The organism is Cupriavidus mimosae, assembly GCF_023952485.1.
GTDB classification, from domain to species: domain Bacteria; phylum Pseudomonadota; class Gammaproteobacteria; order Burkholderiales; family Burkholderiaceae; genus Cupriavidus; species Cupriavidus taiwanensis_C.
Genome location: NZ_JALHRY010000003.1, coordinates 114700 through 170907, shown reverse-complemented (window position 1 = coordinate 170907; position 56208 = coordinate 114700). Strand labels below are relative to the sequence as shown.

50 protein-coding genes and 1 tRNA gene (2 of these 51 cut by a window edge) are annotated in these 56208 nt (G+C 67.2%); 11 read left to right on the top strand and 40 right to left on the bottom strand.

Annotated elements, in window-relative coordinates; all coding sequences use genetic code 11:
* Positions 1 to 1115, bottom strand: the 5' portion of a protein-coding gene (gene ugpB / locus MKD50_RS07150) for a sn-glycerol-3-phosphate ABC transporter substrate-binding protein UgpB (protein WP_115703631.1). Its footprint begins 202 nt before the window's first position; 1115 of the gene's 1317 nt are visible here — the first part of the coding sequence; it begins with the start codon at positions 1113 to 1115; the stop codon falls past the left edge of the window.
* 194 nt (positions 1116 to 1309) lie between these two features.
* On the opposite strand from ugpB, the gene MKD50_RS07145 reads away from it, so the two are divergent.
* Complete coding sequence (locus MKD50_RS07145) at positions 1310 to 2101, top strand: HAD-IIB family hydrolase (RefSeq protein WP_252666729.1); 792 nt, start codon at positions 1310 to 1312, stop codon at positions 2099 to 2101.
* A gap of 100 nt (positions 2102 to 2201) precedes the next feature.
* Here MKD50_RS07145 and ntrC read toward each other — a convergent pair whose 3' ends face one another.
* From ntrC to MKD50_RS07125, 4 genes are all read right to left on the bottom strand, one after another.
* The gene (ntrC, locus tag MKD50_RS07140) at positions 2202 to 3761 is read right to left on the bottom strand and encodes a nitrogen regulation protein NR(I) (protein ID WP_252666728.1); all 1560 of its coding nucleotides are present in this window, start codon (positions 3759 to 3761) and stop codon (positions 2202 to 2204) included.
* A gap of 85 nt (positions 3762 to 3846) precedes the next feature.
* Positions 3847 to 5025 carry a nitrogen regulation protein NR(II) gene (glnL, locus tag MKD50_RS07135; RefSeq protein ID WP_252666727.1) on the bottom strand — a complete coding sequence of 393 codons (1179 nt, stop codon included), beginning with the start codon at positions 5023 to 5025 and terminating at the stop codon, positions 3847 to 3849.
* Between the two features lie 4 nt (positions 5026 to 5029).
* Entirely contained in the window at positions 5030 to 5602 is a 573-nt protein-coding gene (locus MKD50_RS07130; protein WP_252666726.1) for a DUF4124 domain-containing protein, read from the bottom strand.
* Between the two features lie 149 nt (positions 5603 to 5751).
* Positions 5752 to 7167, bottom strand: coding sequence for a 3-hydroxylaminophenol mutase (locus MKD50_RS07125; RefSeq protein WP_115703641.1), 1416 nt, complete (start codon positions 7165 to 7167; stop codon positions 5752 to 5754).
* 483 nt (positions 7168 to 7650) lie between these two features.
* Between MKD50_RS07125 and MKD50_RS07120 the strand changes: the two genes are divergently transcribed.
* Positions 7651 to 8115, top strand: coding sequence for a rhodanese-like domain-containing protein (locus MKD50_RS07120; RefSeq protein WP_115703643.1), 465 nt, complete (start codon positions 7651 to 7653; stop codon positions 8113 to 8115).
* 66 nt (positions 8116 to 8181) lie between these two features.
* Here MKD50_RS07120 and MKD50_RS07115 read toward each other — a convergent pair whose 3' ends face one another.
* The 6 genes from MKD50_RS07115 to hrpA form a co-directional block, all read right to left on the bottom strand.
* Entirely contained in the window at positions 8182 to 9006 is an 825-nt protein-coding gene (locus MKD50_RS07115) for a competence/damage-inducible protein A (protein ID WP_252666725.1), read from the bottom strand.
* Positions 9007 to 9018: 12 nt separating this feature from the next.
* Positions 9019 to 9906, bottom strand: a complete 888-nt coding sequence (locus tag MKD50_RS07110) for an EI24 domain-containing protein (RefSeq protein WP_252666724.1) — start codon at positions 9904 to 9906, stop codon at positions 9019 to 9021.
* Positions 9907 to 10099: 193 nt separating this feature from the next.
* Complete coding sequence (locus MKD50_RS07105; RefSeq protein WP_115703649.1) at positions 10100 to 11074, bottom strand: sterol desaturase family protein; 975 nt, start codon at positions 11072 to 11074, stop codon at positions 10100 to 10102.
* The gene (locus MKD50_RS07100; RefSeq protein WP_371925296.1) at positions 11074 to 11922 is read right to left on the bottom strand and encodes a polysaccharide deacetylase family protein; all 849 of its coding nucleotides are present in this window, start codon (positions 11920 to 11922) and stop codon (positions 11074 to 11076) included. Before MKD50_RS07100 ends, MKD50_RS07105 begins: the two co-directional genes overlap by 1 nt.
* Before the next feature lie 24 nt (positions 11923 to 11946).
* The gene (locus MKD50_RS07095; protein WP_115703653.1) at positions 11947 to 12933 is read right to left on the bottom strand and encodes a YVTN family beta-propeller repeat protein; all 987 of its coding nucleotides are present in this window, start codon (positions 12931 to 12933) and stop codon (positions 11947 to 11949) included.
* Positions 12934 to 13075: 142 nt separating this feature from the next.
* Positions 13076 to 17125 carry an ATP-dependent RNA helicase HrpA gene (hrpA, locus tag MKD50_RS07090; protein WP_252666723.1) on the bottom strand — a complete coding sequence of 1350 codons (4050 nt, stop codon included), beginning with the start codon at positions 17123 to 17125 and terminating at the stop codon, positions 13076 to 13078.
* A gap of 23 nt (positions 17126 to 17148) precedes the next feature.
* Here hrpA and argA point away from each other — a divergent pair, with 23 nt between their 5' ends.
* Both argA and MKD50_RS07080 read left to right on the top strand, forming a co-directional pair.
* Positions 17149 to 18612 carry an amino-acid N-acetyltransferase gene (gene argA / locus MKD50_RS07085; RefSeq protein ID WP_115703657.1) on the top strand — a complete coding sequence of 488 codons (1464 nt, stop codon included), beginning with the start codon at positions 17149 to 17151 and terminating at the stop codon, positions 18610 to 18612.
* 98 nt (positions 18613 to 18710) lie between these two features.
* Entirely contained in the window at positions 18711 to 18983 is a 273-nt protein-coding gene (locus MKD50_RS07080) for an oxidative damage protection protein (RefSeq protein WP_018007757.1), read from the top strand.
* Positions 18984 to 19065: 82 nt separating this feature from the next.
* Here the strand turns inward: MKD50_RS07080 and rpiA are convergent, their stop codons facing one another.
* Entirely contained in the window at positions 19066 to 19752 is a 687-nt protein-coding gene (gene rpiA / locus MKD50_RS07075) for a ribose-5-phosphate isomerase RpiA (protein WP_111517725.1), read from the bottom strand.
* Between the two features lie 171 nt (positions 19753 to 19923).
* Between rpiA and tal the strand changes: the two genes are divergently transcribed.
* On the top strand, positions 19924 to 20883 hold the full coding sequence (tal, locus tag MKD50_RS07070) for a transaldolase (protein ID WP_252666722.1): 960 nt from the start codon (positions 19924 to 19926) through the stop codon (positions 20881 to 20883).
* 43 nt (positions 20884 to 20926) lie between these two features.
* Here tal and MKD50_RS07065 read toward each other — a convergent pair whose 3' ends face one another.
* From MKD50_RS07065 to rnr, 3 genes are all read right to left on the bottom strand, one after another.
* Positions 20927 to 21694: an SIR2 family NAD-dependent protein deacylase gene (locus MKD50_RS07065; protein ID WP_252666721.1), complete on the bottom strand. Its 768-nt coding sequence runs from the start codon at positions 21692 to 21694 to the stop codon at positions 20927 to 20929.
* Positions 21695 to 21698: 4 nt separating this feature from the next.
* A complete protein-coding gene (rlmB, locus tag MKD50_RS07060) occupies positions 21699 to 22442 on the bottom strand; it encodes a 23S rRNA (guanosine(2251)-2'-O)-methyltransferase RlmB (protein WP_012353149.1) in 744 nt (247 codons plus the stop codon).
* 78 nt (positions 22443 to 22520) lie between these two features.
* A complete protein-coding gene (gene rnr, locus MKD50_RS07055) occupies positions 22521 to 25115 on the bottom strand; it encodes a ribonuclease R (protein ID WP_252666720.1) in 2595 nt (864 codons plus the stop codon).
* A 70-nt stretch (positions 25116 to 25185) separates the two neighbouring features.
* Between rnr and MKD50_RS07050 the strand changes: the two genes are divergently transcribed.
* The 3 genes from MKD50_RS07050 (at position 25186) to MKD50_RS07040 (ending at position 26724) form a co-directional block, all read left to right on the top strand.
* Positions 25186 to 25272: transfer RNA gene (locus MKD50_RS07050), tRNA-Leu, on the top strand.
* A 341-nt stretch (positions 25273 to 25613) separates the two neighbouring features.
* On the top strand, positions 25614 to 26048 hold the full coding sequence (locus MKD50_RS07045) for an Rrf2 family transcriptional regulator (protein WP_252666719.1): 435 nt from the start codon (positions 25614 to 25616) through the stop codon (positions 26046 to 26048).
* Between the two features lie 64 nt (positions 26049 to 26112).
* The gene (locus tag MKD50_RS07040) at positions 26113 to 26724 is read left to right on the top strand and encodes an NAD(P)-dependent oxidoreductase (protein WP_115703669.1); all 612 of its coding nucleotides are present in this window, start codon (positions 26113 to 26115) and stop codon (positions 26722 to 26724) included.
* A gap of 42 nt (positions 26725 to 26766) precedes the next feature.
* Here MKD50_RS07040 and MKD50_RS07035 read toward each other — a convergent pair whose 3' ends face one another.
* From MKD50_RS07035 to ndk, 16 genes are all read right to left on the bottom strand, one after another.
* Complete coding sequence (locus MKD50_RS07035) at positions 26767 to 27336, bottom strand: phosphoribosyltransferase (protein WP_115680522.1); 570 nt, start codon at positions 27334 to 27336, stop codon at positions 26767 to 26769.
* Positions 27337 to 27466: 130 nt separating this feature from the next.
* Positions 27467 to 28807, bottom strand: a complete 1341-nt coding sequence (locus MKD50_RS07030) for an adenylosuccinate synthase (RefSeq protein ID WP_115703671.1) — start codon at positions 28805 to 28807, stop codon at positions 27467 to 27469.
* 85 nt (positions 28808 to 28892) lie between these two features.
* A complete protein-coding gene (locus MKD50_RS07025) occupies positions 28893 to 30044 on the bottom strand; it encodes an ATP phosphoribosyltransferase regulatory subunit (RefSeq protein ID WP_115703673.1) in 1152 nt (383 codons plus the stop codon).
* A 170-nt stretch (positions 30045 to 30214) separates the two neighbouring features.
* Positions 30215 to 31123, bottom strand: a complete 909-nt coding sequence (hflC, locus tag MKD50_RS07020; RefSeq protein WP_115703675.1) for a protease modulator HflC — start codon at positions 31121 to 31123, stop codon at positions 30215 to 30217.
* Between the two features lie 10 nt (positions 31124 to 31133).
* Positions 31134 to 32492, bottom strand: coding sequence for an FtsH protease activity modulator HflK (hflK, locus tag MKD50_RS07015; RefSeq protein WP_115703677.1), 1359 nt, complete (start codon positions 32490 to 32492; stop codon positions 31134 to 31136).
* Positions 32493 to 32667: 175 nt separating this feature from the next.
* Complete coding sequence (gene hflX / locus MKD50_RS07010) at positions 32668 to 33927, bottom strand: GTPase HflX (RefSeq protein WP_240072285.1); 1260 nt, start codon at positions 33925 to 33927, stop codon at positions 32668 to 32670.
* 231 nt (positions 33928 to 34158) lie between these two features.
* On the bottom strand, positions 34159 to 34398 hold the full coding sequence (gene hfq, locus MKD50_RS07005; RefSeq protein ID WP_012353158.1) for an RNA chaperone Hfq: 240 nt from the start codon (positions 34396 to 34398) through the stop codon (positions 34159 to 34161).
* Positions 34399 to 34607: 209 nt separating this feature from the next.
* On the bottom strand, positions 34608 to 35951 hold the full coding sequence (der, locus tag MKD50_RS07000; protein ID WP_115703681.1) for a ribosome biogenesis GTPase Der: 1344 nt from the start codon (positions 35949 to 35951) through the stop codon (positions 34608 to 34610).
* A 218-nt stretch (positions 35952 to 36169) separates the two neighbouring features.
* Complete coding sequence (gene bamB / locus MKD50_RS06995; RefSeq protein ID WP_115703683.1) at positions 36170 to 37345, bottom strand: outer membrane protein assembly factor BamB; 1176 nt, start codon at positions 37343 to 37345, stop codon at positions 36170 to 36172.
* A 67-nt stretch (positions 37346 to 37412) separates the two neighbouring features.
* Positions 37413 to 38045 (bottom strand): YfgM family protein, encoded by a 633-nt coding sequence (locus MKD50_RS06990; protein WP_252666718.1) that lies wholly within the window; start codon positions 38043 to 38045, stop codon positions 37413 to 37415.
* A 57-nt stretch (positions 38046 to 38102) separates the two neighbouring features.
* Positions 38103 to 39473 (bottom strand): histidine--tRNA ligase, encoded by a 1371-nt coding sequence (gene hisS, locus MKD50_RS06985; protein ID WP_252666717.1) that lies wholly within the window; start codon positions 39471 to 39473, stop codon positions 38103 to 38105.
* Positions 39474 to 39511: 38 nt separating this feature from the next.
* Entirely contained in the window at positions 39512 to 40804 is a 1293-nt protein-coding gene (gene ispG / locus MKD50_RS06980) for a flavodoxin-dependent (E)-4-hydroxy-3-methylbut-2-enyl-diphosphate synthase (protein ID WP_115703689.1), read from the bottom strand.
* A 47-nt stretch (positions 40805 to 40851) separates the two neighbouring features.
* On the bottom strand, positions 40852 to 41853 hold the full coding sequence (locus MKD50_RS06975; protein WP_115703691.1) for a RodZ domain-containing protein: 1002 nt from the start codon (positions 41851 to 41853) through the stop codon (positions 40852 to 40854).
* Complete coding sequence (gene pilW, locus MKD50_RS06970) at positions 41846 to 42625, bottom strand: type IV pilus biogenesis/stability protein PilW (RefSeq protein WP_252666716.1); 780 nt, start codon at positions 42623 to 42625, stop codon at positions 41846 to 41848. The genes MKD50_RS06975 and pilW overlap by 8 nt, the downstream gene beginning before the upstream one ends.
* A complete protein-coding gene (gene rlmN / locus MKD50_RS06965; protein WP_240072291.1) occupies positions 42622 to 43776 on the bottom strand; it encodes a dual-specificity RNA methyltransferase RlmN in 1155 nt (384 codons plus the stop codon). The genes pilW and rlmN overlap by 4 nt, the downstream gene beginning before the upstream one ends.
* 36 nt (positions 43777 to 43812) lie before the next feature.
* Positions 43813 to 44238: a nucleoside-diphosphate kinase gene (gene ndk / locus MKD50_RS06960; protein WP_252666715.1), complete on the bottom strand. Its 426-nt coding sequence runs from the start codon at positions 44236 to 44238 to the stop codon at positions 43813 to 43815.
* A 373-nt stretch (positions 44239 to 44611) separates the two neighbouring features.
* Here ndk and MKD50_RS06955 point away from each other — a divergent pair, with 373 nt between their 5' ends.
* Positions 44612 to 45316 carry a Bax inhibitor-1/YccA family protein gene (locus tag MKD50_RS06955; RefSeq protein WP_012353168.1) on the top strand — a complete coding sequence of 235 codons (705 nt, stop codon included), beginning with the start codon at positions 44612 to 44614 and terminating at the stop codon, positions 45314 to 45316.
* 68 nt (positions 45317 to 45384) lie between these two features.
* On the opposite strand, the gene rlmD is transcribed toward MKD50_RS06955, so the two are convergent.
* Positions 45385 to 46689: a 23S rRNA (uracil(1939)-C(5))-methyltransferase RlmD gene (gene rlmD, locus MKD50_RS06950; protein WP_252666879.1), complete on the bottom strand. Its 1305-nt coding sequence runs from the start codon at positions 46687 to 46689 to the stop codon at positions 45385 to 45387.
* 257 nt (positions 46690 to 46946) lie between these two features.
* Between rlmD and MKD50_RS06945 the strand changes: the two genes are divergently transcribed.
* Positions 46947 to 47801, top strand: a complete 855-nt coding sequence (locus MKD50_RS06945; protein ID WP_252666714.1) for an endonuclease/exonuclease/phosphatase family protein — start codon at positions 46947 to 46949, stop codon at positions 47799 to 47801.
* A gap of 22 nt (positions 47802 to 47823) precedes the next feature.
* Here MKD50_RS06945 and MKD50_RS06940 read toward each other — a convergent pair whose 3' ends face one another.
* Genes MKD50_RS06940 through surE form a run of 5 tightly spaced genes read right to left on the bottom strand, consistent with a single transcriptional unit; the run spans position 47824 to position 52451 of the window.
* The gene (locus MKD50_RS06940; RefSeq protein WP_018007781.1) at positions 47824 to 48663 is read right to left on the bottom strand and encodes a 3'-5' exonuclease; all 840 of its coding nucleotides are present in this window, start codon (positions 48661 to 48663) and stop codon (positions 47824 to 47826) included.
* Positions 48660 to 49847, bottom strand: a complete 1188-nt coding sequence (rpoS, locus tag MKD50_RS06935; protein ID WP_115703701.1) for an RNA polymerase sigma factor RpoS — start codon at positions 49845 to 49847, stop codon at positions 48660 to 48662. The genes MKD50_RS06940 and rpoS overlap by 4 nt, the downstream gene beginning before the upstream one ends.
* 6 nt (positions 49848 to 49853) lie before the next feature.
* Positions 49854 to 50726, bottom strand: coding sequence for a peptidoglycan DD-metalloendopeptidase family protein (locus MKD50_RS06930; RefSeq protein ID WP_115703702.1), 873 nt, complete (start codon positions 50724 to 50726; stop codon positions 49854 to 49856).
* Positions 50727 to 50734: 8 nt separating this feature from the next.
* A complete protein-coding gene (locus MKD50_RS06925) occupies positions 50735 to 51646 on the bottom strand; it encodes a protein-L-isoaspartate(D-aspartate) O-methyltransferase (RefSeq protein ID WP_115703704.1) in 912 nt (303 codons plus the stop codon).
* A gap of 52 nt (positions 51647 to 51698) precedes the next feature.
* Positions 51699 to 52451, bottom strand: a complete 753-nt coding sequence (gene surE / locus MKD50_RS06920; protein WP_092309281.1) for a 5'/3'-nucleotidase SurE — start codon at positions 52449 to 52451, stop codon at positions 51699 to 51701.
* A 218-nt stretch (positions 52452 to 52669) separates the two neighbouring features.
* Here surE and MKD50_RS06915 point away from each other — a divergent pair, with 218 nt between their 5' ends.
* The gene (locus MKD50_RS06915; protein WP_252666713.1) at positions 52670 to 53644 is read left to right on the top strand and encodes an NADPH:quinone oxidoreductase family protein; all 975 of its coding nucleotides are present in this window, start codon (positions 52670 to 52672) and stop codon (positions 53642 to 53644) included.
* A gap of 112 nt (positions 53645 to 53756) precedes the next feature.
* On the opposite strand, the gene MKD50_RS06910 is transcribed toward MKD50_RS06915, so the two are convergent.
* The 3 genes from MKD50_RS06910 to MKD50_RS06900 all read right to left on the bottom strand — a co-directional run.
* Entirely contained in the window at positions 53757 to 54548 is a 792-nt protein-coding gene (locus tag MKD50_RS06910) for an ABC transporter permease (RefSeq protein WP_252666712.1), read from the bottom strand.
* A gap of 40 nt (positions 54549 to 54588) precedes the next feature.
* On the bottom strand, positions 54589 to 55401 hold the full coding sequence (locus MKD50_RS06905; RefSeq protein ID WP_115703710.1) for an ABC transporter ATP-binding protein: 813 nt from the start codon (positions 55399 to 55401) through the stop codon (positions 54589 to 54591).
* A gap of 129 nt (positions 55402 to 55530) precedes the next feature.
* Positions 55531 to 56208, bottom strand: the 3' portion of a protein-coding gene (locus tag MKD50_RS06900) for an ABC transporter substrate-binding protein (RefSeq protein ID WP_115703712.1). It continues 366 nt past the right edge of the window; only the last 678 of its 1044 coding nucleotides appear in the window; the start codon falls outside the window, past its right edge; the stop codon is at positions 55531 to 55533.

The following is a 56208-nucleotide window of genomic DNA, read 5'->3' as shown; positions in this document are numbered from 1 at the left end:
ACGTCGGCGCCGGGGTTCTTGTCGTAGTAGCCCGACTTCTTGGTGGCCTCGTAGGCGGCCATCGTCACCGGCAGGTAGCCCGTGGCCTGGTGCCAGTCAGACTGGATCTCGGGGCGCGACAGGTAATTGAAGAACTTGGCGACGCCCTTGTACTCTTCAGGCTTCTTTCCGCCCATCACCCACAGCGACGCGCCGCCGATGATGGTGTTCTGCGGCGCGCCCTGCACGTCCGGGTAGTACGGCAGCTGCGCCACCGCGAACGCGAACTTGGCGTTCTTGCGGATATTGGCCAGCGACGCCGACGAGCCAGTGAACATGGCGCATTCGCCGTTGTAGAACTTGGCCTGCGATTCGGCCTTGCGCCCGCCATAGCTGAAGTAGCCCTTCTTCACCATGTCCTGCAGGTTGGTGACGTGCTTGACATGCAGCGGGCTGTTGAAGACCAGGCGCGTATCGGTGCCGCCGAAGCCGTTGTTCTTGGTGGCGTACAGCGTGTTGTGCCAGGCCGAGAAGCTCTCCAGGTGGACCCAGCCCTGCCAGTCGGTGGTGTAGGCGCAGTTGGTGCCCGAGGCCTTGAGCTTGGCCGAGTACTGCATCACCTCGGGCCAGGTCTTGGGCGGTTTTTCCGGATCCAGGCCGGCCTTCTTGAAGGCGTCCTTGTTGTAGTAGAACACCGTGGTCGAGCTGTTGAACGGGAACGACAGCATCTCGCCCTTGGACGAGGTGTAGTAGCCCGCCACGGCGGGGATGTAGGCCTTCTGGTCGAACTTCTCGCCGGCGTCCTTCATCACCGTCGACACCGGCTTGATCGCGCCCTTGGCGCTCATCATGGTGGCGGTGCCGACCTCGAACACCTGCAGGATCGCCGGCGCGCCGCCGGCGCGGAAGGCGGCGATGCCCGCCGCCATGGTCTCGTCGTAATTGCCCTTGTTGACCGGCACCACCTTGTATTCGGACTGGCTGGCGTTGAACTTGTTGGCGATCTCGTTCACCTTGTCGTTCAGCGCGCCCTGCATGGCGTGCCACCACTGGATTTCAACGGCGGCGTGCGCGCTGCCGGCCCCGGTCAGGGCGGCCAGCGCGGCGAGTTGGAGCACGGTACGGGATACGGACATCGAGGCTCTCCTTGGGTCTGTCTGTTGCAGTCGGTTGAAAGTACGACAGCATGTGATTTTTTTGTGACAGCGGCATGTTACGCCCGTCGCACCTGCCCAAGCAAATCAGCAGATTCACCAGTATGGCCGGGTCGCGGCTTTTTGCAGTGCAATAAACGAACTTGGCCGCAGATCCACGGTTACAATGGCCCGCCATGCAATCCCTGAACAAGCTCTCTAATACGGCGCTGCGCAACGTGCGCGGCGTGCTGACGGACATCGACGGCACCCTGACCACTGAGGGCCGGCTGCCGGCCTCGACCTACCTGGCCCTCGACGGCCTGCGCCGGGCCGGCCTGCATGTGATCCCGGTGACCGGGCGCTGCATCGCGTGGGCCGAGATCCTGACGCGGCTGTGGCCAGTCGATGCCATCATCGGCGAGAACGGCGCGTTCTATTCGCACCTGCACAACGGCCGGCTGCAGACCCGCTTCCTCGACGACGCAGATACGCGCGCGCGCAACCTCGAGCGTATCCACGCATTGGGTCAGCGCATCGTGCGCCAGGTGCCCGGCTGCGCGCTGGCGTCCGACCAGGCCTGGCACGCCGCCGACCTGGCCATAGACCATGCCGAGGACGTGGTGCCCCTACCTGAGGACGCCGTCGGGCGCATCGCGGCGCTGATGCGCGAGGCCGGCATGACCGCCACCGTCAGCTCCATCCACGTCAACGGCTGGTTCGGCCAGCATGACAAGCTGTCGATGAGCAAGCTGTGCGTGGCCGAGCTGCTGGGCGAGGACGTGGATGCGCGGCGCGACCAGTGGCTGTTCATCGGGGACTCGGCCAACGATGCCAGCATGTTCGCGCATTTCCCGCTGTCGGTCGGCGTGGCCAATGTGCGCGATATCCTGCCGCAATTGCCGGTGCCGCCGGCATACATCACGGCGGCCGCGGGTGGCGAGGGTTTTGCGGAAATGGCGCAGCGGCTGATCGAAGCGCGCGGCTAGTACCGCGGCATTGCAAAGGGAAGGTTTGCTCCCGTCTCCCGCGCGCGGCAGAGGGAGCAAACAATGGGAATCGGCCAGGGCCGTAGTGCCCTGCCCTGCCTCAGTCGAAGCCCAGTTCCTGCAGCTTGCGCGTGATGGTATTGCGCCCGATCCCGAGCCGGGTCGCGGCTTCGACGCGGCGGCCGCGGGTAACGCCCAGCGCGGCTTCCAGCACCGCCTTTTCGAACCGGCGCGTGAGCAGGTCCATGACTTCGGGCTGGCCGGCTTCAAGCATGGCGCGCGCCTCGCCGGCGAGCAGGCTTTCCCATCCGGCGGCCGCCGGTGCCTGCACCGGAGCCTGGGCCACCGCTGCGGCCGGCGCGGCGCGGACCACCGTGGCCGTGTCGGACTCGGCCACCGGCACCGCAAACCCGCCATAGTCGGCCAGTTCCTGGGCGCCTTCATACTCAGCCACGCGCGGGTCGGGCGCGCGCTCCGGCCGCGGCGCATTGACCGGCTCGCTGGTGCCAGCTTCCAGCATCTCGCGCGGCAGGTCCTTGACCTCGATGGTCTGTGCCGGCGCCATCACGGTAAGCCAGTTGCAGAGGTTTTCCAGCTGGCGCACGTTGCCCGGGAACGGCAGCGTGCTGACATAGGCCAGCGCCTCGTCCGACATGCGCTTGGGCTCGACGCCGAGCTCCTTGGCGCTCTTCTGCAGGAAATGGCGCGCCAGCAGCGTGATGTCCTCCGGCCGCTCGCGCAGCGGCGGCAGGCGCAGCCGGATCACGTTCAGGCGGTGGAACAAGTCCTCGCGGAACAGCCCTTCCTTGACGCGCAGTTCCAGGTTCTGGTGCGTGGCGGCAATCACCCGCACATTGGCACGCAAGGGGTTGTGGCCGCCGACGCGATAGAAGTTGCCGTCGGACAGCACGCGCAGCAGGCGGGTCTGCAGGTCGAACGGCATGTCGCCGATTTCATCGAGGAACAGCGTACCGCCCTCGGCCTGCTCGAAGCGGCCGCGGCGCATGGTCTGCGCGCCGGTGAAGGCGCCGCGCTCGTGGCCGAACAGTTCGGACTCGAGCAGGTCCTTGGGTATCGCCGCGGTATTGAGCGCGATGAACGGGCCGTTGGCGCGCGGGCTGTGCTTGTGCAGCGCGCGCGCAACCAGTTCCTTGCCGGTACCGGACTCGCCGGTGATCATCACCGTGACGTTGGACTGCGACAGCCGGCCGATGGCGCGGAACACGTCCTGCATCGCCGGCGCCTGGCCGAGGATCTCGGGCGCGTCGACCAGGCGGTCATCCATCTCCTCTTCGCGCAGGCTTTCTTCCAGCGCGCGGCGGATCAGCTCGACCGCCTTGTCGACATCGAAGGGCTTGGCCAGGTATTCGAAGGCGCCGCCCTGGAACGCCGCCACCGCGCTGTCCAGGTCCGAATATGCCGTCATCACGATGACCGGCAGGCCCGGATGCCGCGCCTTGATCGCTTGCAGCAGGTCGAGGCCGGAACCGCCGGGCATGCGGATATCCGAGATCAGCACCTGCGGCTGGTCTTCCTCCAGCGCGGCCAGCGCGTCCCGCACATTGGTAAAGCTGCGCGAGAGCAGGCTTTCACGGGCGAGGGCCTTTTCCAGGACCCAGCGGATTGATTGATCGTCGTCGACTATCCAGATCGGCTTCATGTGCGTCGCTTGTCTGCTCGGTGTCAGTTGGTCTTCCGCATGCCCTGGCCACGTCGGTGCACGCGCTTGCGGACGCCGGCAAAGGCTAGTGCAGCGGCAGCAGGATACGGAAGTCGGTACAGCCCGGCCTGCTCTCGCATTCGATCAAGCCCTCGTGCTGCTGCACGAAGGTTTGAGCGAGTGTGAGACCCAGTCCGCTGCCGCCATCCCTGCCCGATACCAGCGGATAGAAGATGCGTTCGCGGATGTCTTCGGGGATCCCCGGGCCGTTGTCGATCACATGCAAGTCCAATGCCAGCTTGAACAGACGCTTGGCGATGGTGACCTGGCGCGCGATGCGCGTGCGCAGCACGATCTGCGCGTCGCCGCGCGCGATGCGTTCGGCCAGCGCCTGCGCGGCGTTGTGGACGATGTTGAGCACGGCCTGGATCAGTTGCTCCATGTCGCCCTGCAGCTCGGGCAGGCTGGCATCGTAGTCGCGCACGATCTCGAGCCCGTTGGGAAACTCTGCCAGCACCACCGAGCGCACGCGCTCGAGCACCTCGTGGATATTCAGGCTCGATACGATATGCGGATGCCGGTGCGGCTCCAGCAGCCGGTCCACCAGCGTCTGCAGCCGGTCCGACTCCTTGATGATGACCTGGGTGTATTCGCGCAGCGAGCGCTCGGGCAGCTCGAACTCCAGCAACTGCGCCGCGCCGCGGATGCCACCCAGCGGATTCTTGATCTCGTGGGCGAGGTTGCGGATCAGCTCCTTGTTGGCCGAGGTCAGGTCCAGGATGCGCTCTTCGCGGTCGCTGCGCACCTTCTGCTCGTTGGGCAGGATCTCGACCACCACGGTGTCGCCGACCGCCTCGAGCGCGGCGATCACCACGTGCACATGGAGCGGGTCCTGAAGCGGCGGATGCAGGATCAGGTCCTGCCGGCGCACGTCGAACTGCCGCGTGACCACGGTGTCGAGCATGTTGTGCAACTCGTCCGATTTGCCGAACAGGTCGGGCAGCGTCAGTTCGACCATGCCCTTGCGCGACACGCCGAAGGTGGCCTCGGCGGCCGGATTGGCGTAGACCACGCGCAGCCCCGGCTGGCGCACCAGCAGCACCGGGTTGGCGACCACGTCGAGGCCGGCATGGAACGCCGCCGCGCCGATGCTGAGCACGCGCGCGCCGGTTTCGGACGGTGCCGGGTCCGCCACGGGCGGCTCGGCCCGCGCGCCATCGGTACTGCCGGCCTTGCGTGACACTCCGCGAATCAGGCGACGCATAAGACTAGTCCTTCAGGTTGCCGAGCTCGCGCCGCAGCGACGCCGCGTTGGCCTCGCTGCGGGCAATGTCGTCGCGCAGCGCCGCGGAGCGGTCGAGGTATTTCTGGTAGTTGCGCTCATTGCCCTGGCGCTCCGGCTGGCCGTTGTTGTATTCGGCGCGCAGCCCCTGCAGCTTGGCCTCCTCGGCCTGCAGTTCCTGCGTCAGCACGGTGCGGCGCTCGCTGTCGCGGCTGCGCTGGGTGGCGCTGTCCACGCGCGGGAAACCGGTGCTGCCGGCAGTGGCGGCACTGCCGCCGGCACTCTTGGCCGGCGCGGCAATGCGTCCGCCCGGCACGGTCACGACCTCGGGCAGGTTCAGCTTCTTGCAACCCTTGCCGGCATTGCCGTTGCGGTACTCCGGCACGCCGTTGGGCCCGGTGCAGACATAGACATCGGAGGACTGCGCCAGCGACGGCCCGGCCCACGCGCCCAGCACCAGCGCCGCGGCGCTCACCAGAACGGGGAATCGGCGTCGGCTTTGGTGCACGGGACGGGGCATGGGATAAGTCAGGCGGGCCGTGCGGGAAAAGGCATCCATGGGCATGGCGTCAGTTAGAACGGGGGTGGATCGGGACAAAATCGGATTCCCCATTCTAGCGAGCAAAGCAAAAAGGGACAGCCGAAGCCGCCCCCTTGTGGTGCAACTGTTGCCCGGTCACAACCTGCGTCATGCCGGGCAAGGGCTGCTTACAGCGAGTAGTACATTTCGAACTCGACCGGGTGCGTGGTCATGCGGAAACGCGTGACTTCTTCCATCTTCAGCTCGATGTAGGCGTCGATCATCGAGTTCGAGAACACGCCGCCACGGGTCAGGAACTCGCGGTCGTTGTCCAGGTACTCGAGCGACTGGTCGAGGCTCGAGCAGACGGTCGGGATCTTTGCATCCTCTTCCGGCGGCAGGTCGTACAGGTTCTTGTCGGCGGCTTCGCCGGGGTGGATCTTGTTCATCACGCCGTCCAGGCCTGCCATCAGCAGCGCCGAGAAGCCCAGGTACGGGTTCATCAGCGGATCCGGGAAGCGGGTCTCGATGCGGCGGCCCTTCGGGTTGGCCACATACGGGATGCGGATCGAAGCCGAACGGTTGCGGGCCGAGTAGGCCAGCTTGACCGGAGCCTCGAAGCCCGGCACCAGGCGCTTGTACGAGTTCGTGCCCGGGTTGGTGATGGCGTTCAGGGCACGGGCGTGCTTGATGATGCCGCCGATGTAGTACAGCGCGAATTCCGACAGGCCGGCGTAGCCGTTGCCCGCGAACAGGTTCTGGCCGTCCTTCCACACCGACTGGTGCACGTGCATGCCCGAGCCGTTGTCGCCGACGATGGGCTTCGGCATGAAGGTGGCGGTCTTGCCGTAGGTGTGCGCCACGTTCTGGATCACGTACTTCTGCAGCTGGGTCCAGTCGGCGCGCTGCACCAGCGTGCTGAACTTGGTGCCGATCTCGTTCTGGCCCTGGCCTGCCACTTCGTGGTGGTGGACTTCAACCGGAATGCCCAGCGATTCGAGGATCAGGCACATTTCCGAACGCATGTCCTGGAACGTGTCGATCGGGGCAACCGGGAAATAGCCGCCCTTCTTGCCCGGACGGTGGCCGGCGTTGCCGTGCTCGAATTCCTTGGCCGACGACCACGGGGCTTCTTCGGAGTGGATCTTGACGAAGCAGCCTTGCATGTCGACGTTCCAGGTCACGCCGTCGAAGATGAAGAACTCGGGCTCCGGGCCGAAGAAGGCGGTGTCGCCCAGGCCGGTGCTCTTCAGGTAGGCTTCGGCGCGCTTGGCGATGGAACGCGGATCGCGGTCATAGCCCTTGCCGTCCGACGGCTCGATCACGTCGCACGACAGCACCAGCGTCGGCTCTTCGTAGAACGGGTCGATGTGCGCCGTGTTCGAATCCGGCATCAGCAGCATGTCCGAAGCTTCGATACCCTTCCAGCCGGCGATCGACGAGCCGTCGAAAGCGTGGCCGCTCTCGAACTTGTCTTCATCGAAGTGCGACACGGGCACGGACACGTGTTGCTCCTTGCCTTTGGTATCGGTGAAGCGGAAATCGACGAACTTGACGTCGTTTTCCTTCACCAGCTTCATCACGTCTGCAACGCTGTGGGCCATGCCAATCTCCTGGGTATTCGGCAAATGTCTGTGAAAGCCAATTCTTGGGACTGTCGCCAGCGGCGCCGCTGCATCGTTGCCGCGCCTGACTGGCCTCGCCGCGAAAGGACGACGGATGTTAGCAGAAAGCGTGCCAACCAAACGTCCCTCGCGGCGCCAGGCCCGAAAATTGTGCAACTCCGGCGAATCGCGCACCATGCTGGCCGGCGGCAAAAACGCCTTCCAGCCGGCGGGGGGCCGATGTGGCGCTCCCCCGACACGCGCAACCACGGTTGCCAGCGTCATAGAACACCATCATGGTGCAAACATCAAGCGACAGCACCGTAATAGTGCATACGCACCAAAATCGGTCGGCTCTCGCCCTCTGGCGGCGCCCTCCGGGCTTGCCCGGAAAGCACTGCCACCGCCCCGCCGCCGCGGCGCTATAGAATAACGGGTTGCGGCCCTCGCGCCACGATTCCACCCATTCAATTTGTCACGCCGATGACCACCCGAGACGATCTCCTCCAGGCCGCCCGCGAGCGCCAGGAACAAAACCAGTTGCCGTACTTCGGCGCGCTGTCGCCGCAGGAAGCCTATGCCCTGCTGCAGAACGACCCTGCCGCCGTGCTGGTGGACGTGCGCACGCAGGCCGAGCTGGACTGGGTCGGCGGCGTCGACGTGCCCGACGCGCAGTTCGCCCACGTCGAATGGATGTCCTACCCGGGCGGCGCGCAGAACGCGCGCTTTGTCGAAGAGCTGCGCGCGCGCGTGCCGTCCGACGTGCCGGTGCTGTTCCTGTGCCGCAGCGCGGCCCGCTCCAAGCACGCGGCGCGGGTGGCCACCGAAGCCGGCTACCACTTCGCCATGGACGTGCTGGAAGGTTTCGAAGGCAACCGCGACGACCACCACCACCGCAAGACCGTCGAGGGCTGGTGCGTGCGCGGCCTGCCGTGGCATGGCGCCTGATTCCGCCCGGACCTGAATGCAAAGGGGCAGCCAAGGCTGCCCCTTTTTCTTGTCCGGCCGGAACGTCTAGGCCTGCGCTGCCTGACGCGGCGGCTGCTCCACGGTCTCGTACCCCATCGCCTGCACGCCCTCTAGCAGCATTGCATAGGCCGGGGCCAGCAGTTCGGCCGGGCCCTTGACGCCCAGGTCGATATGGCGGCGCGCGAAGCGGTCGCCGCGCTGCACGTCGCCGACCGACGGCAGGCTGAACACGCGGATGCCAGGATGCGCCGACTCGACCTTCTCCATCAGCGGGGTCAGCGTCGACTCCGGCGCCTCGAACACGTAGAAGGCCCGCTCCTGCTGCGAGACCTGGTGGAACAGGTGCGCATAGTCGTGGTCCAGCACCCACTCCATCATCGGCCACGCCATCACCGGGAAGCCCGGCATGAAATGATGGTGGCCGACCGAGAAGCCGGGGATGCGGTTATAGCTGTTGGGAATGATGCGCGCGCCCTCGGGGAACTCGCCCATCTTGAAGCGGTGCTGGTTCTCCGGCAGCGTCAGGTCGCCCTTGACCGGGTCGCCCCCGGCGGTTTCGGCAATGCGCAGCGCGATCAGTTCGCGCGCCTCGGGATGCAGCACCAGCGACACGCCCAGCGCCGCCGCCGCGCACTGGCGCGTGTGGTCGTCGGGCGTGGCGCCGATGCCGCCGGTGCAGAACACCACGTCGGGGCCGGCCAGCGTGCGCCGCAGCGTGGCGGTGATGCGGGCGCGGTCGTCGCCGACATACTCGGCCCAGTCCAGCGCCAGGCCGCGTGCGCCCAGCAGTTCGATGGTGCGCCGCAGGTGCTTGTCTTCGCGCCGCCCGGACAGAATCTCGTCGCCAATGACGATCAGGCCGAAACCCATATTGCCCTCGCTTCAGGAATTTTCGATGCGGCGCACGTCGTGCGGCGCCAGGTCAATGACGTCCCCGCCCGACGGCGGGGCGGCAGGCGGCCGGGGCGGCACGGCCGCGCGCTCGGCCCGCAGCTGCGCCAGCGCGCGCAGGCAGAAATGGCCGAACCACAACGCCGAGAAAATAAAGATCAGCACATAGAGCCATAGCGTGCCGGCCAGCACGAACGGGAACAGGAAGATCACCGCCGCCGACGACACCCACAGTATCGTCGGCGCCGAGCCCAGCAGCCCCACGGCCACCCCGATCACCAGCAGCGGCGTGCGGTGGCGTCGCACCAGGGTCTTGCGCTCTTCGGCGCTGGCGTGGTCGGCGAGCGCGTCATACGTCATCACGCGGTAGGTCAGCCAGCCCCACAGCACTGGCGGAATCAGCGCAAAGAACGGCGGGATCAGCCACAACGGCAGCGTCACCAGCACCAGCGACAGGAACACCAGGGTACTGCCGAGCGAATGGAACACGCTGCCCAGCACGCTGCCGCCGTGGGCCTTGGCCAGCTCCGGGTAGCCCCGCTCCAGGTGGCGCACCACCGCCGGGACCGAGAACACGCCGATAAACATCAGCATCGACGCGATCACCAGCGGGATCGCCAGCGCCGCTACGAACAGCGGCGCCACCACCGAGCGCAACGATTGCAGCCCGAACCAGTCGAGCGCGCTGTAGATCCAGCTGGTCAGGACCGAGGTTTCCAGGAAGCTGCGCGTGGCTCCCATGATGGGGTCCCAGCCCCACCAGAGCAGCCCGCCCCACAGCAGCGTGGCGAGGACGAAAGGCAGCACGGTCAGCATCAGCATGCGGGGATGCAGCTGGCTGATCAGCGCGCGGCCAAACGAGCGGAAGATATCGTTCATGCAGTCGAAGGCAAGACAGGAGATCGCGGGGAGCCGGCCTGGTCGGAGGGGCGATGGGCCGGCGGCAACCCGGAACACTAGCATACGCCGCTTGCCGCCATGGCGCGCCGGCGTCGGCCGCGACTGGAGGATGGCCTCGAATGCGCCGTCAGCGCCGCTGTGCGCACCCGTCAGCGCACCCGCAGCGCACTGGTCAGCGCAGCCGCAGCAGCCGCTTGATGCCGTACCACTGGTGCGCCAGGAAGCCCGCGCCGTAGTCGTGGCTCTTGCCCACCGGCGGCGGCAGCTGGTCGCGGATGCCGGTGGGGTGGTAGGTCTCGGTAAAGACCGCGGTGCCGAACAGCATGTCCCACCAGGGGAAGATCACGCCGTAGTTGCAGCCGCCCAGCTTTGCCGGCGCGCCGTCGGCTTCGTGGCCGATGCCGACCGCGTGGTGGGTACGGTGAAAGCGCGGCGAAACCAGCAGCCGCTCGCCGATAGTGCCGAAATGCAACCGCAGGTTGGCATGCTGCAAGCTCTGCAGCAGCTGCGACAGCGCCACCAGCAGCACATACTGCGACGGCTCCACGCCGACGCCCAGCGCCACCAGCGCAAACACCAGGTCGCGCAGCATGTCGTCGAGCAGGTGGTTGCGGTTGTCGCTCCACAGCGTCATCTGGCGCTGGCTGTGGTGCACCGCATGCAGGTGCCACCACCAGCGGAACGAGTGCGACAGCCGGTGGTACCAGTAATCGAGCAGGTCGAACAGCAGCAGGTAGACAAAGAAGCTGACCAGCGGCACCGAGGTCACGCCCGGCCACCAGTCCTCCACATTGATGCGGTGCCAGCCCATCAGCCGCAGGTGGCCTTCGAGCGCGTCGGTCAGCGGCGCCAGCAGGAAGAACATCGCCAGCCGGAACAGCCCGAGGCGGTGGATCACGGTGTAGAAGATGTCGGTGCGGATCGCGGCCCGGTCGGCCACGGCCTCGACCGGGCGCCATTTCTCCAGCGGGCCGAGGATCAGTGCCATCACCGCGATCTGCACCAGCCCCACCAGCAGCCATTCGGTGCCGGTGAAGGCCTCCTCGGCATAGCGGCCGAAGCCCAGGTCATAGACCACGGGCAGCACCACATCCTGGAACAGCGTGCCTTCGATCTGGCCGATCCAGCCGTTCAGCGTCTCCCACATCAGCGTGCGCCCTCCCGGGTTCCAACGGGCCGCGCGATCCAGTTGCGATAGGCCGGGTGTTCGCGCAGCGTCGCGAAGCAGAAGCCCTTGCGCTCCAGGCCCGCAAGCAGCGGCTCGAGCACCGCCGGTGCCCACGGGTCCTGCCGCGACCAGATGCCGAGGTGCGCCATGGCGATATCGCCGTCGCGCAGGCTGGACAGCGCGCGCTGCAGCAGCACGGCGTTGGGATAGCGCTCCGAAGACAGCTCATCGCCCAGGAAGCCCGCCGGGGCCCAGCCGACATGCCGGTAGCCGCATTGCTCGGCCCATTGCAGCGTCTGCGGCGCGGTGCGGCCGCCCGGGGCGCGCCACAGCGGCACCATGTCGGCACCGGTCATGCCGCGCAGCGCCTCGGCGCTGCGCCGCAATTCCTTGCAGAAGCCGGCCTGATCCATGGCCACGTCCTGGCCCGCCTGGGCGCCGAACTGCGGCCGCATGGTCACCTGGCCGGCGCGCACGCTGCGCAGGTAGACATGGTCGAAGGTATGCGTGCCGAAGGCATGGCCGTCGGCCACCAGCGACTTCCAGTAAGGGGCCCACGACGGGTCGAGCGAACTGTCCTTGCGCACCGTCGGCTCGTTGGCCAGGAAGAAGGTGGCACGGATCTGATGGCGGCGCAGGGTGTCGGCGATCAGCTGCGCCTGGCTCATGCTGCCGGTGTCGAAGGTCAGGTAGAGCGTGCCGGCCGGGCAGGCGCTGGCGGCGGGCGCAGCGGCGGCCTGTTGCGCAAGCGGCATGCCGCACGCCAGCGCCACAGCGGCCATCCACTTGCTCATCGTTGCGAGGCGCAATGCCCTGATCCGTGCCATGGTCCCAGCCCTGCCCGCTTTGCGTCAGTACAGCGGCGCGCGCGTGCGGAAATAGATGCCGTGCGGCGAGCGCCCGACCCGTACGGTTTTGACCAGCTTGCGGCTGGCCACGTCGACCAGCCCGACCGCGCGCGCCCAGCGGAAGGTCACCCACAGGGTCTTGCCGTCGGCGGTGAGCTCCATGTCATCCGGCCCCGGCGGCAGCCCGGTGATGTCGCCGACCTTGCTCAGCGTCTGCTGGTCGATGATGCTGATGCTGCCGGTGACGCGGTTGCTGAGGAACAGATGGCGCCGGTCGCCTACGGCGCGGAAATTATGCGCCCCCTTGCCGGTCTGGATCTGCTTGACCACGGTGCGCGTGCGCCAGTCGATCACAGCCACGTAGTCGGCCCCGGTCATGCCGACCAGCAGGTATTTCTGGTCGGGCGTGACCCAGATCCCCGCCGGCGCCGACCCGGTTTCCATGCGCCACATCACGTTTTGGGTGACCAGGTCGATGGCGGCCACTTCGTTGGAGTCCTGCAGCGTGATGAAGGCGATGCGGCTGTCGGCGGTGAAAGCGATATGACTGGGGGTCTTGGCCAGCGGAAACTGCTTGGCCAGCTTCAGCGCCTTGCCGTCCCAGCGGTACACGTCGACCCGGTCGAGCCGGTTGCCGGTGGCGACAAACCACTTCTGGTCCGGCGAGAAGCCGATCTGGTACGGGTCGTCGACATTGGGCACGCGCTGCTGGACCTTGCCGCTGACCGGATCCAGGAAGACCAGGTCGTTGCCGACCGCATTGGCGACGATCAGCGATTTGTCGTCGGGCGTGGCGATCAGGTGGTGGGGCTCCTTGCCGATCGGGAAGGTCTCGAGCACCTTCTGCGTGTCCTTGTCGATCAGCGTGACGGTGGCATCACCCGAATTGAGGATCACCACCACCTCCGCCCGAGCCGGCACCGCCATCAGGCCCAGCGCAAACGCGCCCACCGTGATCCCACCAGCCACCCACCGCCGCAATGCGAACATAAGACCCGCTACCAGAAGAACTGAATCGGCGATTCTAACGTTTGACCGGCTAATTCCGCTGACGTCGCCGCTGGCGGCAAACAAGTATTTGGCAGATTGTTGCGCCGGCACGACCATTTACTGCCATGCCGACGCGCGACCCTCAGCGCTGCATCGATTCCCACACCTTCTGCAGCCGCTTGACCGACATCGGCACCGGCGTGCGCAGCTCCTGGGCGAACAGCGCGATGCGCAGCTCTTCCAGCATCCAGCGGAATTCCTCCAGCCGCGCATCCTCGCCGCCACGACCCTGGGTGCGCAGCTGCTTCTCGGCCCGCTGCCACTGCTGCACCAGCGGCGCCATCTCCTGCAGGCGCTGGCTGTCGCGGGCCGGATCGCCCTTGAGCTTGTCGACGCGCATGGCGATGCCTTTCAGGTAACGTGGGAAATGGACCAGCTGCGTGTACGGGGTTTCGTCGATAAAGCGCTTGCCCATCAGCCGGCCCAGCTGGGCTTCCATGTCCGCATGGGCGCCGGGGAACGGCTTGGCCTGCAGCAGCTTGCGCGGCAGCCCGGCGTATTCGGCAAGGATGGCGCCCGCCAGCCGCGCGATTTCCTGCGCCAGCAGCGACAGCCGGGTACGGCCTTCGTCCTTGCGGGCATTGAACTCGGCGTCGTTGCGCGGCAGCGGCGCCTGCATGCAGGCGCGTTCCAGCGCCAGCATCACGATCTGCTCGCGCAGCATCTCCTGCGTGCCCAGGGTCATGTACTGCATCGCCATCTGCTGCAGCCCCGGGATGTTCTTCTCGATGAACTTGACCTGCTCGCGCAGCTGCAGCGCGAACAGCCGGCGCAAACCCAGGTGGTGGATGCGGGCCGCTTCCTGCGGGTCGTCGAAGACTTCGACGTCGCAGTGCGTGCCGCGGTCGACCAGCGCCGGATAGCCGAACAGGGTCTGGCTGCCCTTGCGGATCTCGAGCAGCTCCGGCAGCTCGCCGAAGCTCCAGCCGGTCAGGCCCTCGTACTTGCCGGGTTCCGCCGCGGCCAGCACTGGCGCCTGCTCCGGTGCCTGCCCCGGGGGCCGGGTGGCGGCGGCCTGGGCCGCGGCCTGCGCGGCTACGCGCTGAAACGACTGCTGCGCCTGCCCGCCCAGTTCGGCGCGCAGCTGGGCCAGGTTGCGGCCCATGTCGAGCTGGCGCCCGTGCTCGTCGATCACCTTGAAGTTCATGGCGTGGTGCGCGGGCAGCGTTTCCAGCTTGAAGTCGGCACGCCGGACCATGGTGCCGGTCTGCTCGCGGATATCGGCAATCAACACGTCCAGCAGCTCGCCTTCGCCAAACGGCTGGCGCGCGACGAAGCCGGCGGCATAGTCCGGCAGCGGCACGCAGTGGCGGCGCAGCTTCTGCGGCAGCGACTTGAGCAGCAGGTGCACCTTCTCCTTGATCATGCCCGGCACCAGCCAGTCGGCGCGCTCAGGGCGCACCTGGTTGAGCGCGTACAGCGGCACGGTCAGGGTCACGCCGTCGCGGTGGCTGCCCGGCTCGAAATGGTAGGTCAGGGCCATGTCCACGCCGGCCACGGCCATGGTCTTGGGAAACAGGTCGGTGGTGATGCCGGCCGCCTCGTGCCGCATCAGCTCGTCGCGGTTCAGGTACAGCAGCTTGCGGTCTTGCGCGCTCTCAACCTGATACCACTGCTCGAACGCGGCCTGCTGGCAGATGTCGGCGGGGATCGCGCGGTCGTAGAAGGCGTAGATCAGCTCATCGTCGACCAGCACGTCCTGGCGCCGCGACTTGTGCTCCAGGTTCTCGATCTCGCGCACCAGGCGCTGGTTGTGCGCGTAGAACGGCAGGCGCGTGTCGAATTCGCCCTCGACCAGCGCGCGGCGGATAAACAGCTCGCGCGCCTCGCGCGGGTTCATCGGGCCGTAGTGCACGCGGCGGTGCTGGTACACCACCAGCCCGTACAGCGTGGCGCGCTCCAGCGCCAGCACCTGGCCGGCCTTCTTCTCCCAGTGCGGATCGCTCCAGCTGACCCTGAGCAGGTGGCGACCCACCTGCTCCAGCCATTCCGGCTCGATGCGCGCCAGCGTGCGTGCGAACAGCCGGCTGGTCTCGACCAGCTCGGCCGCGACCACCCAGCGCCCGACCTTGCGCGCGATCAGCGAGCCCGGCCACAGGTGGAACTTGATGCCGCGCGCGCCCAGGTATTCGCGGCCCTTGCCGTCACCATCCTCGATGCGGCAGCCGACGTTGCCCAGCAGGCCGGTCAGCAGGGCCTTGTGCACCTGCTCGTAGGTCGGCTCGCTGTCGTTCAGGCGCCAGCCCTGCTCGGTCACCGTGGTCAGCAGCTGGGAATGCACGTCGCGCCATTCGCGCAGACGCAGGTGCGACAGGAAGTGCGCGCGGCACTGGTCCTGCAGCTGGCGGTTGGACTTCTTGTGCGCGACCGCGTCCTCGAACCATTTCCACAGCCGGACCCAGCCGAGGAACTCGGACTTCTCGTCCATGAACTTGCGATGGGCCTGGTCGGCGGCTTCCTGCGCTTCCTGCGGGCGCTCGCGCGGGTCCTGCACCGACAGCGCGCTGGCGATGATCAGCACCTCGCGCAGGCACTGATGCTCGCGCGCGGCCAGGATCATGCGCGCCACGCGCGGGTCGAGCGGCAGCTTGGCCAGCTGGCGCCCGGTACCGGTCAGCTGGTTGGCCTCGTCGACCGCGCCCAGTTCCTGCAGCAACTGGTAGCCGTCGGCCACCGCGCGGCCCAGCGGGGGCTCGATGAACGGGAACGACTCGATATCGGTCAGCCGCAGCGCCTTCATGCGCAGGATCACCGCGGCCAGCGACGAGCGCAGGATTTCCGGGTCGGTAAAGCGCGGCCGGCCGGTGAAGTCGGATTCCTCGTACAGCCGGATGCAAACCCCATTGGCCACCCGGCCGCAGCGGCCGGCGCGCTGGTTGGCGGCGGCCTGCGAGATCGCCTCGACCTGCAGCTGCTCGACCTTGTTGCGGTACGAATAGCGCTTGACGCGCGCCAGCCCGGTGTCGACCACGTAGCGGATGCCCGGCACCGTCAGCGAGGTCTCGGCAACATTGGTCGCCAGCACGATGCGGCGCGCATTCGACGGCTTGAACACCCGTTCCTGCTCCTGCACCGACAGCCGCGCGAACAGCGGCAGGATCTCGGTATGCGGCGGGTGGTGCTTGCGCAGCGCCTCGGCGGCCTCGCGGATCTCGCGCTCGCCGGGCAGGAACACCAGCACGTCGCCGGGGCCGGCACGGCACAGCTCGTCGACGGCATCGACGATGCCGTCGTACAGGTCGCGCTCGCGCGCCTGCGGGCTGCGCGGCGCCCCGGCGGCGGGCGCGTCGTCGGCGATCGGGCGGTAGCGCACCTCCACCGGGTACAGCCGGCCGCTGACCTCGATCACCGGCGCCGGCTTGTCCCCGATGGCGAAATGCTTGGCAAAGCGCTGCGCATCGATGGTGGCCGAAGTGATGATCACCTTCAGGTCAGGCCGCTTCGGCAGGATCTGGCGCAGGTAGCCGATCAGGAAGTCGATGTTGAGGCTGCGCTCGTGCGCCTCGTCGATGATCAGCGTGTCGTAGGCGCGCAGCAGCGGGTCGTTCTGGGTTTCGGCGAGCAGGATGCCGTCGGTCATCAGCTTGACCGACGCGCCCGACGACATGGTGTCGTTGAAGCGCACCTGGTAGCCCACATGCTCGCCCAATGGCGTGCCCAGCTCCTGCGCGATGCGCTTGGCGGTCGAGGTGGCCGCGATGCGGCGCGGCTGGGTGTGGCCGATCAGCCCCCCGCCCTCGCGGCCGGGACCGCGCCCGATCGAAAGGCAGATCTTGGGCAGCTGCGTGGTCTTGCCCGAACCGGTCTCGCCGGAAACGATCACCACCTGGTTGGCCAGCAGCGCCGCGGCGATCTCGTCGCGGCGCGCCGATACCGGCAGGGCTTCGGGGAAGGTGATCGGCGGCAGCGGGTTGGCCTGGCGCGGGGGCCGCGGCGGCCGCGTGCCACGGGGCGGGCGCGGGCCGCCCTCAGTGGCGGGCCGCGCACCGGCCGGCCTGGCCGGGCCGGCCTGCTGCGGCCGGGCCGGGCCGGGCGCCGGGCGGGACGGGGCTGGGGAAACGGGCTGACCGGCACCGGCGCGCTGGCGCGGCGCCGCCGGTGGTTTGGGCTTGACGGGGCGTTGTTCTGACATTGGCCGGGATTATAATCCGCGGCATGAACGCCAGAACCGACGCGCCGCAGACGGCGCCTGCCTCCGCTCCCACCGCCCCGGCCGCGCCGGCGCAGGCGGAGCCGCCTGCCGCGGCCGAGCTCCCCGCCCCCGCCCCGACCTCCCCCGTGCCGACCACGGCCGATCCCGATCGAAGCGGCCCCGACCACCAGCAGTTCGTCGACTGGCTGCGCATGGTGGCGCCGTATATCCATGCCTTCCGCGGCAAGACCTTCGTGATCGCCTTCGCCGGCGAGCTGGTCAAGTCGGGCGTGCTCAACGCGCTGGTCAACGACGTCGCACTGCTGCACGCGATGGGCATGCAGATCGTGCTGGTGCACGGTTCGCGTCCGCAGGTGGAAGAACAACTGGCGCTGCGCCATGTCGAGTCGCAGTTCGTCGATGGCGTGCGCGTCACCGACAACGCCGCGCTCGAATGCGCCAAGGAAGCCGCCGGCGAACTGCGCCTGGATATCGAGGCCGCGTTCAGCCAGGGCCTGCCCAACACGCCGATGGCCGGCGCCCAGCTGTCGGTGATCTCCGGCAACTTCGTCACCGCGCGCCCGGTCGGCATCGTCAACGGCACCGACTACCAGCACACCGGGCTGGTGCGCAAGATCGACGCCGAGTCCGTACGCATGTCGCTGTCGCACGGCAAGGTGGTGCTGCTGTCGCCGCTGGGCTTCTCGCCCACCGGCCAGGCCTTCAACCTGTCGATGGAAGACGTCGCCAGCGCCACCGCGACCGCGCTCAAGGCCGACAAGCTGATCTTCATCACCGAGGTGCCGGGCGTGCCCGACCCGGTCGGCAAGATGATGCAGGAAATGTCGCTGCGCACCGCGGTGGAACGGCTGCAGAACAACCACCTGCCGCCCGACGTGGCCAACTACCTGCAGCACCTGGTCAAGGCGCTCAAGGGCGGCGTGCCGCGCGCCCACCTGATCCCCTACTCGCTCGACGGCGCGGTGCTGCTGGAGCTGTTCCTGCACGACGGCGTCGGCACCATGCTGTCCGACACCGACCTGGAAAGCCTGCGCGAGGCCACGCTTGACGACGTCGGCGGCATCGTGCAGCTGATCGCGCCGCTGGAGCAGGACGGCACGCTGGTGCCGCGCGGGCGCCACCTGATCGAGCGCGATATCGCCAACTTCTCGGTGATCGAGCACGACGGCGTGCTGTTCGGCTGTGCCGCGCTATACGACTATCCGCGCGAGAACATGGGCGAGATGGCGTGCCTGACGGTATCGCAGGAAGCCCAGGGCACCGGCGACGGCGAGCGCCTGCTCAAGCGCATCGAGCGCCGCGCCCGCGCACTGGGCCTGGAGCGGCTGTTCGTGCTCACTACCCGCACCGAGCACTGGTTCCTCAAGCGCGGCTTCGTCCACGCCACGGTCGACGACCTGCCCGAGGACAAGCGCAAGCTCTACAACTGGCAGCGCAAGTCGATGGTGCTGATGAAAAAGCTGTGACGGCGTAGGGACAATCGCAACCGCGCCGCGGCCTGCCGGCCCGCTTGGCTACAATAGCGCCAGCGCCGAAGCTCTCACGAACATACCAAGGAGTCCCCATGGCCCGCACGGTCCATTGCATCAAGCTGAACAAGGAAGCCGAAGGTCTCGACTTCCCGCCGCTGCCCGGCGAACTGGGCAAGAAGATCTGGCAGAACGTGTCCAAGGAAGCCTGGGCCGGCTGGCTCAAGCACCAGACCATGCTGATCAACGAAAACCGCCTGAACATGGCCGATGCGCGTGCGCGCCAGTACCTGCTCAAGCAGACCGAGAAGTACTTCTTTGGCGAAGGCGCGGACCAGGCCCAGGGCTATGTGCCGCCGCAGTCCTGATCCGGTCTTGCGATCATGAAAAATGGGGTGCCTCGGGCACCCCATTTTGCTTGGTGACTGACGCCGGCGCCGGGCCGCGCGTTCAGTAGTCCGTGCGCTGGACCCCGTCGCCGGTGCCGAGCAGCAGCACGTCGGCGCCGCGCAGCGCGAACAGGCCCACCGTGACCACGCCGGGCACCTGGTTGACGGTCTGCTCCAGGCCGCGCGGATCGTCGATCTTCAGGCCGGCCACGTCGAGGATCACATTGCCGTTGTCGGTCTTGTAGATGCCGCCTTCCTTGGTCATGCGCAGGCGCGGCTGGCCGCCCAGGGCCTGCAGCTTGCGCGCCACCGCGGCACGTGCCATCGGCACCACCTCGACCGGCAGCGGGAAGGCGCCCATGGTCTGCACCAGCTTGCTGCCGTCGGCGATACAGACAAAGCGTTTGGCCACCGAGGCGACGATCTTCTCGCGCGTCAGCGCCCCGCCGCCGCCCTTGACCATGGCACCGCTGGCATCGATCTCGTCGGCGCCGTCGACATACACCGGGATCTCGTCGACCTCATTCAGGTCCAGCACCTTGAAGCCGTGCTGCTGCAGGCGCCGCGTCGAAGCCTCGGAGCTGGACACCGCACCCGCGAAGCGCTCCTTGAACGCCGCCACGGCGTCGATGAAGAGGTTGGCGGTGGAGCCGGTGCCCACGCCGAGCACGGCCCCTTCGGGCACTTCCTGCTTCACGTAGTCGGCGGCGGCTTGCGCGACCAGCGCCTTGAGTTCATCCTGAGTCATGACAACAGCCAGATTGCGTTGGGGGAAAAGGCGTAGTGTAGCGGATTGCGGTGGCGCGACGCGCGGGTGACGGCAACCGCGCAGGTACAATGGACCGCCCCGGTGCCGCATGCGCCCCTCACAGCCCGCGAACGCTTTTTTGCAGACGCTCAAGCAGACGACCTAGCGACCATGAACCAGCTCGAACAACTCAGGCAGTTCACCACGGTGGTGGCCGATACCGGCGACTTCCAGCTGATGAAGCAGTACACGCCGCAGGACGCGACCACCAATCCGTCGCTGATCCTGAAGGCGGTGCAGAAACCCGAATACCGCCACCTGCTGGAGCGCGCGGTGCAGGACCACCACGGCAACGGCGGCGTCGACGCGGTGATGGACGAAGTGCTGATCGCATTCGGCTGCGAAATCCTGGCGATCGTGCCAGGCCGCGTCTCGACCGAGGTCGATGCGCGCCTGTCGTTCGACACCACCGCCACGGTCAACAAGGCGCGCCACCTGATCCAGCTGTACGAGCAGCGCGGCATCGCGCGCGAACGCGTGCTGATCAAGATCGCCTCGACCTGGGAGGGCATCCGCGCCGCCGAGATCCTGCAGCGCGACGGCATCCGCTGCAACATGACGCTGCTGTTCTCGCTGGTACAGGCGGTCGCCTGCGCCGAGGCCGGCGCCGAGCTGATCTCGCCGTTCGTCGGCCGCATCTTCGACTGGTACAAGAAGCAGGCGGGCGAGCAATGGGATGCGGCCGCCAACGGCGGCGACAACGATCCTGGCGTGCGCTCGGTGCGCCAGATCTACGACTATTACAAGAAGTTCGGCTATCCCACCGAGGTCATGGGCGCCAGCTTCCGCAGCACCGCGCAGATCCTGTCGCTGGCCGGATGCGACCTGCTGACCATCAGCCCCGAGCTGCTCGAGCAGCTGGCCGGCGGCGAAGGCCCGGTGGTCCACAAGCTGTCGGTGGACCAGGCCCAGGCGGCCAACATCGCCCGCATCACCGCGGACGAGCCGTCGTTCCGCTGGCAGCTGAACGAAGAAGCGATGGCGACGGAGAAGCTGGCCGAAGGCATCCGCCTGTTTGCCGCGGATGCGGTCAAGCTCGAGAAGCTGATCGCCGGCCTGGCGCAGCAATAAGCGCCGCCGCGCGCCGGCGCGTGGCCCGGCGCTGCCCTGCGCCTCAGCCGGCCGATGGCGCCGGCTGCGGCCACAGCTGCGGCAGGCAGGCGCCCGCCGCGGCCGACAACACGATGTCCGCGGTCTGGTCCAGCGCCGACGGCTGCGGATTGACCACGATCACCGGCGCGCCATGCTCGCGTGCCACGCCCGGCAGCCCCGCCGCCGGGTACACCAGCCCCGAGGTGCCGACCACCAGGCACAGGTCGCAGGTCTGCGCGGCATGCTCGGCGCGGTAGCGCGCCACGCGCGGCAGGTCTTCGCCGAACCACACCACGCCCGGCCGCATCAGCGCGCCGCACCGATCGCAGCGCGGCGGCGTGCCGGGCAGCGCGGTCGCCTCGCTGCAGCGGCCGCAGCCATCCAGCCACTTGTTGGCGAACAGGTTGCCATGCAGTTCGATCACGCCAGCGCTGCCCGCGCGCTGGTGCAGGCCGTCGACATTCTGCGTCACCAGCGTGACCGGCTTCTGCGCGGCCAGCGCCACCAGCGCATGGTGCGCCGGATTAGGATGTACCGCCGCCACCAGTTCGCGCCGGTGCTGGTACCACTGCCACACCAGCGCGGGCTGGCGGCGGTAGGCGGCCTCGCTGGCCAAATCTTCCGGATCGAACTGTTCCCACAGTCCGGTCATGGCGTCGCGGAAGGTCGGCACGCCGGATTCGGCGGAAATACCGGCGCCGGTCAGCACGAAGATATTGCTGGCGCGCTCGATCAGCCGGCGCGCTTCCTCGAGCCCCGGGAGTGCCGGCAGACTGGAATCGTCGGCCATGGTCTCAGCGCGGCAGGCGCCGCTGGCGCACGGCCTCGTACAGGCACACGCCGCTGGCCACCGACACGTTCAGGCTTTCCACGCCGCCCGCCATCGGGATGCCGACCAGCTCGTCGCAGGTCTCGCGCGTCAGGCGGCGCATGCCCTCGCCTTCGGCGCCCATCACGATCGCCGTGGGCCCCTTGAAATCGATGTCGTACAGCGACTTTTCGGTGCCGTCGGCGGTGCCGATCACCCAGATGCCGCGCTCCTGCAGTTCGCGCAGGGTGCGGGCCAGGTTGGTCACGGTGATATAGGGCACGGTCTCGGCCGCGCCGCTGGCGACCTTGGCCACGGTGGCGTTCAGCCCGACGCTGCGGTCCTTCGGCGCGATCACGGCGTGCGCGCCGGCACCGTCGGCCACGCGCAGGCAGGCGCCCAGGTTGTGCGGGTCGGTGACGCCGTCCAGCACCAGCAGCAGCGGCGTGCCTTCGATGCCGTCGAGCAGCTCGTCCAAGTTCAGCGCGAGGGCCACGTCTTCGGCACGCGCCACCACGCCCTGGTGACGATCGGTGCCGGCCATGCCGCGCAGGCGCTCGGCATCGACCGGGTGCAGGCGCACGCCCAGGCTTTCGGCAAGGCGCACGAAGTCCTGCATGCGCCGGTCGCGGCGGGCGGATTCGATATAGATGTCGGACACGCCCTTGGGATCTTGCCGCAGGCGCGCAGTCACGGCGTGAAAGCCGATCAGGAGTTTTTGTTTAGCCATGGGCGCGATTGTACCCGCCCGGCCGCCGTCCCCGCGTGAGCGGGATCGGCGACCTGACGGCAATCCGGCGCCGATCCGCTAGTGCTTGCGGGGCGTGCGCTTGGCGGCGCTCTTGCCCGCCGGCTTGGCCGCGCGCGCCTTGGAGGCCGGCTTGCGCGGCTTTTCCAGGTGCGCGGGCTTGGGCTTGGCGGCGCGCTTGCCCGGCTTGCCGGTCTTCAGATGCGGCTTGAGCGGCGTGATCACCGCCTCGAACACCGGTTGCTCTTCGATCACCCGGTCCAGGGTTTCGTCGAACGACTCTTCCGGCTTGGAAGAGCCACCCAGCAGCGCGGCCAGCTGGCGGCCCTTCTTGCGCGCCGGCACCGCGTGCGCGGCCGGCACGCGCGGCTGGGTCTCCGCGCCCGTAACACGCGCGCGCAGCGTTTTCGCCGACGGCTCCTGCACCAGGCGGAAATCGATCTTGCGCGCATCCAGGTCGACGCGCGACACCTGCACGCGCACGCGGTCGGTGAGCCGGTAGCGGATGCCGGTGCGCTCGCCGCGCAGCTCGTTGCGGGCCTCGTCGTACTGGAAGTAGTCGCTGCCCAGTTCGGTCACGTGGACCAGGCCCTCCACGTACAGCTCGTCGAGCTGCACGAAGATGCCGAACGAGGTCACGGCGCTGACGGTGCCGGCATAGTCGCTGCCGAGCTTGTCGCGCATGAAGTAGCACTTGAGCCAGGCCTCGACATCGCGCGAGGCCTCGTCGGCGCGGCGCTCGTTGGCCGAGCAGTGCAGGCCCAGTTCGTCCCAGATGGCTTCGTTGCGGCGCGCCCGCGCCGCGGTCAGTTCGGCCTTCTGTTCGGCGTCCTTGGCCTGCAGCCTGCGCGCCTTGGGCGAGATCGCCGTGTTCAGCTCGGTGCCGTGGGCAAAGGCCGGCTGGTACTTGGTGTGCGCCAGCACCGCCTTGATCGCGCGGTGCACCAGCAGGTCGGGATAGCGGCGGATCGGGCTGGTGAAGTGAGCGTAGGCCTCGTACGCCAGGCCGAAGTGGCCGATATTGTCGGGGCTGTACACCGCCTGCTGCATCGAGCGCAGCAGCATGGTCTGCAGCATCGGCGCGTCCGGGCGGGACTTGATCTTGTCCATCACCTCGGCGTAGTCCGACGCCTGCGGCTTGTCGCCGCCGCCCAGCGACAGGCCGGCGGTACGCAGGAAGTCGCGCAGGTTCTTCAGCTTCTCGTCGCTGGGGCCGGCATGGATGCGGTACAACGCGGGGTGCTTGAAGCGCTCGAGGAAATCGGCCGCGCACACATTGGCGGTCAGCATGCATTCCTCGATCAGGCGGTGCGCATCGTTGCGCGTGCGCGGCAGGATCTGCTCGATCTTGCCCTGCGCATTGCAGACGATATAGGTCTCGGTGGTGTCGAAGTCGATCGCGCCGCGCGCGCGCCGCGCCTTGAGCAGGACCTGGAACAGCTCGTACAGGTTCTGCAGGTGCGGCACCAGCTCGCTGCGCTTGTGCGCCTCGGGGCCCTTGGTGTTGGACAGCACCGCCCAGACCTCGTTGTAGGTCAGCCGCGCCGTCGAGTGCATCACCGCCGGATAGAACTGATAGCCCTTGAGCTCGCCCTTGGCGGTGATCACGGCATCGCACACCATGCACAGCCGGTCCACCTGCGGATTGAGCGAGCACAGTCCGTTGGACAGCTTCTCCGGCAGCATCGGGATCACGCGCCGCGGGAAATACACCGAGGTGGCGCGGTCGAGCGCATCGGCGTCGAGCGGCGTGCCGGGACGCACGTAGTGCGACACGTCGGCGATCGCCACGATCAGGCGCCAGCCCTTGGCGCGGCCGATCCTGACCGGCTCGCAATAGACCGCGTCGTCGAAGTCGCGCGCATCTTCGCCGTCGATGGTGACCAGCGGGATGTCGCGCAGGTCGATGCGGTGGTCCAGGTCGGCCTGGCGCACCTCGTCGGGCAGCCCGGCGGCTTCCTGGGCAGCGGCCGGAGAGAACTGGTGCGGCACGCCGTACTTGCGCACGGCGATCTCGATCTCCATGCCGGGATCGTCGATTTCACCGAGCACTTCCACCACGCGGCCCACCGGCTGCACGTAGCGGTCGGGGAATTCGGTCAGTTCGACGCTTACCACCTGCCCCACGCGCGCCTTGCCCTGCGCCTTGGGCGGGATCAGGATGTCCTGGCTGATGCGCTTGTCTTCGGGCGCGACCACCAGCACGCCGCCCTCGCTGAGCAGGCGGCCGATGACAAAGCGGTTGGCGCGCTCGATGATCTCGACGATCTGCCCTTCAGGGCGACCGCGCCGGTCGTAGCCCACCACGCGCACCTGGGCGCGGTCGTTGTGCATGGCCTTCTGCAGCTCGCGCTCGGGCAGGAAGATATCGTCCTCGCCGTCGTCGCGGATCAGGAAGCCGAAGCCGTCGCGGTGGCCCTGCACCCGGCCGGTGACGAAGTTGGGCTGGTGCGCCAGCTCATAGCGGCCCTTGCGGTTGAGCTCGATCTGGCCGTCGCGCTCCATCGCGGCCAGGCGCTTCTGGAAGCCGTCATGCTCCTTGCGCGTGACCGCCAGCGCCTTGGCGATATCGCCTGCCGACTGGGGGGATCCCGACGTTCTCAGCACGCCCAGGATTTCTTCCCGGCTGGGGATCGGATAGTTATTCTGATTCAATTTTTTCTGGAAACTATTTGACAAAATTCTCGCGCTCTCTATAATGAGCGCTTCGGTTGTTTCGACACCTGCCCAGGTGGCGGAATTGGTAGACGCACTAGGTTCAGGTCCTAGCGGTGGCAACACTGTGGAGGTTCGAGTCCTCTCCTGGGCACCAAATTACCGGAAAACCCGCAGCGCTTTCGAGCCCTGCGGGTTTTTTGTTTTTGACGCCTGTTTCGCGCATCAGATCCGGCAACTTGCACTCCTTGCGTGGCGGCACTGCCGCGATGTCATACCTGCGAGCGTACGGGTTTTTTCCCGTCCGTGAAACCGCGCACCGTACCCCGCGCGGCAGCCGCACCACAAGGTTACGGCAATGTCGGGGAGTGTAACAGCTTCAGTGGCGATTCCGGCATTCCGGCGGCCCGTGCAAACCATTTCGCCACCACCGCTCATCCCGGCGCTTGACGCTATCCCCATGTGTAACTATGATGGTTTCACATTGCACCCGACATCATGAGCACAAGCAGCCGGTTTGCCGTAGCCGTCCATATCCTCACCCTGCTGGCCAGTTCCGCCGAGCCACTGCCGTCGTCGCTGATTGCCGGCAGCGTTGGCACCAACCCGGCGCTGATCCGGCGCCTGGTCGGCCAGCTGGCGGAGGCGGGACTGGTGGCCACCACCATGGGCAGCACCGGCGGCGCCACGCTGGCGCGGCCGGCCGCGTCGATCACGCTGCTGGAGGTGTTCCGCGTGGTCGAAACCACCGCGCTGATCACGCTGCACCAGAGCGCGCCCAATCCGGCCTGCATGGTCGGGCGCGAGATCACCGGCGCGCTGCGCAAGGTTGCCGACCGCGCGCAGGCGGCCATGGACGAAACCCTGGCCGGCATCACCATCGCCAGCATGCTGGCCGATGTCGAGCGCGGCAGCCAGCGCCGCAAGCGCTGATTTTTTTACCCTTATGTGTAACTACATCAGTTTCACATACGACTGACTCAACCAAGGAGTGACCATGAAAATCGCCATCATTGGAGCCAGCGGCCGCGTTGGCACGCGCCTGACCGACGAAGCCGTGCGCCGCGGCCACCAGGTGACCGCCATCGCGCGGCAGGCCAGCCGTTTGGCGGCGCGCGCGGGCGTGACCAGCAAGGATGTGGATGCGACCGACAGCGCGGCACTGAGCGCCGCCCTCGCCGGCCATGATGCCGTCATCAGCACCGCGCGCTTCGCCCAGTTGAACGCGCAGCAGGTGACCACGGCCGTGCGCCAGGCAGGCGTGCCGCGACTGCTGGTGGTGGGCGGTGCCGGCAGCCTCCATGTCGGGCCGGGCGTGCAACTGGTCGACACCCCGAACTTTCCCGACGCCTACAAGGCCGAGGCGCTGGCCGGCCGCGACTTCCTGAACGCGCTGCGCGGCGAGCCGCAGATCGACTGGACCTTCCTGTCGCCGTCCGCGCTGTTCGAGCCAGGCGAGCGCACCGGCCATTTCCGCATCGGCAAGGAAGACCTGCTGAGCGACGCAGCAGGCAAGAGCTGGATCTCGATGGAAGACTATGCCATCGCGATGTTCGATGAAATCGAGACGCCGGCGCATTCGCGCCAGCGCTTCACGGTGGGCTACTAAGCCCGGCTAGGTCGTGCCCGACGGCACGGCCGGCAGCCGCGCTCAGTCGCGCCCGCCGTCGTCCAGCAGGCTGGCGCGCTTGCCGCGCTTGAGCCACGCAGCGAGGTTGTGCGGGCGCAGCGTGTCGTACTCTTCGAACGGCTGGTGGATCCAGGGGTTCGACTCGAGGAAGGTGACGTGGTAGTCCGGCTCCACCTTGGAGCAGGCCTTGTACCACAGCACCGCCGAGCGCACTTCGGTCACCGCCGGATAGCGTTCCTTGAGATGGCGGCCCACGCGCTCGAGCGTGATGCCCGAGTCCACCAGGTCGTCGACCAGCAGGATCTTGCCGCTCAGCTCGCCACGGGTCATGGTGATGTACTGCGCGATGTCGAGATCGCCCTGCTGCGTGCCGGCGGCCTCGCGGTAGCTGCTGGTGGCCAGGATGGCCAGCGGCACGTCGAAGATGCGCGACATCTGGTCGCCCACGCGCAGCCCGCCGCGCGCGAGGCACAGGATCTTGTCGAACTTCCAGCCCGACTCATGCACGTTCAGCGACAGGCGTGCGATCAGGCGATGGTATTCGTCCCAGGAGACCCACAGGTTCTCGTCATCGTTGGTAGGCAGGTTCATCGTTTTACTCGTGATATCGTGCGGTCGGTTGACCGATATGGCTCGGCCCGCTTGCGCGGGCCGATTTATTTTCTGGCAGGCCGCGGCGCTCGTGGCGCGGCGGCACTGCGGGTACTGTGCAGGCAGGCGCTCAGGCCTTGTACGGATGGCGCAGCAGGATGGTCTCGTCGCGGTCCGGGCCGGTCGAGATCATGTCGATCGGAATGCCGACCACTTCTTCCACGCGCTTCAGGTAGACACGGGCCTGCTCGGGCAGTGCGTCCCACGTCTTCACGCCGAAGGTGGACTCGTTCCAGCCCGGGAATTCTTCGTAGACCGGCTCGCAGCGTGCCACGGCATCCGAGCCGCGCGGCAGGATGTCGACGGTGCTTCCGTCGAGCGTATAGCCGACGCACAGCTTGATGCTTTCGAGGCCGTCGAGCACGTCCAGCTTGGTCATGCACAGGCCGGACACCCCGTTGATCTGCACCGAGCGCTTGAGCGCGGCCGCATCGAGCCAGCCGGTGCGGCGCGGACGGCCGGTGACCGAGCCGAACTCCTTGCCGACATTGGCCAGGCGCACGCCGACCGCATCCTGGCGCGAGGGGTTGTCGTTGTCGTACAGCTCGCTCGGGAACGGGCCGGCACCGACGCGGGTGCAGTAGGCCTTGGTGATGCCGAGGATGTAGTTCAGGCGGCCCGGGCCCACGCCCGCGCCGGCTGCAGCGGCACCGGCCACGCAGTTGCTCGAAGTGACGAACGGATAGGTGCCGTGGTCCACGTCGAGCAGCGTGCCCTGCGCGCCTTCGAACATCAGGTTGCCGCCGGCGGCGTTGACCGCGTACAGCTCGGCCGAGACATCGGCGACCATCGGCGCCAGGCGCGGCGCGTAGGCCAGCGCTTCATCCAGGGTCTGCTGGAAATCGACGGCTTCGGCGCCCAGGTACTGGGTCAGCATGAAGTTGTGGAAGTCCAGGTTCTCGCGCAGGCGTTCGGCGAACTGCTGCGGGTCGAACAGGTCCTGCACACGCAGCGCGCGGCGTGCCACCTTGTCTTCATAGGCCGGACCGATGCCGCGGCCGGTGGTGCCGATCTTGGCCGCGCCGCGGCGCGCTTCGCGTGCCTTGTCGATGGCGACGTGGTACGGCAGGATCAGCGTGGCCGCTTCAGAAATGCGCAGGCGGCTCTGCACCTGCAGGCCGGCGCTTTCGAGTTCTTCGATTTCACGAAACAAAGCTTCGGGCGACAGCACCACGCCATTGCCGATGTAGCAAACCGTGCCCGCGCGCATGATGCCCGAGGGAATCAGCCGGAGAATGGTCTTCTTGCCGCCGATGATCAGCGTGTGGCCAGCGTTGTGGCCACCCTGGAACCGCACCACGCCCTTTGCATGGTCGGTAAGCCAATCGACGATTTTTCCTTTGCCTTCGTCACCCCACTGGGTGCCGATCACGACGACATTGCGTCCCTGGCCTACTGCGGATGCGGACATATTGCTTTGGTCAATAGGTTAAAAACGTATTCTACTCTTGTTGCCGGGCGATTCCGGGTTTTTGGGCCGCCGCGGCGTCGATGCGTCAGCGCGGCACCACGGCCCAGCCGGCATCCTTGCGCACCAGTTGCCGGTCGCAATTGAATTCATCCAGCTCGTGCGTGTGGCCGGGCAGCGACTGGATCACGATCTCGCCCGCAGCGCGCAGCGCGGCAATCGCGGCACGAAGTGCCGGGTCCGCATCCCAGGGCGCAAAAATCGCCAGTGCACGCACCTCGACGGGTGACAGGGCCGCCACTTCACGCAGGTCAAGCGAGAAACCCGTGGCCGGACGCGCGCGGCCGAAGGCCTCGCCCACCTTGTCATAGCGGCCGCCCCGGGCCACGTAGTTGGGCAGGCCCGCCACATAGGCCGCGAACATCACGCCGCTGTGGTAGTGGTAGCCGCGCAGGTCCGACAGGTCGATATTGACGCTGGCGCCGCGCACCTGCACCGCCAGCGCCGCCAGCTCATCCAGCGCGCGGCCGATGGCCGGGCTGGGCGGCAACGTGGCGCGGGCGCGCTCGATCACCTCGACGCCGCCGTACAGCGTCGGCAGCGCCAGCAGCGCGTCGCGCTCGGTCTGCGGCATGCCTGCGGTCAGCTCGCGCAAGGCGGGCACGTCCTTGGTTTCCAGCGCGGCGAACAACGCGTCCTCGATCTTGCGGATCGACGGCAGGCCCGCCAGCAACGCTTCGAGGATTCCCGCATGGCACAGGTCGATACGGATCTCCGACAGACCGGCCGCGGTCAGCGCGGCCAGCATCAGCTCCTGGATCTCGACGTCGGCTTCCAGGCCGGCATGGCCGTAGATCTCGGCACCGATCTGGATCGGCTCGCGGGTGGCGTGGAACCCTGCCGGGCGCGCGTGCAGCACGTTGCCGGCGTAGCACAGCCGGGTCACGCCCGGCCGGTTCAGCAGGTGGGCGTCGATGCGCGCGACCTGCGGCGTGATATCGGCGCGCAGCCCCATGGTGCGGCCCGACAGCTGGTCGACCAGCTTGAGCGTGCGCAAGTCGAGGTCGTGGCCGGTACCGGTCAGCAGCGACTCGAGGTATTCCAGCATCGGCGGCATCACCAGCTCGTAGCCGTAGGTGCGGAACAGGTCCAGCATGCGGCGGCGCAGCTCCTCGATCTTGCGCGCTTCCGACGGCAGCACGTCGGCAATGTTTTCTGGCAGCAGCCAATGGTTGGACATGGTGAATCTCTTCTCAGTCATTCAGTTGCCTGCCGGCGCAGCGCCTGCAGGGCATAACCACGATGCGGGCACCGCGCGCCCGCGCCGTCACTCCGCAGCGATGGCTCCAGCCGGACAAAACCCCGGCAAGCCGGGGTTTCGTCAATTCGCCACACGGACAAGCGACGGTGCTAGCGCTTGCCTCCGCCGTTGCCAGCGGCCGCGCCCGCGGCGCCGCCGCTGGAACGCATGTAGCGGAAGAACTCGGAATTGGGCTCCAGCACCAGCACGTCGCGCTTGTCGCGGAAGGTGTTGCGGTAGGCCTCCATGCTGCGCCAGAACTGCGCAAACTGCGGATCGCGGCCAAACGCGTCGCCATAGATCTGCGACGCCTTGGCATCGCCTTCGCCCTTGATCACCTGGGCATCGCGATAGGCCTGGGCCAGCACCACTTCACGCTGGCGGTCGGCATCGGCGCGGATCTTCTCGCCCTCGGCGGCGCCGGTGGAGCGCAGTTCGTTGGCCACGCGCTTGCGCTCGGCCTCCATGCGGCGATACACCGACTCGCTGATCGCGGGCAGCAGGTCGACGCGCTTCAGGCGCACGTCGAGGATCTCGACGCCGACCGACTTGGCGTACTCGCTCATGCCGTTGCGGATGGCCTGCATCACCTGCTCGCGCTCGCCGGCGACCACGTCGGCGACGGTACGCTTGCCGAATTCTTCACGCGCCACCGAGTCGATGCGCTGCGTCATGCGGTCCTGCGCGCCGCGCAGGTTGCCGCCGAAGGCGACGAAGAACTTGCGCGGATCGGTGATGCGCCATTTGACGAACCAGTCCACCACCATGCTCTTCTTCTCGGCGGTCAGGAAGCGCTCGTTGGCGGCGACATCGATGGTCTGCAGGCGGCGGTCCATGAACACCACGTTCTGGAACGGCGGCGGCAGCTTGAAGTGCAGGCCCGGCTCACGCACCACTTCCTTGATCTGGCCGAAGGCGAACACCACGGCGTACTGGCGCTGGTCGACCACGAACAGCATGGACGAAACCACGGCGAGCAGGATGAAAAAGCCAATTGCGAAGGAAATCAGTCGGTTCATGACGGTCTCCTCAGCGCGAGTCGCGGTCGCGGTTGCGCAGCGATTCGCGCGACCGGTTGTCCGTCGAGGCATCCGGCGCGGGCGCCGGCGTGCCCGCTGCGCCGGGCTGGCCCGGCTGCGGCGTGGCGCGGCCCTCGGCCTGCGCCATCAGCTTGTCCAGCGGCAGGTAGAGCAGGTTGTTGCCCTGGCGCGCGTCGACCAGCACCTTGGTCGAATTGGAGTAGATCTGCTGCATGGTTTCCAGATAGATACGGTCGCGCGTCACCTGCGGCGCCTTGGCATATTCCGACTGCACCGAACGGAAACGCGACGCATCGCCCTCGGCCTGCGCCACCACGCGGGCGCGATAAGCTTCGGATTCTTCCTTCAGGCGCGCCGCGGTACCCTTGGCGCGCGGGATGATGTCGTTAGCGTAGGCCTGGCCTTCGCTGATGGCGCGCTCGCGGTCCTGGCTGGCCTTGTTGACGTCGTCGAACGCGGCCTGCACCTGCTCGGGCGGCTGCACGCTCTGCACGTTCACGGACAGCACGCGGATGCCGGTCTTGTACGCCGACAGGATGGCCTGGATCGACTTGGCCAGTTGCTGTGCGATCTGTTCGCGGTTTTCATACAGCACCGCATCCATCTTGTTGCGGCCGACGATCTCGCGCACCGAAGTCTCGGCGGCCTGCGTCACCAACTCTTCATCGCCACCCCGGTCGGTCTTGTTGAAGAACAGGAATTCGCTGGCGTCCTGGATCACGTACTGCACGGTGAAGCGGACGTCGATGATGTTCTCGTCCTGCGTCAGCATCGACGAGTCTTTCAGGTTGCTGTCCTTGATCGAGGTGGAGCGGCCCACCTCGACCGAGCGCACCGCCGACAGGTTGACGACCTCGGCCGACTGCACCGGCCAGGGCAAGCGCCAGTTGATGCCGGGGCCGGCAGAGTACTTGAACTTGCCGAATTGCAGGATCACCGCGGTCTGGCCTTCCTGCACCATGAAGAAGCCGCTGGCCAGCCAGATGCCGACCACCGCGGCCACGATCACGCCCGCGCCCACGCTCGAGCCCTTGCCGGGGGTGCGCGGACCGCCGAAGCCCTGGTTGCCATTGCCGCCGTTGTCCTTGCGGCCGAGCAGGCCGTTCAGGCGGCGGTTGAAGTCGCGCCACAGTTCATCCAGGTCGGGCGGGCCGCCATCCTGCTGCGGACGCTGGTTCTGCTGGCGGTTGTCGTCGCGGCCGTCCTTCTTGTCATCGTCCTGCCCATCCCGACCCCAGCGCGGATCGTTCAGCGAGAAGATGGCGCGCAAGCGCTGCCAACCCGCGCGCAGCGCGAGGCGGCCGCCTGGTGTCAGGCTCGAATCAGCATTCCGGGGAAACTGGGGCATGAAGTGCACGGGTCCGGGGAAGTTTGTAACAGGGGGATTCTAGCAGTCATCGGCGCCACTTTTGGCCAATTCGCGCAATCCCCGCGGCAACCGCACCGGAATTGGGCAGAACCGGCGCCAAGCTGGCGCCAGGGCGGCGTGGATCCGGCGGCAAGCCCCTGGCTAGCCGCCACGCCTACAGCGGGCGCGAATCGTCCGCATCGGTGTCGTCGCCGCCAGCCGGCATGCCGCCATCACCGATCGTGCCGTCGCCGGCGCCATCGGCCTGCGGCACGTCGTCCAGGCGCGGATCGTAGGGTTGCGATTCGGGCGGGCGGCTGGCCAGCCATTGCGCCACCTCGACCACGGCCTCGCGCAGCGCGTCGAGCCCCAGCCCTTCGCGCGCGCTCAGGAACACGCGGGTCGGGATGCCGTCCGCGTCGCGCTCGATGCGCGGGCCCTCGTCCATCAGTTCGGGCGCGGCGTCGATCTTGTTCATCACCACGATCTGCGGGATGTCCAGCGCATTGATTTCCGCCAGCACCCGATTGACCTGCTCGATCTGTTCGCGGCGCACCGGGCTCGATGCATCGACCACATGCAGCAGCAGGTCGGCATGCACGGTCTCGTCCAGCGTGGCACGGAACGCCGCCACCAGCTGCGTCGGCAGGTCGCGGATAAAGCCGACCGTGTCCGACAGCACCACGTTGCCCAGGCCATCGAGGAACAGCCGGCGCGAGGTGGTGTCGAGCGTGGCGAACAGCTGGTTGGCCGCATACGCGCCGGCCTTGGTCAGCGCGTTGAACAGCGTCGACTTGCCGGCGTTGGTGTAGCCCACCAGCGAAATGCTGAGGGTGTCGTTGCGCGCCCGCGCGCGCCGCTGGGTGCTGTGCTGGCGCTGCAGCCGCGACAGATCGGACTTGAGCCGCTTGGCGCGCTCGTCCAGCATGCGGCGGTCCAGTTCCAGCTGGCGTTCGCCGGGACCACCGCGCATGCCGATGCCGCCCTTCTGCCGCTCCAGGTGGCTCCACGCGCGGACCAGCCGCGACGCGCGGTACTGCACCTGCGCCAGCTCCACCTGCACCTTGCCGACATGGCTTTGCGCGCGCTGCCCGAAGATATCGAGGATCAGGCCGGTCCGGTCGATCACGTGGCGCTGCAGGAAGCGCTCCAGGTTGCGCTGCTGCGCCGGGCTCAGCGCGTGGTTGAAGACCACCACGTCGGCGTCCAGCGCATCGGCCGCCTCCTTTAGCTCTTCGGCCTTGCCCGAGCCGATGAACAAGGCCGGATCCGGTCGCGAGCGGCGCCCCGTCAGCGTATGCACCGGCAGCGAGCCGGCGGTGGTGGTCAGCAGCGCCAGTTCGCTCAGGCTTTCCTGGAAATCATGCTTGCCGAAGTCGACGCCGACGAGGATGGCGCGCGAAGGGGCGGTATTGGAGGTGGCTCTGGGGTCCAAGGGCGGGCGCGAATGCGCAGGGAAATTCGGGTTCAGGGGAAGGGATGGCGGATCTCGGACACTGTCCTGGCCCCTGCCGGGACAGGCCGCCGCATGATGCGGAACGTGGCGGCGGCGGGCGCATTGGCAACCACCGGGCCGCGCGGCACCGGGTGCGTCGGCACGCCGGCGCCGGGCATCGTGGCGGCGCCGCCTGGCGCCCGTACGATGCCCTGGGGCAGATCAGTCAGATCAGGCCTCGGCGGAATCATCCACGCGGAAATTGACCGCGCGTGCCGGCACGACGGTGGAGATCGCATGCTTGTAGACCATCTGGGTCACGGTGTTGCGCAGCAGGACGACATACTGGTCGAACGATTCGATATTGCCTTGCAGCTTGATGCCATTGACGAGATAGATGGAAACCGGCACGTGCTCTTTGCGCAGCGCGTTCAGGAACGGGTCTTGTAGCAGTTGCCCTTTGTTGCTCATGGCACACTCCAAATTTATAGGTTTAGTGGTGAATGATGGGGATGGAAATCCCCGGTTCAAGTCAGGCGGCGCAAAAACGCGCCAGAAAAAAGATCAAAACGGTACCAAGTCGGCGTCAATGCACAGGGAACCCCCTGCTACCGTGAATTTAGCCGCAGTTCCAAACGAACGCAACGAAAACTGGCCCCGCCACGGATCCGATTCCGGACTCATTCCTTCGAGTCCGCGTACGGATTTTTGTTCGTGCGAAATTCGATGCGCAGGGGCGTGCCCTTGAGCTTGAATGCCGCACGGAAACGGTTTTCCAGGTAGCGCCGGTAGGTTTCGGCGACGCCCGACAGCGCATTGCCGTGAACCACGATGATGGGCGGATTGGAGCCGCCCTGGTGCGCATAGCGCAGCTTGGGCCGCGATGCGCCGACGCGCTTGGGCTGCTGGAATTCCACGGCTTCCTGCAGCACGCGCGTGAGTTGCGGCGTCGGCAGCTTGACCATGGCCGCGGCATACGCATCGTCGACCGAGCGCAGCAGCGCGCCGATGCCGGTGCGCTCGCGCGCCGACACAAAGTGAAAGTTGGCAAAGCTGAGGAATTGCAGCTTGCGCTCGAGGTCGTGCTTGATGCGGTCACGCGTGTGGCCGTCCAGGCCGTCCCATTTGTTGACGCCCACCACCAGCGCGCGGCCGGACTCGACGATAAAGCCGGCAATATGCGCATCCTGGTCGGAAATATCCTGCTGCGCGTCGAGCAGCAGGATCACCACGTTGGCGTCCGCGATCGACTGCAGCGTCTTGACCACCGAGAATTTCTCGATCGCCTCGAACACCTTGCCGCGCCGGCGCAGGCCGGCGGTATCGATCAGCGTATAGGGCTTGCCGCCACGCTCGAACTCCACGTAGATGGCGTCGCGGGTGGTGCCGGGCATGTCGAAGGCGATCACGCGCTCTTCACCGATCAGCGTATTGACCAGCGTGGACTTGCCCACATTGGGACGCCCGACGATGGCGATCTTGACACCCTTGCCCTCGTCCGAGGCTTCCTCGGCCAGCTCGGGACGCTCCTGCACCGCCAGCTCGATGGCTTCATCGACCAGCTCGCGCACGCCGTCGCCATGGGCGGCCGAGATCGCGTACGGATCGCCCATGCCAAGCTCGTAGAAGTCGGCCGCCACCGAGGTGTACTTCATGCCCTCGGCCTTGTTGACCGCCAGCATGATGCGCCGGCCGGTCTTGCGCAGGTAATCGGCAATGGCGCGGTCCTGCGGCGCCAGGCCCAGGCGGCCGTCGACGATAAAGATCACCACGTCGGCCTCGACCACCGCCTGCTTGGTCTGCTTGGCCATCTCGGCGACGATGCCTTCCTTGACCACCGGCTCGAAGCCGCCGGTATCGATGGCGATGAATGGACGTTCGCCGATGCGCCCTTCGCCGTAATGGCGGTCGCGCGTCAGGCCCGGCAGATCGGCGACGAGCGCGTCGCGCGAGCGGGTCATGCGGTTGAATAGCGTCGACTTGCCCACATTGGGGCGGCCGACAAGTGCGATAACTGGTTTCATGCCATAAACGGAAACGGGGGCCGGCAACTGCCGCCCCCCGGTAACTCCGGAGTCAAGGGTTCCAACGGCAGCCCGCGCCACCTGGGCGCGGGCTGCCGCTTGTCCTGTCGGGCGCGGCGCGGGTCGCCGACCCGCTGCAATTGCCGCGCCAAGGATCATGCTACCGGATTCGGCGCCGGCCGTACCGACAGGTGTACGGCAGCGCGCATAGGGTCCTGTCAGCCAGGCTGGAAACCGTAGACGTCGCCGTCGCGCGTCTGGATCACCAGGGTCTGCCCCGCCACCACGGGCGCGGCGGTGATGGCGCTGCCATCGGTCTTCATGCGTGCCACCACCTGGCCGTCTTCGCGCGACAGGAAGTGGACATAGCCTTCGAAGTCGCCCATCACCACCGAGCGGCCCAGCGCCAGCGGCGCGCCCAGGCGGCGGTTGCGCAGGTCGGCGTTCTTCCAGCGCTCGCTGCCGTTCTGGCGGTCGAAGGCATGCACCACCGATTGCTCGTCGCTGGCGTAAAGCGCATTGTCATCCTGCGCCGGGCCTGCCGGCGACGAGAAATCCTTGCCCCATTGCGGCTGGCCGCTGGCCAGTTCCAGGCATGCGACCCGACCCTGGAAGGTAGTGGCGCAGACCTGGCGCCCGCTGACCATGGGCAGGCCGGTGACGTCGTTCAGGCGCTCGATCTCCGATACGCCCTTCGGGTAGGAAACCGCGCTTTCCCAGCGCAGCACGCCGTTGCCCGGCGTCAGGACGCCGAGCTTGCCACCGGGGAAGCCCATCACGATGCCGTCGCCGGCGAACACCATGCCCATCGCCGCGCGCAGGTTCAGCGGCGTCTGCGAACGCTGGTAGATCCAGCGGCGCTCGCCGGTCTCGGCATCCAGCCCGAACACTCGGGTATCGGTAGTGCGCACCACCACCAGGCCGTTGCCGACCAGCGGTGCCGACAGGACCTCGCCGTTGACCTGCTTCTTCCAGATCTGCTTGCCGCTGGTGTCGAAGGCATAGACCGCGCCCTTCTCGCCCGCCACCGCGGTGACCGAGCCGTCGCTGCCCGGCCCGGAGGTCAGGTCAACGTCGGTCTTGGCCTTCCACAGCACGCGGCCGCTGGCGCCTTCGAGCGCCATCACATTGCCGTTGTTGGACGAGACATAGACATTGTTGCCCGCCGCGGCCGGCTGCATCGAATAGGGGCCGCTCTTGCCGACGTCGGCCTTCCAGGCCTGGCGCACCGCCAGCGTGCCCGATACCGGCTTGAGTTCGGCGGGCGGGTGCTTGTTTTCCTTGCTGAACAGCGCGCAGCCGCCCAGCGTGGCCAGGCAGGCAGCCGCCACCAGCGCACGGGAAATCGTGCGGGTGGGCTGGCGATGTACGGCACGGGAAAGCACTGACGTCATAACTTTACGGTCCTGTTGTTCGATCCGCGGGATCAACGGTATGGCAATGGTTCAAACGGCAGCCGGATCAGGCCGCGCCCAGCGCATCGAGCTTGAACTGGATGATCTGGCGCATCGCCGGCTCAGCCTGGCCCAGCTTGTCCAGCGCCTTGCGATAGGCGGTGCGGGCATCGTCGCGCTTGTCCTGCGCGGCGAGCAGGTCGCCACGGCGGTCGGCGTAGAGCGCGACGAACGCGGCCGGCGGCTCGTCCTTGAGCAGCGCCAGGCCCTGGTCATAGGCCTTCTCGTCGAGCAGCACGCCGGCCAGGCGCACGCGCGCCAGGTGCGAATAGGCTTCGTCGCCGTGGTCGATGGCCCATTGCAGCTGGCTCTTGGCGGCGGTCAGGTCGCCCGCATCGTACAGCACGCGGCCGGCGACCAGTGCGCTCATCTGGCCGTAGGCGGTACGGCCGAACTTGCCTTCAAGGTCGGTCGCGGCGCGCTTGATGCGCTCGACGTCGCGCGCGTCGGCCGCCTTGAGCACCTGCTCGTACAGCACCGCGGCTTCGCCGGCCTGCTTGCGCTCCCAGTACTTCCAGCCGTTCCAGCCGGCAAAGGCCAGCAGCGCGATGATCAGTGCCCACGTCAGCGCATTGCCATACTGGCGCCACCAGGCCTTCAGATTCTCAAGCTGTTCCTGTTCTTCTAGATCGTAAGCCATGTCGAGGCAATCACCTGCGTTGGTTGGATACTCGTGGTGTCAGGCTGCGGCGCGCGCTTATTCGCTGGCGCCGACCATGGCGTCGATCAGGTAGTCGACCAGCCCTTCGGCCGGCACGGTGGCCTGTTGCCCACCGCCTTCGGCCTGCTCGCGCTGGCGAAGTTCCTTGACCTGGACCACGCCGGCGGCCACTTCGTCGTCGCCAATGATAACGGCATAGGCTGCGCCGCTTGCGTCGGCGCGCTTCATCTGCGACTTGAAGCTGCCGCCCTTGCCGTCCGGGCTGGCGTGCAGCACCACGTCGAGGCCGGCGTCGCGCAGGCGCTCGGCCGCGACCATCGCCTGCTGCGCGGCGGCTTCGCCCTGGTGCACCAGGTAGACGTCGCAACCGACCGCCTCGGGTACCACGCCCTCTTCGCGGATCAATTCAATGATGCGCTCGATGCCCATGGCCCAGCCGCAAGCCGGTGCGGACTTGCCGCCCATCTGCGCGATCAGCGGGTCATAGCGCCCGCCGCCGGCGATGGTGCCCTGCGCGCCCAGCTTGTCGGTGATCCACTCGAACACCGTCAGGTTGTAGTAATCGAGGCCGCGCACCAGGCGCGGGTTGATCTTGAACGGGATGTTGTTGGCCTTCAGCAGGCGCTGCACGCCCTCGAAGTGCGCCAGCGATGCTTCGCCCAGGAAGTCGATCAGCTTGGGCGCGTTGGCCGCCATTTCCTGCAGCGCCGGGTTCTTGGTGTCGAGCACGCGCAGCGGGTTGGTGTACAGGCGGCGCTTGCTGTCGTCGTCGAGGATGTCCTGGAAGCCTTCCAGGTACTTGATCAATTGCTCGCGGTGCGCCGCGCGCTCGTCGGCCTGCCCCAGCGAATTGAGTTCGAGGCGCACGCCGGTCAGCCCCAGGTCGTCCCACAGGCGCTGGCACATCAGGATGATCTCGGCATCCACGTCCGGGCCGGCGAAGCCCAGCGCCTCGGCGCCGAGCTGGTGGAACTGGCGATAACGGCCGCGCTGCGGACGCTCGTGGCGGAACATCGGGCCGGTGTACCACAGGCGCTTGGGGCCGTCGTACAGCAGGTTGTGCTCGATGGTGGCGCGCACGGCCGCGGCGGTGCCCTCGGGGCGCAGCGTCAGCTGCTCGCCGTTGAGGGAATCGGTGAAGGAGTACATCTCCTTCTCGACGATATCGGTGACCTCGCCGATGCCGCGCACGAACAGCTGGGTGTGTTCGACGATGGGCGTGCGGATCTGCTGGTAGCCGTAGGCGCGCAGCATCGCGCGCGCGGCATTCTCGAAATGCTCCCACAGCGGCGCGTCGGCCGGCAGCATGTCGTTCATGCCCTTCACGCCCTGCAGGGCCTTGGCGGAGCGAATCTTCGGTTCGGTCTTGGCGGCGCCGGCGGCGGCCATGGTCTCGGTTTGCGTCATTGTGTTCTAGTCAGGCTGCTGGTCCCGGCCGGTCCGGCTCAGGCTGCCACTTCTTTGCCGGCCCGCGCAGCGCCCGGGCCGTAATGCGTGCGAACGTATTCATCTACGATCGCCTGGAATTCTTCCGCGATGCGCTCGCCGCGCAGCGTCTTCACCTTGACGCCATCGACGAACACCGGCGCGGCCGGTGACTCGCCCGAGCCCGGCAGCGAAATGCCGATATTGGCGTGCTTGCTTTCGCCCGGGCCGTTGACGATGCAGCCCATCACGGCCACGTCCATTTCCTCGACGCCCGGGTAGGCGGTCTTCCATTGTGGCATCTGCTCGCGCAGGTAGGCCTGGATGCTGGCAGCCAGCTCCTGGAACACCGTGCTGGTGGTGCGGCCGCAGCCGGGGCAGGCAATCACCATCGGAGTGAAATTGCGCAGGCCCATGGTCTGCAGGATTTCCTGCCCGACGTACACCTCTTTCTCGCGCGGCGCGCCGGGTTCCGGCGTCAGCGAGATGCGGATGGTGTCGCCGATGCCTTCCTGCAGCAGCACCGACAGCGCCGCGGTGGAAGCCACGATGCCCTTGCTGCCCATGCCGGCTTCGGTCAGGCCGAGGTGCAGCGCGTAGTCGCAGCGGCGCGCCAGCTCGCGGTACACCGCGACCAGCTCCTGGACCTGCGACACCTTGCACGACAGGATGATCTGGCTGCCCGGCAGGCCGATCTCCTCGGCCTTCTTCGCCGAATCGATGGCCGAGGTGATCAGCGCCTCGATCATCACGCTCTGCGCCGGCCACGGCTCGGCGCGCCCGGCGTTCTCGTCCATGATGCGGGCCAGCAGGTCCTGGTCCAGGCTGCCCCAGTTCACGCCGATGCGCACCGGCTTGTTGTAGCGGCACGCCATCTCGATCATCTGCGCGAACTGGGTATCGCGCTTGGCGCCCTGGCCGACGTTGCCCGGGTTGATGCGGTACTTCGACAGCGCCTCGGCGCAGGCCGGATAGTCCTGCAGCAGCTTGTGGCCGTTGTAGTGGAAATCTCCCACCAGCGGCACGTCGACACCCATCCGGTCGAGCTGCTCGCGGATCGACGGCACCGCGGCCGCGGCCTCGGGCGTGTTCACCGTGATGCGCACGATCTCGGAACCCGCGCGCGCCAGCTCCTTGACCTGGATCGCGGTGCCGATGGCGTCGACCGTGTCGGTATTGGTCATCGACTGCACCCGCACCGGCGAGCCGCCGCCGATGGTCACCACATTGTCACCCCACGCGACCCGCGCCTGGCGGGTCTGGCGGCGCGGCAGCGGGCCCGGCAGGACCGGGAGACAGAGCTGTTGGTTCATAGCGTTACCACCTTGCAAAGACGCACCTTGCCGCACCCCGCACCGCGTCAGGGCAGCGTCAGGCGCGCCACGTTGTTGCGGTTGGCTGCCTTCAGGTCGACCGGCGTGCCGTTGCGCGTGAGCGATTCGACGCCCTTGACGTTGCCGATCACCACCTTGTACGGGGCCGTGCCGCCGCCAGCCATGGCCTGGCCGGCCCTCGCGGTGCCGCCCATGACGACCTTGCCGCTATTGTCGCGGATTTCAAACCAGGTATCGGCGGCAAAGCGGATCTGCAGCTCGCCCTCTCCAGCCGCCACGGCAGATGCCGTGGGCGCTGCCGGTGCCGATGCGGCCGGCGCCCCGGTGGCTGCCGCAGCTACAGTGGCAGCCGCGGCTGCCGGGGTAGCCGAGGCTGCCACGGCGCTGGCCGGAACGGTTTCGGCGGACGGGGCCGGCGAGTCGCTGGCTGCCATCACCGGCGGCAGTGCCGCGGTCACGATACCGGCTTCCGTGCTCGCGCCGTCCGCGGCCGGCGCTTCGGCCGCCACGGTTTCGGCGGCGCTGCTGCGCGCGTCGATCCACGCGCGGATATGGTCGAGCCCGAACCAGATGCCCGCGGCGACGACCACCGCCACCAGCGCCAGCCAGACCCAGCGGCCGCCGTTGCCGCCGGAGCGGAAGCGGTTGCGGTCGTCGAAGGCTGCATTGATGCCGCCTTCGCGCTGGCGGGCGATTTCCGCCACCTGCGCCACCGCGCGCGGCTGGAAGCGCGCCAGCAGCGGGTCGATATCGACATGGAGCATGCGGGCATAGGCACGCATCACGCCCTTGGCGAAGGTCACGTCGGGCAGCGCCTTCAGGTCGGCCGCCTCGATCGCGCGCAGCTTGCTGGCCGCCACCTTCAGCCGTGCGCTGACGTCCTCGACCGACATCCGCTGCGCCTCGCGCTCGCGCGCCAGCGCGGCGCCGATCTCGCGCGCCGCAGCTTCGCGTTCTCCTTCATGCGCGCCTCCGCCGACTGCTTGCGTCGGTACGGCCTGGCCTGCGGCGCGGTCGTGCTCACTCATCCCATGCTCCTTGTTCGTAGGCGGCCACCTCGCGCGAGTCGGGGAAGCGGCTGCGCAGTTGCGCCCCCAGCGCATCCTGCGTGCGGCCGTCGCCCTGACGGTGGGCAATGCGCGCTCCCAGCCAGAGGGATTGCGCAGTGACAAATTGACTGTTGTTGACGCGCTGGACAAACTGGCGCGCCTGTACGTAATCGCCGCGCCGGTAGAACACCAGCGCCAGGTTGGTGTTCGCCACCGGGTTGTTGCGGTCGTAGCCGAGCGCGGCCTTCAGGTTCTTCTCCGCCTCGGCGCTGTGGCCCTGGCGCAGTTCGCACGCGCCCAGGCTGATCAGCGGTTTGACGGGGCCGCCGGCCGACGGCGCGGACACGGCACGCCGCAGCATGGGCTCGGCCTCGCCATAGCGCCCTTGCTGGCACAGGAACCAACCGTAGTTGTTGAGCAGGTCGCCGTCATTGGCGCGCATCGACGCCGCGGTGCGGAAGCTGTCCTCGGCCAGCGTCGGTTCATTCATGCTCATGTAGATCAGCGCCCGCACATGGTAGGCGTCGGCCAGCGACGGATCGATGGCGATGGCCTGCTTGATCTCGTCAAGGGCGACCGCGTTCTGGCCGGCCTCGAGGTAATTGGTGGCCAGTTGCAGCCGGATGCCGGCCCGGCGCCTGGCCTCGGTCTGGTCGGAAGCGGTCTGGAGATCCAGCGCCGGCGCATGCGGCAGCTGGCACCCGGACAACATCAGCAGCCCCAGCAGGGCCGCAGCGATCAGACGGATCATGCAGGGCGCGCCTCCCGCGGCTGGCCGCTGGCAGTGACGGGCACCAGCGGCGTGATCTTGCCGAACTTGCCGCGTTCGGCAAGGCGGGTGCGGTCCTTCACTTCCCCGGCCAGCTGGCCGCAAGCGGCGTCGATGTCGTCGCCGCGGGTCTTGCGGATGGTGGTGACGATGCCCGCGTCCATCAGCACCTGCGCGAAACGGCGGATCTGCTCGTTGTTGGAACGCTTCAGGCCCGATTCGGGGAAGGGGTTGAACGGGATCAGGTTGAACTTGCACGGCACGTCGGCGACAAGCTTCAGCAGTTCCCGCGCATGCTCGACGCCGTCGTTGACGCCATCCAGCATGCAGTATTCGAAAGTAATGAAATCGCGCGGCGCGAATTCCAGGTAGCGGCGGCACGCCGCCATCAGTTCGGCCAGCGGGTATTTCTTGTTCAGCGGCACCAGCACGTCGCGCAGCGCGTCGTTGGACGCATGCAGCGACACGGCCAGGGCGACCGGAAGATCCCTGGACAGCCGGTCCATCATCGGCACCACGCCGGAGGTGGACAGCGTCACGCGGCGGCGTGAAAGGCCGTAGGCGTTGTCGTCGAGCATCAGGCGCATGGCCGGGACCACGGCGTCGTAGTTCAGCAGCGGCTCGCCCATGCCCATCATCACCACGTTGGAGATGACGCGGTCATCCTTGGGGCCGCGGCCCAGTTGCTCGCGCATGGCGAACTCCGCCATCCACAGCTGGCCGATGATTTCACCGGTGCTGAGGTTGCGCGAAAAACCCTGCTTGCCGGTGGAACAGAACCGGCAGTTGACGGCGCATCCCGCCTGCGAGGAAACGCACAGCGTGCCACGCGTTTCCTCGGGGATGTACACCGTTTCCACCGCGTTGCCCTCGCCCACGTCGAGCAGCCACTTGCGCGTGCCGTCGGCCGACAGGTTGTCGGTGATGGCGGCGGGCGCGCGGATCTCGGCGCGGGTCGCGAGCTTTTCGCGCAGCGACTTGGCGAGATCCGACATGGCGTCGAAGCGGCTGGCACCGTAGTGGTGGATCCAGCGTTGCAGTTGCCGCGCACGGAACGGCTTCTCGCCGAGCTCGCCGCAATAAGCGGTGAGCGCGTCCGCGTCGAGGTCGAGCAGGTTGACGAGAGTGTTCATGACGGCAAACTCAGCTTGATGTCAGTCGGCAGCCGATCAGCGACTGTAGACGTTCATGCCCGGGAAGAAGAACGACACTTCCACGGCAGCCGTTTCGGCAGCGTCCGAGCCGTGCACGGCGTTGGCGTCGATGCTGTCGGCGAAGTCGGCGCGGATGGTGCCCTTCTCGGCCTTCTTCGGGTCGGTGGCGCCCATCAGGTCGCGGTTCTTGGCAATGGCGTTCTCGCCTTCCAGCGCCTGGATCATGACCGGGCCCGAAACCATGAAGTCGACCAGGTCCTTGAAGAACGGACGCTCCTTGTGGACGGCGTAGAACTGCTGGGCTTCGCCGCGCGACAGGTGCACCATCTTGGCAGCAACGATCTTCAGGCCGGCGGCCTCGAAACGGGCGTAGATCTGGCCAATCACGTTCTTGGCCACGGCATCCGGCTTGATAATCGACAGGGTGCGTTCGATCGCCATGAAAAACTCCGAAAAATGAAGGGGTTACAAATGGATTAAACGTGCAATTCTAGCACGAAGACTATGACGGTTTCGAGGGTCTTGCAGACCTCCGGACGGGCCCGCCCGCCCCTCGCGCACATGTCGCTGGCAAGTTGCAAAAACCGCACATTACAACCTTGTCATCCCTGGAACGCAGCGCCGCCGCTAACATCCAATGTGAGCGGCGTCGAACGGACGTGAGCCAGCGGCAGGTGACGATTGAATTACCGCGCCCTTGCAATCCGGCCTGCCCGATGCCACATTGACGATGGTTCCGTCCGGCTTCCATACGAGTCTTCGCATTTGAAGCCTCGCAACGCCGGCGCCTCACCGTTTTGAGACAGGAGTCACCATGGATAACAAGCTGAACACCTACGGTTTCGGCAATAGTGCGTCGACCGTCACTGACGTCGTCGTTCGCAACCGGGTCTTGCGCAACACTTACTGGCTGCTGGCCCTCTCGATGATCCCCACCGTGCTCGGTGCATGGATCGGCGTGGCCACCGGCTTCAGCTTCATGGCGGGCAGCCCCGGCCTGTCGCTGATCCTGTTCCTCGCGATCGCGTTCGGTTTCTTCTTTGCCATCGAGAAGACCAAGAACAGCAGCATGGGCGTGGTCCTGCTGCTGGCCTTCACCTTCTTCATGGGGCTGATGCTGTCGCGGCTGATCAGCGTCACGCTGTCGTTCTCGAACGGCCCGGCGCTGATCATGTACGCCTTTGGCGGCACCGCTGCCGTATTCGGCGCGATGGCATCGATCGCCACCGTCAGCAAGCGTGATTTCTCCGGCCTGGGCAAGTTCCTGTTCGTCGGCGTGATCCTGCTGATCCTGGCCAGCGTCGCCAATATCTGGCTGCAGCTGCCGGCGCTGATGATCACGGTGTCGGTGATCGCGATCGGTATCTTCTCGGCGTACATCCTGTTCGACGTGCAGCGCGTGGTGAACGGCGGCGAGACCAACTACATCACCGCAACGCTGGCGATCTACCTGGACGTGTACAACGTGTTCGCCAACCTGCTGGCCCTGCTGGGCATCTTCGGCGGCAACCGCGAATGACGGCAAACGCCCCAGCATGAAAAAAGCCGGCCTGTTGGTCGGCTTTTCTTTTGGGCACGCCGCCGCGATCAGTCGCGGTCGAACACCGCGATCGATTCGACGTGCGAGGTGTGCGGGAACATGTTGACCACGCCGGCGCCGCTCAGGCGGTAGCCCGCCTCGTGCACCAGCAGGCCGGCGTCGCGCGCCAGCGTGGCGGGGCTGCACGATACATAGACGATGCGCCGCGGCAGCAAGTCGCTGCCCTGCTGCGCCAGCTCGCCCAGCGCCTTGCTCACCGCGAGCGCGCCTTCGCGCGGCGGATCGACCAGCCAGCGGTCGAAGCGGCCCAGCGCGGCGATGTCTTCCGCCGTGACCTCGAACAGGTTGCGGCACGCGAACTCGGTCTTGGCGGCCAGCCCGTTGTATTCAGCATTGGCCAGCGCGCGCGCGGTCAGCGCCTCGCTGCCTTCGATGCCCATCACCGACGTTCCTTGCGTGGCCAGCGGCAGCGTGAAGTTGCCGATGCCGCAGAACAGGTCGAGCAGCCGGTCCTGCGGCTGGGCATCCAGCAGGCGCAGCGCGCGGCCGATCAGCACGCGGTTGATCTGGTGGTTCACCTGAGTGAAGTCAGTGGGCTTGAACGGCATGCGGATGCCGAACTCCGGCAGCGTGTAGGCCAGTTCTGCCTCGGCCGGGTAGAACGGGTAGACCGTATCCGGACCTTTCGGCTGCAGCCAGAACTGCACTTTGTGCGCATCGGCGAAGGCGCGCAGCAGGTCCTTGTCGGCATCGGTCAGCGGTTCCAGGATGCGCAGCACCAGCGCCGTCACCTCCTGGCCCACGGCCAGCTCGATCTGCGGCATGCGGTCGCGGATCGACAGCCCCATCACCAGCTCGCGCAGCGGCACCAGCATCGCCGACACATGCGGCGGCAGAATCTCGCAGCGCGTCATGTCGGCGACATAGCTGCTCTTGCGCTCATGGAAGCCGACCAGCACCCCGCCCTTCTTGGCCACGTGGCGCACCGTCAGGCGCGCGCGGTAGCGATAGCCCCAGTCCGGCCCCGCGATCGGGCGGAACACCACGTCGGGCTTCACCTTGGACAAGTGCCACAGGTTGTCTTCCAGCACGCGCTGCTTGATGGCCAGCTGCGCGCGCGAATCCAGATGCTGCATCGAGCACCCGCCGCAGACGCCAAAGTGCTGGCAGCCCGGCTCGACGCGCATCACGGAGGCCTGCCGCACTTCGCCCAGCTGCGCCTGCTCGTAGCTGGGCTTGCGGCGATAGCTGCGGTAGCTGACGATCTCGCCGGGCAGCGCGCCCTCGACGAAGATCACCTTGCCGGGCGTGCCGTCCTCGTTGACCAGCCGGCCGACGCCGCGCGCCTCCATGTCGAGGCTGTCGATCGTCACCACGGGGTCGTCCGCGGGCGCACCGCCCTGGGCGGCACCACGGCCACGGGAGTTCTTTGCGACGGGGGCAGCACCTTCGACGGCCGCAGCAGCCGGCACGGCCGGCGTTTCTTGTGGGGAGGACACGGCTTGGGACACCAGATAAAACCTGACGTATTGTTTTACGAAAGCGCGATTGTATGCCAGACCGGGCCGGCTCCGTTGGCGTACGTCCGGGCCAACGACGGAGAGCAGGCATGGAACTGATTTCATGGAACATCCAGTGGGGCCGCGGCGCCGACGGCCGCGTCGACCTGGCGCGGCAGGTACAGACGCTGCGCGCCATGGCCGACGCGGACGTGCTGTGCCTGCAGGAAGTGACGCGCGGCTTTGGCGAGCTGCGCGGCGAGCCCGGCGCGGACCAGGTGTCCGAGCTGACCGCGCTGCTGCCGGGCTATCACCTGCTCTATGCGCCTGCGGTCGAGCGGCGTGGCCGCAGCGGCGCGCTGAAGCAGTTCGGCAACCTGATCGCCACCCGGCTGCCGGTGCGCGAGGTGTTCCGGCATGCATTGCCCTGGCCCGCGGATCCGGAGGTAGCATCGATGCCGCGGGTGGCATTGGAAGCCACCGTGGAAGCCGGCAGCGAGCGGGTGCGCGTGATCTGCACCCACCTGGAATATTATTCGGCGACCCAGCGCACGGCGCAGGCCGAAGCCCTGCGTGACTGGCATGCCGAGGCTTGCGCCCACGCGCGCCGGCCCGGCCGCAGCGAGCAGTGGCCAGGCCCGTTCACGCCGGAGCCCCGGCCCGCCGAAGCCATCTTGTGCGGTGACTTCAACAGCAAGCCTGACGATGTCGCCTACCGGCGCATGCTGGAGCCGTTCGACGACGGCACGCCGGCCTGGCGCGACGCCTGGCTGCACGCGCATCCCGGCCAGCCGCATGCCCCGACCTGCGCGCTGCACGACAAGGAACAATGGCCCGAGCCGCCCTTCGCCTGTGACTTCATGCTGGTGACCGAGCCGCTCGCCGCCCGCATTCGTGGCTGCGAGGTCAATGCCGACACCGATGCCTCGGACCACCAGCCGATCCTGCTGTCGCTGGACCTCTAGGCCGGGCTAGCGGCTGCCGTCGTCAGTCTTCGAGGTCTTCGGCTTCGGGCGTCAGGCGCTGCAGGCGGAAGGCCTGCAGGTACTCCATCCACTGTTCGCCCGGCAGTTCGGCCAGCGATTCCTGGACAAATTCCATCTCGAGGTCGAACTCGCGCGGCGACAGCCCGCCGCGCATCAGCTGGAAGCGGCAGTACATCAGGTAGGTGTTGACGACGTCGGTCTCGCAATAGGCGCGGATCTCGTCGAGCTGCCCGGCCTGGAAGGCCTGCCACACCTTGCTGCCGTCCATCCCCATCTTGCCGGGAAAGCCGCACAGCTTGGCCAGGTCATCGAGGGGGGCGCTGGCGCGCGGCTGGTACATCGCCAGCAGGTCCATCAGGTCCAGGTGCCGCATGTGGTAGCGGCTGATGTAGTTGTTCCACTTGAAGTCGCGGCTGTCTTCGTCGCGGCCCTCGCCCATCTCCCAGTAGCGCGGCGCGGTGATGCCATTGACCAGGCCGCGGTAGTGCAGCACCGGCAGGTCGAAGCCGCCGCCATTCCACGACACCAGCTGCGGGCTGTAGCGCGCGATCAGTTCATAGAACTTCTGGATCAGCGTGGCCTCGCCATCCTGCGGCGTGCCAAGCGAGCCGACATGGAACACGGCCGAGCCGTCGCGGTGCGTGCGCCGCAGCACGCAGGAAATCGCGGCGACACGCTGCAGGTAGTGCGGGAGGAAATCGCTGCCGGTCTTTTCCCGGCGGGCGGAGAACGCATGCTCGGCGACTTCGGCGTCGCTCATCGCATCGGGATGGTCATGCAAACGGCGCAGGCCGGCGACATCGGGAATGGTCTCGATGTCGAATACCAGCACAGGGGTCATAGAACGGCGTCCTTCCTGACACCTTGCGAAGCGAAATGCCGCTTGAGCTTGACCAGCGCCTCCTGCTGGATCTGGCGCACGCGCTCGCGCGTCAGGCCCATCTCCTCGGCAAGCTCTTCCAGCGTGGCGGGCTCGATGTGGTTGAGCCCGAAGCGGCGCTCGACCACATAGCGATGCTTTTCCGACAGGCGCGCCAGCCAGAGCTTCATCAGCCCTTCCAGCTCGCGGTGCGCCACCTCCTGGTCAGGGGCGGCGTTGTGCTCGTCGGAGAGGAAATCCAGGAGGCTCGAGCCGGGATCGAGATCGAACGGCGTATCGAGCGAGGTGGTATGTTCATTGAGTGCCAGGACGTCCTGCACTTCGTCCGGCGTCTTGCCCAACAGGTGGGCGATGTCCTCCAGGCTGGCGTCGCGTCCGTCGGTGCCGCCCTTTTCCAGATGGCGCTTGGCGCGCAGCACCTGATTGAGTTCGCGGATCACGTGCACCGGCAGGCGGACCGTGCGGGCCTGGTTCATGATGGCGCGCTCAATGCTCTGGCGGATCCACCACGTTGCGTAGGTCGAGAAGCGGAAGCCGCGCGACGGATCGAACTTCTCGATTGCGTGCATCAGGCCCAGGTTGCCCTCCTCGATCAGGTCCAGCAAAGGCACGCCGCGATTGAGATAGCCCTTGGCGATGCTGACCACCAGCCGCAGGTTGCGCTCGATCATGACCTGGCGCGCGGCAAAGTCGCCGTCCTTGGCCAGCGTGGAGAAATGCAGCTCTTCCGGCGCCGACAGCAGCGGCTTGATGCTGATGCGGTTCAGGTAGTGCTGGACCGTGTCGGCGGCGAGCTCGGTATGCAGCACCGTGCGGAAGTCGTCATGCTCGGCGGTGGCGCTTTCGGTGCCGTTTTCCGCGCTGTCTTCATCCTCGTCTTCCGACTCGTCCTCGTCGTCGTCGCGCAGATGGCGCTCGTTGCGATCATTGTCGTCGCCGAGCAGGTCGGTCTCGCGCAGGCCCACCGAAGCGGACGTGGCGATAGGCTCGTCGGTCACGGGAAGCATCTCGGCGGCGAGATCGGGCTCGAAGCCCTCTGCATCGGCGCGTTCGTCGGGATGCGCCACACCAGCCTTCACTTCCGGCTGCTTGGGACGGCGAGCCCTGCTGACGGTTCCGGAGGAGACAGTTTTCTGGCGTGGCATGAACCCTCACTGTGGCGGCAGGTACCGCATCGGATCAACCGGTTTTCCGTTCTTGCGAACTTCGAAGTGAAGCTTCACCCGGTCGGTATCACTGTTGCCCATCTCTGCAATCTTCTGGCCTTTCCGGACCGTGGATTGCTCCGCGACGAGCACCTTGTCGTTGTGCCCGTAAGCGGTAAGAAATGTCTCGTTGTGTTTGATGATGACAAGATTCCCGTAGCCGCGCAAGGGGCCTACGTGAATCACCCGACCGTCATCCGCGGCCAGCACCGGATCACCCTTCTTGCCCGCAATATCGATGCCTTTATTGCCCTTGTCGTCGAATTTACCGACCATCTGGCCGGTCGCCGGCCAGCTCAGCTTCATCGAGCCGTCGGCCATCGGCGCCGAGGCGGGCGCGGTCGCGGCTGGCGCTGCCGCTGGCGCCGAAGCCGCGGCCGCAGGCGCGGCCGGCGGCGTCACCGGCGTGCCGTTCGGACGAGCCTGGTCGATCGGCTGGGCCTGCACCGTGCCCGGTGCCACCGGCATGGTGGCCACGCCCGGCGCAGTGTTGACGTCGGCACCCGGCGGCATGATGCGCAGCAGCTGGCCGACCTCGATCTGGTTCACATTGGTCAGGTTGTTCCACGTTGCCACATCGCGATACGACTGGCCGTTCTCCAGCGCTATACGGTAAAGGGTATCGCCTCGCTTGACCCGATAGTACCCGGGCGGCGCCGGTTCCAGCGTCGCCGCGGTGGTACCGGAGGTGGAGGTACGGTCGACGACCGGTGCCGGCATCGGCGAATTGGCGCAGGCGGCCAGCAGGGCCGCGAGCGAGGTCGCCGCAAAAAGTTGTCCGGCGCGTGCGAAATTTTGCGATTTCACGATGTTGTGCATAGTTCGACTCAGATGGTGCCCGATTTTAAGGGCACAAAGAAAACGGCTTCAAGCGCGGTTCGGTGAAAGCGATGGCGGTTGCGCCGCTCGATCAGCAGCAGCTGTTGCGTCACGGTCTGGCCGGGCACGCCCGCCGGCGGCATCACCGCCACCGGGGCGATCAGGCGCCCGCCGATGGCCAGTTGCTCCAGCAGCGCCTCGGGCACCTCCATGCCGGCCGCGGCGAGGATGATGGCGGAGAACGGCGCGGCCTGCGGCAGGCCCAGCATGCCGTCGCCGTAATGCAGGCGCAGATTGGGCACGCGCAAGGGCCGCAGGTTCGCCTTGGCCTGCTCGTGCAGCGGCCGGATGCGCTCGATCGAGAAGACTTCGCGCGCCACTTGCGCCAACACCGCGGCCTGGTAGCCGCAGCCGGTGCCGATCTCGAGCACGCGCTCCAGCGGCGCCTCGGCGCCCAGACCCTCGCGCAGCAGTTCGATCATGCGCGCCACCACCGACGGCTTGGAGATGGTTTGCTGGTGGCCGATCGGCAGCGCCGCGTCTTCATACGCCTGCGACGCCAGCCCCGGCTCGACGAACAGGTGGCGCGGCACCGTGGCGATGGCCGACAACACGCGCTCGTCGCGGATGCCCGCGGCGCGCAGCCGCGCCGCCAATGCCACGCGCGCACGCGCCGAGGCCATGCCGCCGCCGCCCGCGGTAGCCGCCGAGGCGCGCTGCTCGACCGCGCTGGCAGGCACCGGCGCAGGTGCCGGCGCCGCGGTGCGCGGCAGGCGCGGCTTGGCGGGCGGGGGCACGGGCGCGGCCGGGCGCGGCGCGCCCACCGCGGGGATGCCGGCGGTGCGCGCGGGCGCGGGCTTGCGTTCGACCACCGCATCCAGCGGCAGCGGGAACTTGTTGCGAGGGGGCGTGGAACTCATCGGGGGCGCGACGCGGCGATTCTGCGGCTCGGGCGGCTCGGGACCGGCGGCGCTACTTCAGCCACTGGTCGAGCGCGTCGAGCTGCCCGCGGTGCGTCAGGTCCAGCTGCAACGGCGTGAGCGAGACGTAGCCCTGCGCGGTCGCATGGAAGTCGGTGCCCTCGCTGGCATCGCGCGCGTCGCCGGCCGGGCCGATCCAGTAATTGGTATCGCCACGCGGATTGACCTGCGTGATTACCGGCTGTGACGGATGGCGCTTGCCCAGGCGCGTGGCGCGATAGCCCTGGATATGTTCGAACGGCAGGTTCGGGATATTGACGTTGAGCAGGAACGGCTCGGCCGGCGGCGTGCCGATGATGCGCTCGACCACGGTGCGCGCGACGCGCGCGGCGGCATCGAGGTGTTCCCAGCCCTTGTCTACCTGCGAGAAGGCCACCGAGGGAATCCCCAGCAGGTAGCCCTCGATCGCGGCGGCGACGGTGCCGGAGTAAAGCACGTCCTCGCCCATGTTCTGGCCCTGGTTGATGCCGGACACCACCAGGTCGGGCTTTTCCTCGAGCAGCCCGGTCAGCGCGATATGCACGCAGTCGGTGGGCGTGCCGTTGACGAAGCGAAAACCTTTTTGCACGCCTTCGCGCGCCTCGTAGATCGACAGCGGCCGTTGCAGGGTCAGGGAATTGGAAGCGCCGCTATGGTTCTGCTCCGGCGCGATGACCGTGATCCGGCCCAGCGGCGCGAGCGCAGCATGCAAAACGGCCAGTCCCGGCGCGAGATAACCGTCGTCGTTGGCGAGAAGGATATGCATGCCGCGATTGTACCTGAGCGCAGGCACGCAAGCGGCCTGCGCGCCGCCCGATCTGGCCATTTGCGGCGGCGCGCCGGCGCGGTATGCAGGCCGCAAATGACCGCCTCCACGGCTTCGGCATGAAACAGAACGACCGTGCTATTCCTGAGCTACACTTGCCCCGCCGGCCCGCGTAAGCTTGACTGGCGCGGCATGCCAACCACATCACCGGAGACAAGATGAAAGCCGTATTGTGCAAAGCCTGGGGTCCGCCCGATTCGCTGACCCTCGAAACCCTGCCCGACCTGGTGCCCGGCAAGGGCGAAGTGGTCATCGACGTCAAGGCGGCCGCGGTCAACTTCCCCGATGTGCTGATCATCCAGAACAAGTACCAGGCCAAGCCCGAACTGCCGTTCACCCCGGGTTCGGAGCTGGCCGGCGTGGTCAACGCGGTGGGCGAAGGCGTCACCCACGTCAAGCCCGGCGACAAGGTCATCGCCTACCTTGGCAATGGCGCTTTCGCCAGCCAGGCCAAGGCGCCGGCGGCGTCGGTGGTGCCGATGCCGCCCGGCATCGACTTCGAGACCGCGGCCGCCTTCACGCTGACCTACGGCACCTCGCACCACGCGGTGATCGACCGCGGCGAGCTCAAGGCCGGCCAGACCATGCTGGTGCTGGGCGCGGCCGGCGGCGTGGGGCTGGCGGCGATCGAGATCGGCAAGGCCATCGGTGCGCGCGTGATCGCGGCGGCGTCGACCGACGAAAAGCTGGAGGTGTGCAAGCAGCACGGCGCCGACGCCTTGATCAACTACAGCACCGAAGACCTGCGCGAGCGCATCAAGGCGCTGACCGACGGCAAGGGTCCGGACCTGGTCTACGACCCGGTCGGCGGCATCTATGCCGAGCCGGCGTTCCGCTCGATCGGCTGGCGCGGCCGCTACCTGGTGGTGGGCTTCGCCAACGGCGAGATCCCCAGGCTGCCGCTGAACCTGGCGCTGCTCAAGGGCGCGTCGCTGGTAGGCGTGTTCTGGGGCGATTTCGTGCGGCGCGAGCCCAAGGCCAACCAGGCCAACATGGCGCAGATGCTGGGCTGGATGAAGGAAGGCAAGATCCGCCCGCATATCTCGGCGCGCTATCCGCTGGAGCAGGCCGCGCAGGCGCTCAAGGACATGGAAGCGCGCAAGGTCACCGGCAAGATCGTGATCGTGCCGTGATGGCCGGGCCTCGACGCGTCGGCTGACGCGCCGGGACCAGGACATCCCATTGGCCACTTGGGTACTCCCTCTCCCGCACGCGGGAGAGGGGATCAACCCCGCGGCAAGGGCTTCACAGCTTCTCCGTCTCCCCGCTCTGCGGCTGCCACTTCATCAGCCGCTTCTCGCCGATGCCGACCATCCAGTCCAGCACCAGCGCAAACGCGGTCAGCACCACAATGCCGGCAAACACCGTATTGATGTCGAAGGTGCCCTCGGCCTGCAGGATCAGATAGCCCACGCCGCGCGCCGAGCCCAGGTATTCGCCCACCACCGCGCCAACAAAGGCCAGGCCCACCGAGGTATGCAGCGACGAGAACACCCAGCTGGTCGCGCTCGGGAGGTAGACATGGCGCAGCAGCTGCTTCTGATTGGCGCCCAGCATGCGCGCATTGGCCAGCACCACCGGGCTAACTTCCTTGACGCCCTGGTAGACGTTGAAGAAGACGATGAAGAACACCAAAGTCACCGCCAGCGCCACTTTCGACCAGATGCCCAGGCCGAACCAGACCGCGAAGATCGGCGCCAGGATCACCCGCGGCATCGAGTTCATGGCCTTGACGTACGGATCGAGGATGGCCGAGGTCAGCGGGCTCAGCGCCAGCCACAGGCCGACGCCCAGCCCCGCCACCGTGCCGATGCCGAAGGCCAGCACGGTCTCGATCAGGGTCACGCCCAGGTGCAGGTAGATATCGCGCTCGACGATAAACCAGTTCCAGATGCGTTGCGCCACCATCAGCGGCTCACCGAAGAAGAAAGCGACCTGCTGCGAGCGCGTGGCCAGGTGCCACACGCCGAGGATCACCACCAGCACCAGCAGCTGCCACACGCGCAGCATGCCCTTGGAATCAGTACGGAATGCCATCGGGATTCAGTTCTTGTTTTGAATTGGGACGCAGGGCCGGTCAGGCGACCTTGCGCTGCTGGGCGTAGCCCTTGAGCACTTCCTCGCGCAGCACGTCCCAGATCGCGGCGTGCAGCTCGACAAAGCGCGGGTGGTTGCGGATCTCGGCGACGTCGCGCGGGCGCGGCAGGTCGATCGCGAACTCGCCGATCGGATGCGTGCCGGGGCCGGCCGACAGCACCACCACGCGGTCGCTCATGGCAATGGCTTCGTCCAGGTCGTGGGTGATGAAGAGCACGGCCTTGCGCTTTGCGGCCCACAACTCCAGCACTTCGTTCTCCATCAGCTGGCGGGTTTGGATGTCGAGCGCGGAGAATGGTTCGTCCATCAGGATGATGTCCGGGTCGAGCACCAGCGTCTGCGCCAGCGCCACGCGCTTGCGCATGCCGCCCGAAAGCTGGTGCGGGTAGCGGTCGCCAAACCCGCCCAGGCCCACGCGGCGCAGCCATTCCTCGCCCTGCTGCACCGCCTCGGCACGCCCGGTGCCGCGGAATTCCAGGCCGGCGACGACGTTGTCGAGCGCGCTGCGCCACGGCATCAGCGCCTCGGTCTGGAACATGTAGCCGGCGCGCCGGTTGATGCCGCGCAGCGGCTCGCCGAACACGCGCACCTCGCCGCTGGAAGGCTCCAGCAGGCCGGCGCCGACATTCAGCAGCGTCGACTTGCCGCAGCCGGTGGGACCCACCACCGATACGAATTCGCCGGGCTGGATCGACAACGTGACGTCCTTGACCGCGGTATAGCGCTGGCTGCGGTCATCGCGCGAGACAAAGGTACAGGTGACCTGGTCGAGTGAAAGTGCGGGAATGCTCATGATGAACCGTCTCAGACCCGCCGTGGCGCGCACAGTGCGGCGCGGGCGAGTGATGATGGATAAGCCGTCGCTGGCGCAAAGCAAAGGCCCGCTGCGGGCAGCGGGCCGATGGCGTCGACGGCAGGAAAATTACTTGTACTTGGCGTTGGCCTTCTGCACGAACGCGTTGGTATAGGTCTCTTCCAGCTTGATCGACTTGCCCTTCAGTTCGGCGTCGAACTGGCCCAGCGCGTTGAGCGCGGTGCGCGGGCCGTCGGCCGGCATGGTGCCGTCCGGCGAGATTGCTTCCTTGACCTTGTCCCATGCGGCCAGGTACAGCGCGCGGTCGCCCAGCAGGTAGCTTTCCGGCACGGTCTTGACGATGTCGGACGGGCCCGCCTTCTGCAGCCACTTGAGCGCGCGCACCATGGCGTTGGTGAGTGCCTGCGTGGTGTTCGGGTTCTGCTGGATAAAGGCCTGCGACGCATACAGGCAGCCCGACGGCATGTTGCCGCCGAACACCGCCTGGGTGTCCTTGAGCGTGCGGGTATCCGAGGCGATGCGCACCTCGTTCTTCTGCGTCAGCATCGACACCACCGGATCCAGGTTGGCCATGGCATCGATCTGGCCCGAACGCATCGCCGCCACCGCACCGGCGCTGGCGCCCACGCCGATGAACGACACGTCCGACGGCTTCAGGCCGGCCTTGGCCAGCACGAAGTTGGCCATCATATTGGTCGACGAGCCCGGCGCGGTCACGCCGATCTTCTTGCCCTTCAGGTCGGCGATCGACTTGAAGTTGGGCATGGTCTTGTTCGACACCACCAG

Bases quoted from the DNA above. Each gene is read 5' to 3' on its own strand.
- MKD50_RS07045 (WP_252666719.1), top strand. From the start codon at position 25,614: ATGAGCACAAGCAGCCGGTTTGCCGTAGCCGTCCATATCCTCACCCTG.
- MKD50_RS07105 (WP_115703649.1), bottom strand. From the start codon at position 11,074: ATGTGGGAGACGCTGAACGGCTGGATCGGCCAGATCGAAGGCACGCTG.
- rlmD (WP_252666879.1), bottom strand. From the start codon at position 46,689: ATGGAGGCGCGCGGCGTCGGCCGGCTGGTCAACGAGGACGGCACGCCC.
- hfq (WP_012353158.1), bottom strand. From the start codon at position 34,398: ATGAGCAACAAAGGGCAACTGCTACAAGACCCGTTCCTGAACGCGCTG.
- tal (WP_252666722.1), top strand. From the start codon at position 19,924: ATGAACCAGCTCGAACAACTCAGGCAGTTCACCACGGTGGTGGCCGAT.
- MKD50_RS06915 (WP_252666713.1), top strand. From the start codon at position 52,670: ATGAAAGCCGTATTGTGCAAAGCCTGGGGTCCGCCCGATTCGCTGACC.
- hrpA (WP_252666723.1), bottom strand. From the start codon at position 17,125: ATGTCAGAACAACGCCCCGTCAAGCCCAAACCACCGGCGGCGCCGCGC.
- MKD50_RS07095 (WP_115703653.1), bottom strand. From the start codon at position 12,933: ATGTTCGCATTGCGGCGGTGGGTGGCTGGTGGGATCACGGTGGGCGCG.
- MKD50_RS07130 (WP_252666726.1), bottom strand. From the start codon at position 5,602: ATGGATGCCTTTTCCCGCACGGCCCGCCTGACTTATCCCATGCCCCGT.
- glnL (WP_252666727.1), bottom strand. From the start codon at position 5,025: ATGCGTCGCCTGATTCGCGGAGTGTCACGCAAGGCCGGCAGTACCGAT.
- MKD50_RS07030 (WP_115703671.1), bottom strand. From the start codon at position 28,807: ATGTCCGCATCCGCAGTAGGCCAGGGACGCAATGTCGTCGTGATCGGC.
- pilW (WP_252666716.1), bottom strand. From the start codon at position 42,625: ATGATCCGTCTGATCGCTGCGGCCCTGCTGGGGCTGCTGATGTTGTCC.
- hflK (WP_115703677.1), bottom strand. From the start codon at position 32,492: ATGCCCCAGTTTCCCCGGAATGCTGATTCGAGCCTGACACCAGGCGGC.
- MKD50_RS07145 (WP_252666729.1), top strand. From the start codon at position 1,310: ATGCAATCCCTGAACAAGCTCTCTAATACGGCGCTGCGCAACGTGCGC.
- MKD50_RS06955 (WP_012353168.1), top strand. From the start codon at position 44,612: ATGGATAACAAGCTGAACACCTACGGTTTCGGCAATAGTGCGTCGACC.
- MKD50_RS07110 (WP_252666724.1), bottom strand. From the start codon at position 9,906: ATGAACGATATCTTCCGCTCGTTTGGCCGCGCGCTGATCAGCCAGCTG.
- MKD50_RS06910 (WP_252666712.1), bottom strand. From the start codon at position 54,548: ATGGCATTCCGTACTGATTCCAAGGGCATGCTGCGCGTGTGGCAGCTG.
- argA (WP_115703657.1), top strand. From the start codon at position 17,149: ATGAACGCCAGAACCGACGCGCCGCAGACGGCGCCTGCCTCCGCTCCC.
- ndk (WP_252666715.1), bottom strand. From the start codon at position 44,238: ATGGCGATCGAACGCACCCTGTCGATTATCAAGCCGGATGCCGTGGCC.
- rpiA (WP_111517725.1), bottom strand. From the start codon at position 19,752: ATGACTCAGGATGAACTCAAGGCGCTGGTCGCGCAAGCCGCCGCCGAC.
- MKD50_RS07125 (WP_115703641.1), bottom strand. From the start codon at position 7,167: ATGGCCCACAGCGTTGCAGACGTGATGAAGCTGGTGAAGGAAAACGAC.
- MKD50_RS07065 (WP_252666721.1), bottom strand. From the start codon at position 21,694: ATGGCCGACGATTCCAGTCTGCCGGCACTCCCGGGGCTCGAGGAAGCG.
- MKD50_RS06975 (WP_115703691.1), bottom strand. From the start codon at position 41,853: ATGAGTGAGCACGACCGCGCCGCAGGCCAGGCCGTACCGACGCAAGCA.
- MKD50_RS06940 (WP_018007781.1), bottom strand. From the start codon at position 48,663: ATGACCCCTGTGCTGGTATTCGACATCGAGACCATTCCCGATGTCGCC.
- MKD50_RS06945 (WP_252666714.1), top strand. From the start codon at position 46,947: ATGGAACTGATTTCATGGAACATCCAGTGGGGCCGCGGCGCCGACGGC.
- MKD50_RS06990 (WP_252666718.1), bottom strand. From the start codon at position 38,045: ATGGCTTACGATCTAGAAGAACAGGAACAGCTTGAGAATCTGAAGGCC.
- MKD50_RS07040 (WP_115703669.1), top strand. From the start codon at position 26,113: ATGAAAATCGCCATCATTGGAGCCAGCGGCCGCGTTGGCACGCGCCTG.
- rlmN (WP_240072291.1), bottom strand. From the start codon at position 43,776: ATGAACACTCTCGTCAACCTGCTCGACCTCGACGCGGACGCGCTCACC.
- MKD50_RS06930 (WP_115703702.1), bottom strand. From the start codon at position 50,726: ATGCACAACATCGTGAAATCGCAAAATTTCGCACGCGCCGGACAACTT.
- MKD50_RS07115 (WP_252666725.1), bottom strand. From the start codon at position 9,006: ATGGGTTTCGGCCTGATCGTCATTGGCGACGAGATTCTGTCCGGGCGG.
- MKD50_RS06925 (WP_115703704.1), bottom strand. From the start codon at position 51,646: ATGAGTTCCACGCCCCCTCGCAACAAGTTCCCGCTGCCGCTGGATGCG.
- MKD50_RS06905 (WP_115703710.1), bottom strand. From the start codon at position 55,401: ATGAGCATTCCCGCACTTTCACTCGACCAGGTCACCTGTACCTTTGTC.
- MKD50_RS07100 (WP_371925296.1), bottom strand. From the start codon at position 11,922: ATGGCACGGATCAGGGCATTGCGCCTCGCAACGATGAGCAAGTGGATG.
- bamB (WP_115703683.1), bottom strand. From the start codon at position 37,345: ATGACGTCAGTGCTTTCCCGTGCCGTACATCGCCAGCCCACCCGCACG.
- surE (WP_092309281.1), bottom strand. From the start codon at position 52,451: ATGCATATCCTTCTCGCCAACGACGACGGTTATCTCGCGCCGGGACTG.
- MKD50_RS07120 (WP_115703643.1), top strand. From the start codon at position 7,651: ATGACCACCCGAGACGATCTCCTCCAGGCCGCCCGCGAGCGCCAGGAA.
- rpoS (WP_115703701.1), bottom strand. From the start codon at position 49,847: ATGCCACGCCAGAAAACTGTCTCCTCCGGAACCGTCAGCAGGGCTCGC.
- ntrC (WP_252666728.1), bottom strand. From the start codon at position 3,761: ATGAAGCCGATCTGGATAGTCGACGACGATCAATCAATCCGCTGGGTC.
- rlmB (WP_012353149.1), bottom strand. From the start codon at position 22,442: ATGGCTAAACAAAAACTCCTGATCGGCTTTCACGCCGTGACTGCGCGC.
- der (WP_115703681.1), bottom strand. From the start codon at position 35,951: ATGAAACCAGTTATCGCACTTGTCGGCCGCCCCAATGTGGGCAAGTCG.
- MKD50_RS07080 (WP_018007757.1), top strand. From the start codon at position 18,711: ATGGCCCGCACGGTCCATTGCATCAAGCTGAACAAGGAAGCCGAAGGT.
- hflC (WP_115703675.1), bottom strand. From the start codon at position 31,123: ATGAACCGACTGATTTCCTTCGCAATTGGCTTTTTCATCCTGCTCGCC.
- ispG (WP_115703689.1), bottom strand. From the start codon at position 40,804: ATGAACCAACAGCTCTGTCTCCCGGTCCTGCCGGGCCCGCTGCCGCGC.
- MKD50_RS07025 (WP_115703673.1), bottom strand. From the start codon at position 30,044: ATGTCCAACCATTGGCTGCTGCCAGAAAACATTGCCGACGTGCTGCCG.
- hisS (WP_252666717.1), bottom strand. From the start codon at position 39,473: ATGACGCAAACCGAGACCATGGCCGCCGCCGGCGCCGCCAAGACCGAA.
- MKD50_RS07035 (WP_115680522.1), bottom strand. From the start codon at position 27,336: ATGAACCTGCCTACCAACGATGACGAGAACCTGTGGGTCTCCTGGGAC.